General features: G+C 49.0%; 45 protein-coding genes. 27 read left to right on the top strand and 18 right to left on the bottom strand.

Translation table 11 applies throughout. From position 1 onward, the window contains the following. Positions 1-54: 54 nt before the first annotated feature. The 3 genes from QQ055_RS03735 to QQ055_RS03725 all read right to left on the bottom strand — a co-directional run bounded on the left by QQ055_RS03735 (position 55) and on the right by QQ055_RS03725 (position 3877). Positions 55-2571: an HD family phosphohydrolase gene (locus tag QQ055_RS03735; protein ID WP_284478496.1), complete on the bottom strand. Its 2517-nt coding sequence runs from the start codon at positions 2569-2571 to the stop codon at positions 55-57. A gap of 371 nt (positions 2572-2942) precedes the next feature. Further along, on the bottom strand, positions 2943-3521 hold the full coding sequence (locus tag QQ055_RS03730; protein WP_490722103.1) for an ADP-ribosylglycohydrolase family protein: 579 nt from the start codon (positions 3519-3521) through the stop codon (positions 2943-2945). A gap of 17 nt (positions 3522-3538) precedes the next feature. Further along, the gene (locus tag QQ055_RS03725) at positions 3539-3877 is read right to left on the bottom strand and encodes a hypothetical protein (RefSeq protein WP_286004246.1); all 339 of its coding nucleotides are present in this window, start codon (positions 3875-3877) and stop codon (positions 3539-3541) included. A 168-nt stretch (positions 3878-4045) separates the two neighbouring features. Between QQ055_RS03725 and QQ055_RS03720 the strand changes: the two genes are divergently transcribed. Next, positions 4046-4645: a peptidoglycan-binding domain-containing protein gene (locus QQ055_RS03720; protein WP_069967737.1), complete on the top strand. Its 600-nt coding sequence runs from the start codon at positions 4046-4048 to the stop codon at positions 4643-4645. On the opposite strand, the gene QQ055_RS03715 is transcribed toward QQ055_RS03720, so the two are convergent. Further along, positions 4619-5950, bottom strand: coding sequence for a sensor histidine kinase (locus QQ055_RS03715; protein WP_286004245.1), 1332 nt, complete (start codon positions 5948-5950; stop codon positions 4619-4621). The two genes, QQ055_RS03720 and QQ055_RS03715, sit on opposite strands and share 27 nt — an antisense overlap. A gap of 55 nt (positions 5951-6005) precedes the next feature. Further along, entirely contained in the window at positions 6006-9131 is a 3126-nt protein-coding gene (locus tag QQ055_RS03710) for an ATP-binding protein (RefSeq protein WP_349775315.1), read from the bottom strand. A gap of 312 nt (positions 9132-9443) precedes the next feature. Between QQ055_RS03710 and QQ055_RS03705 the strand changes: the two genes are divergently transcribed. From QQ055_RS03705 to QQ055_RS03665, 9 genes are all read left to right on the top strand, one after another. After that, on the top strand, positions 9444-10778 hold the full coding sequence (locus QQ055_RS03705; protein ID WP_284478500.1) for an AAA-like domain-containing protein: 1335 nt from the start codon (positions 9444-9446) through the stop codon (positions 10776-10778). 65 nt (positions 10779-10843) lie between these two features. Continuing rightward, entirely contained in the window at positions 10844-11971 is a 1128-nt protein-coding gene (locus QQ055_RS03700) for an AAA-like domain-containing protein (protein WP_286004244.1), read from the top strand. Further along, complete coding sequence (locus QQ055_RS03695) at positions 11920-14355, top strand: WD40 domain-containing protein (protein WP_286004243.1); 2436 nt, start codon at positions 11920-11922, stop codon at positions 14353-14355. Before QQ055_RS03700 ends, QQ055_RS03695 begins: the two co-directional genes overlap by 52 nt. A gap of 11 nt (positions 14356-14366) precedes the next feature. Next, positions 14367-17903, top strand: a complete 3537-nt coding sequence (locus tag QQ055_RS03690; RefSeq protein WP_284478504.1) for a WD40 domain-containing protein — start codon at positions 14367-14369, stop codon at positions 17901-17903. Positions 17904-17989: 86 nt separating this feature from the next. Further along, on the top strand, positions 17990-19183 hold the full coding sequence (locus QQ055_RS03685; protein WP_284478505.1) for an S-layer homology domain-containing protein: 1194 nt from the start codon (positions 17990-17992) through the stop codon (positions 19181-19183). A gap of 136 nt (positions 19184-19319) precedes the next feature. Continuing rightward, positions 19320-19850 carry a DUF4330 domain-containing protein gene (locus tag QQ055_RS03680; protein WP_069967732.1) on the top strand — a complete coding sequence of 177 codons (531 nt, stop codon included), beginning with the start codon at positions 19320-19322 and terminating at the stop codon, positions 19848-19850. Positions 19851-19940: 90 nt separating this feature from the next. Next, the gene (locus QQ055_RS03675) at positions 19941-20963 is read left to right on the top strand and encodes a mechanosensitive ion channel family protein (protein WP_284478506.1); all 1023 of its coding nucleotides are present in this window, start codon (positions 19941-19943) and stop codon (positions 20961-20963) included. Further along, complete coding sequence (locus tag QQ055_RS03670) at positions 20956-22293, top strand: DUF2254 domain-containing protein (RefSeq protein ID WP_284478507.1); 1338 nt, start codon at positions 20956-20958, stop codon at positions 22291-22293. The genes QQ055_RS03675 and QQ055_RS03670 overlap by 8 nt, the downstream gene beginning before the upstream one ends. A 249-nt stretch (positions 22294-22542) precedes the next feature. Then, positions 22543-22941 carry a hypothetical protein gene (locus QQ055_RS03665; protein WP_284478508.1) on the top strand — a complete coding sequence of 133 codons (399 nt, stop codon included), beginning with the start codon at positions 22543-22545 and terminating at the stop codon, positions 22939-22941. 185 nt (positions 22942-23126) lie between these two features. Here the strand turns inward: QQ055_RS03665 and QQ055_RS03660 are convergent, their stop codons facing one another. After that, positions 23127-23348, bottom strand: coding sequence for a DUF4327 family protein (locus QQ055_RS03660; protein WP_069967728.1), 222 nt, complete (start codon positions 23346-23348; stop codon positions 23127-23129). A 178-nt stretch (positions 23349-23526) separates the two neighbouring features. Beyond that, positions 23527-24549 (bottom strand): 4-hydroxythreonine-4-phosphate dehydrogenase PdxA, encoded by a 1023-nt coding sequence (gene pdxA, locus QQ055_RS03655; RefSeq protein ID WP_283356481.1) that lies wholly within the window; start codon positions 24547-24549, stop codon positions 23527-23529. Between the two features lie 190 nt (positions 24550-24739). Between pdxA and petM the strand changes: the two genes are divergently transcribed. Continuing rightward, the gene (gene petM / locus QQ055_RS03650; RefSeq protein WP_069967726.1) at positions 24740-24856 is read left to right on the top strand and encodes a cytochrome b6-f complex subunit PetM; all 117 of its coding nucleotides are present in this window, start codon (positions 24740-24742) and stop codon (positions 24854-24856) included. A gap of 100 nt (positions 24857-24956) precedes the next feature. On the opposite strand, the gene QQ055_RS03645 is transcribed toward petM, so the two are convergent. Then, positions 24957-25355: an ArsR/SmtB family transcription factor gene (locus tag QQ055_RS03645; protein ID WP_283356482.1), complete on the bottom strand. Its 399-nt coding sequence runs from the start codon at positions 25353-25355 to the stop codon at positions 24957-24959. Positions 25356-25518: 163 nt separating this feature from the next. Between QQ055_RS03645 and QQ055_RS03640 the strand changes: the two genes are divergently transcribed. From QQ055_RS03640 to QQ055_RS03625, 4 genes are all read left to right on the top strand, one after another. After that, complete coding sequence (locus QQ055_RS03640) at positions 25519-26514, top strand: SDR family oxidoreductase (protein WP_283356483.1); 996 nt, start codon at positions 25519-25521, stop codon at positions 26512-26514. 76 nt (positions 26515-26590) lie between these two features. Then, positions 26591-27526: an NAD(+) kinase gene (locus QQ055_RS03635; RefSeq protein WP_284478509.1), complete on the top strand. Its 936-nt coding sequence runs from the start codon at positions 26591-26593 to the stop codon at positions 27524-27526. Between the two features lie 50 nt (positions 27527-27576). Further along, positions 27577-28269 (top strand): response regulator transcription factor NblR, encoded by a 693-nt coding sequence (gene nblR, locus QQ055_RS03630; protein ID WP_069967722.1) that lies wholly within the window; start codon positions 27577-27579, stop codon positions 28267-28269. 53 nt (positions 28270-28322) lie between these two features. Continuing rightward, positions 28323-28865 carry a DUF192 domain-containing protein gene (locus tag QQ055_RS03625; RefSeq protein ID WP_283356485.1) on the top strand — a complete coding sequence of 181 codons (543 nt, stop codon included), beginning with the start codon at positions 28323-28325 and terminating at the stop codon, positions 28863-28865. A 222-nt stretch (positions 28866-29087) separates the two neighbouring features. Here the strand turns inward: QQ055_RS03625 and QQ055_RS03620 are convergent, their stop codons facing one another. Further along, complete coding sequence (locus QQ055_RS03620; RefSeq protein WP_285964658.1) at positions 29088-29459, bottom strand: hypothetical protein; 372 nt, start codon at positions 29457-29459, stop codon at positions 29088-29090. Between the two features lie 64 nt (positions 29460-29523). Between QQ055_RS03620 and QQ055_RS03615 the strand changes: the two genes are divergently transcribed. The 4 genes from QQ055_RS03615 (at position 29524) to QQ055_RS03600 (ending at position 34264) form a co-directional block, all read left to right on the top strand. Next, positions 29524-29715, top strand: coding sequence for a DUF2949 domain-containing protein (locus QQ055_RS03615; RefSeq protein ID WP_069967745.1), 192 nt, complete (start codon positions 29524-29526; stop codon positions 29713-29715). 211 nt (positions 29716-29926) lie between these two features. Then, a complete protein-coding gene (locus tag QQ055_RS03610; protein ID WP_283356487.1) occupies positions 29927-30637 on the top strand; it encodes a M15 family metallopeptidase in 711 nt (236 codons plus the stop codon). Continuing rightward, positions 30631-31671, top strand: coding sequence for a WD40 repeat domain-containing protein (locus tag QQ055_RS03605; protein ID WP_284478510.1), 1041 nt, complete (start codon positions 30631-30633; stop codon positions 31669-31671). Before QQ055_RS03610 ends, QQ055_RS03605 begins: the two co-directional genes overlap by 7 nt. After that, positions 31664-34264: a CHAT domain-containing protein gene (locus QQ055_RS03600; protein ID WP_284478511.1), complete on the top strand. Its 2601-nt coding sequence runs from the start codon at positions 31664-31666 to the stop codon at positions 34262-34264. Before QQ055_RS03605 ends, QQ055_RS03600 begins: the two co-directional genes overlap by 8 nt. A 45-nt stretch (positions 34265-34309) precedes the next feature. On the opposite strand, the gene folE is transcribed toward QQ055_RS03600, so the two are convergent. The 6 genes from folE to QQ055_RS03570 all read right to left on the bottom strand — a co-directional run bounded on the left by folE (position 34310) and on the right by QQ055_RS03570 (position 41840). Next, positions 34310-34951 (bottom strand): GTP cyclohydrolase I FolE, encoded by a 642-nt coding sequence (gene folE, locus QQ055_RS03595; protein WP_283356505.1) that lies wholly within the window; start codon positions 34949-34951, stop codon positions 34310-34312. Between the two features lie 110 nt (positions 34952-35061). Continuing rightward, on the bottom strand, positions 35062-36096 hold the full coding sequence (locus tag QQ055_RS03590) for a CobW family GTP-binding protein (RefSeq protein ID WP_284478512.1): 1035 nt from the start codon (positions 36094-36096) through the stop codon (positions 35062-35064). Positions 36097-36380: 284 nt separating this feature from the next. Continuing rightward, complete coding sequence (locus tag QQ055_RS03585) at positions 36381-36830, bottom strand: SufE family protein (protein WP_069967716.1); 450 nt, start codon at positions 36828-36830, stop codon at positions 36381-36383. A gap of 85 nt (positions 36831-36915) precedes the next feature. Then, entirely contained in the window at positions 36916-37248 is a 333-nt protein-coding gene (locus QQ055_RS03580) for a hypothetical protein (RefSeq protein ID WP_069967715.1), read from the bottom strand. Between the two features lie 98 nt (positions 37249-37346). Beyond that, positions 37347-38330: a porphobilinogen synthase gene (gene hemB / locus QQ055_RS03575; protein ID WP_284478513.1), complete on the bottom strand. Its 984-nt coding sequence runs from the start codon at positions 38328-38330 to the stop codon at positions 37347-37349. 93 nt (positions 38331-38423) lie between these two features. After that, positions 38424-41840 carry a pre-peptidase C-terminal domain-containing protein gene (locus QQ055_RS03570; RefSeq protein WP_284478514.1) on the bottom strand — a complete coding sequence of 1139 codons (3417 nt, stop codon included), beginning with the start codon at positions 41838-41840 and terminating at the stop codon, positions 38424-38426. A gap of 398 nt (positions 41841-42238) precedes the next feature. Here QQ055_RS03570 and QQ055_RS03565 point away from each other — a divergent pair, with 398 nt between their 5' ends. The 3 genes from QQ055_RS03565 (at position 42239) to QQ055_RS03555 (ending at position 45485) form a co-directional block, all read left to right on the top strand. After that, entirely contained in the window at positions 42239-43588 is a 1350-nt protein-coding gene (locus QQ055_RS03565) for an NAD(P)/FAD-dependent oxidoreductase (protein ID WP_284478515.1), read from the top strand. A 253-nt stretch (positions 43589-43841) separates the two neighbouring features. Next, positions 43842-44180 (top strand): nucleotidyltransferase family protein, encoded by a 339-nt coding sequence (locus QQ055_RS03560; RefSeq protein ID WP_284478516.1) that lies wholly within the window; start codon positions 43842-43844, stop codon positions 44178-44180. Positions 44181-44411: 231 nt separating this feature from the next. Beyond that, positions 44412-45485 carry a DUF3616 domain-containing protein gene (locus tag QQ055_RS03555; RefSeq protein ID WP_284478517.1) on the top strand — a complete coding sequence of 358 codons (1074 nt, stop codon included), beginning with the start codon at positions 44412-44414 and terminating at the stop codon, positions 45483-45485. A 48-nt stretch (positions 45486-45533) separates the two neighbouring features. Here QQ055_RS03555 and QQ055_RS03550 read toward each other — a convergent pair whose 3' ends face one another. Beyond that, entirely contained in the window at positions 45534-46943 is a 1410-nt protein-coding gene (locus QQ055_RS03550) for a bifunctional orotidine-5'-phosphate decarboxylase/orotate phosphoribosyltransferase (protein ID WP_284478518.1), read from the bottom strand. A gap of 158 nt (positions 46944-47101) precedes the next feature. Here QQ055_RS03550 and QQ055_RS03545 point away from each other — a divergent pair, with 158 nt between their 5' ends. From QQ055_RS03545 to QQ055_RS03535, 3 genes are read left to right on the top strand one after another with little or no spacing between them, the layout of a single operon-like run. After that, positions 47102-47995 carry a hypothetical protein gene (locus QQ055_RS03545; protein ID WP_284478519.1) on the top strand — a complete coding sequence of 298 codons (894 nt, stop codon included), beginning with the start codon at positions 47102-47104 and terminating at the stop codon, positions 47993-47995. A gap of 49 nt (positions 47996-48044) precedes the next feature. After that, positions 48045-48332 (top strand): DUF433 domain-containing protein, encoded by a 288-nt coding sequence (locus QQ055_RS03540; RefSeq protein WP_283356499.1) that lies wholly within the window; start codon positions 48045-48047, stop codon positions 48330-48332. Further along, positions 48329-48700 carry a DUF5615 family PIN-like protein gene (locus QQ055_RS03535; RefSeq protein WP_283356500.1) on the top strand — a complete coding sequence of 124 codons (372 nt, stop codon included), beginning with the start codon at positions 48329-48331 and terminating at the stop codon, positions 48698-48700. The genes QQ055_RS03540 and QQ055_RS03535 overlap by 4 nt, the downstream gene beginning before the upstream one ends. Before the next feature lie 11 nt (positions 48701-48711). On the opposite strand, the gene QQ055_RS03530 is transcribed toward QQ055_RS03535, so the two are convergent. Continuing rightward, positions 48712-50040 (bottom strand): TPM domain-containing protein, encoded by a 1329-nt coding sequence (locus tag QQ055_RS03530; RefSeq protein WP_286004242.1) that lies wholly within the window; start codon positions 50038-50040, stop codon positions 48712-48714. Positions 50041-50256: 216 nt separating this feature from the next. Here QQ055_RS03530 and QQ055_RS03525 point away from each other — a divergent pair, with 216 nt between their 5' ends. Further along, on the top strand, positions 50257-51030 hold the full coding sequence (locus QQ055_RS03525) for a LemA family protein (RefSeq protein WP_284478521.1): 774 nt from the start codon (positions 50257-50259) through the stop codon (positions 51028-51030). On the opposite strand, the gene QQ055_RS03520 is transcribed toward QQ055_RS03525, so the two are convergent. Continuing rightward, positions 51022-54111, bottom strand: coding sequence for a Calx-beta domain-containing protein (locus tag QQ055_RS03520; RefSeq protein ID WP_284478522.1), 3090 nt, complete (start codon positions 54109-54111; stop codon positions 51022-51024). The two genes, QQ055_RS03525 and QQ055_RS03520, sit on opposite strands and share 9 nt — an antisense overlap. A 369-nt stretch (positions 54112-54480) precedes the next feature. Between QQ055_RS03520 and QQ055_RS03515 the strand changes: the two genes are divergently transcribed. Beyond that, positions 54481-56700: filamentous hemagglutinin N-terminal domain-containing protein (locus tag QQ055_RS03515; protein ID WP_286004241.1), on the top strand; the 2220-nt coding region annotated here is incomplete at its 3' end.

Here is a 56700-nt window from a genome sequence, read left to right as displayed (position 1 = left end):
GCTCCCATCCCCACCCTCTTCCCACTCAGCACTCAGCACTCAGCACTTTACACTCTATTTAGCAGTGAGGGCAGTTTTAGGATAGGCGACTCGCTTGTGGTGGAATTGTTGCCAAACGCGGACGAAGACATCAGCGATGGTATTCATTTCCTCGCGGGTTAAACCAGAATCCACTAACTGATTATCCTGCCAGCGCGCTCTGAGGATTTTATTGACCATTGCCAACGCTTCCTCGTAGGTGGCTTCTTTTAGCGATCGCAAGGCCGCTTCGCAGGAGTCGGCTAGCATTAAAATTCCGGTTTCTCGCGACTGGGGAACCGGCCCATCGTAGCGAAAATCTGACTCGCGGACTGTAATGTTCGGATCGTCTTGGGCCATCTGTTGCGCTTGGTGATAGAAAAAGGCAATTAGCATTGTCCCTTGGTGTTCTGGAATAAAAGCTTGAATGGCTTTAGGCAAACGGTACTTGCGGGCCATCACCAAACCTTCGCTGACGTGCTTTTTAATAATGTCGGCACTCTTCCAAGGGTCTTTAATTTCAGTATCGTGCTTATTCGGACCGCCCATTTGGTTCTCGCAGAACAAGAGCGGATCGTGCATTTTCCCAATATCGTGATACAGCGTTCCGGCGCGAACTAACTCCACATTGCAATTGAGTTCTCTAGCGGCGGCTTCGGCTAGGGTAGAGACAAACAGGGTATGTTGGAACGTTCCGGGCGCTTCTAGGGCGAGGCGCTGCAACAGGGGGCGGTTGGGGTTAGCTAATTCAGCCAGACGAACCGGGGTAACTAAATCAAAAACATGCTCCAGATAGGGGCTTAAACCCAATGCTACGATACTCCAAGCGATGCCGCTGAGGCTGCGTAATGCTGCTGCACCGAGAACTGTGGGTAAAACCAGTCCTACGGACGAACTGGAAATCATGGCAATTAAGAGGTAAACGCCACCTTGGATTAAACCCACGCCGACGCCGAGGAGGGCGACTTCTTCGCGCGATCGCAATCTTCCGGCGACTAAGCCACCTAACAAGCCACCCGCCGCACTCGCCAACCCATCGCTAATCGTAATTTCTAAGCCAATCGGTAGCGCTAAACTCAATAAACCCACCACCGTCACCCCAATGGCCGAACCATAGAAGCTACCAATCAATAAGCCAATGGCGGGCAAGCTGGTGGAGGAAACGCCCAAGCTCACTAAAATCGGGGCGCTCAGAGTTAGCAGCAATACTAATAAATAATCTCGGCGTCGCATTCCGGAGTGAACGCGTCTTTCCACCAACCAGAAAATGCAGACGGCGCTACCCACTAAGCTGGCAAAGCCGATCAAACCCCTCCAGTTAATGCCGCGTTCGCTCAAACCAAAATAATCAATCAGGACAAAATCTGCTTGGGAAATGCTTTGTCCTGCCTCTACAATCACCTCGTTTTTGGCAATTTGAATAATCACCGGATCGACTTCTCTAGCGGCTTGTTCGGCTCGCAGGCGGGTCTGTTCGGGGTCTTCGATCAGATTGGGTTTAAGCATTGAGGAGAGAACCTCAATCGCGAGAGGCTCTGCTTTTAAGGGGACAGAGCCATTCACCTGCAAGCTAATCGCATTTCGCAGGATATTGGGGGGCAGCCCTCTGGGTACGCCTTGAGCGAGGATGCGGGCGGTTGTGTCTTTAATGCCCTGTTGGGTGGTTTCCCATTCGGCATCGGTGAGTTCAAATAAGGTGACTTTGTACAGTTTGCGGCTATTGGGCGCAACTTGTCGTTCTAGGTTGGCGGTGGCGTTCTGATAGGCGAGGCGTGCTTGCTCAATGCTTTGCAGGATGCTGGCAAACCCGACGGGGCCAGCAGATTGCTTGAGGCGGCGTAATTGCGCGATCGCTCTTTGCTGTTCGGCAGAGCTGACGCCCGCTAGAGCATTCGCAGTCCCCCCAGAACGCCCCGGCTCGTTCCCCCGACCGAAGGCGAGGGGTCTTTGGGGCGTCTCTCGCGTAACGCTTAGGCGAATTATTCGCCATTCCCACTCTTCGCAAGCGCGCAGGTAATGCTGAATTTCGGTGGAAAGCGCCGTGGGGTCTAGGTAAGGAAAGGGTCCGGCACTCAGACGCAATTGGGTGCCTCTAGAGAGCAGGTTGTAAAGTTCGCGATAAATTTCTTGGTTGACAACCTGATTGAGCATCAGGACGGGTACGGCTCCGGTACGTTCTTGCTTGCGCCTTTCCTCGGTGGATTTGGTATCTTCAACTCTGGCGTCATCGGGCGCAAACAGGGTTTCTGGGGCAATGGTTCCCACATCCAGTTTGGGGGCGTTGTAAAATCGGTACCCAATTGTACTGGTCAAAGAGACAACGGCGATCGCTACTAAGACAGATGGGTGTGCCTTGTAGTTGAGGCGCTTGTTGCGGGTTCGGTTGAGTTGTGCCGTCATTGCGTCAGTTTGAACAAAAGCACCAGGTAATATTGAGGCCCATCTGGGCGGGTGCGATCTTTGTGTGACGCGCTTGCGCGCGCTAGGAGTTTCCGTGACGTAAACCCGCCACCACTGATCGACCTGCCGCGCTAACAACTCAATTGGTTTCATAGAGGCACCCAACTAATTGCGGCTACAGCAGAACTGTTCCGTCAGGCCACCAAAATATACGGTCATGACCCTGATTATAGCCAAGACAAGCCCTAGAAAATTTGTTACTCTGTTAGACTGACTCTTCACGCGCTTATCCCCCAGACGGAAACACAATCGGTTATTAGCTCTAAAAGTGCCTTGGGGAGTTGACTAAGACGGGTCTCGCCTGTTCCGAGACACTTTTTTTTCAGCGGACTTTAGGCTAACAGTTTGATTACTTACATTAAAGGGTTCTCAAACATTGGCCTACTCTCTCCGGATGGATAGGGGATCGAGCGGAAATTTTCAACTGGGGATGCGATCGCGATCCTGAGCCAAGTTTCCCACGACTAACGCGGGCGGAGGGTCTGGGGTGCTGCGATCGCGCTTAACTGAGCGACATTCAGAAAAACCGGATCGCTGACCAGATTGCCATCGTCTTTTGATTGTAGGGCAGGCGCGATCGCATAGTAAGAACCTGACCAAGCTGCCCAGAGATGATGCGCCAGTTGAGAAAGGTGGCGAATATCGGGCGGAGTTCCCTGAGCATGACTTAACTTGTGCCAGCCCAGACGCCAAGAGAGGGGAATTCCTGAAAAACTATTGTAAGCTCCGGCTAGCATCCCCGCGATCGCGCTGGTTAGCTGCGGCGTTTTGGAGGTTCGCGCTGCTCGCAAAACCACCAGGCGAAAATCTTCCGGCGTGCTTAAAAAGCAATACAACGCCCGCAACATAGACAGGGTAGCCGTACAAGGGTGGCTGAGTTGGCTTTCTACGGCTTCTAGAGTTGCCCCTTGTTCGAGTAAGGTTTGGAGATGGTGCAGTTGGGGTAATAGTTCTTTTGAGTCTAAATGCTCTAGTTCGGCGTGGAATTGCTCGGTCAGTTGCGGTAAGACGTTCAAGGGAACGAGCAACTGTTCTTTGAAAATTAAAGCCAGAATTTGACTTAAAATAACGGCGTTAAGCTGAATTTCAGGGGTAAAGGCGTAGCTTTGACCCAGAGAGGCGAGTTGTTGTGCAATAACAGCCGATTTTCATGATAAAAACAGGCAACGGGTACGATCGCGCCGAGGGCAGCCGGAGACGGGGACGTTGCTACCCGTTCGGTTGAATTCGCCTTGAGGAGATGATCGGTGCTGGCGATCGCAAAATCATACCATCCCCCGGAAATTGACACTGGGGGAAACTGACCCTTGGGGAGTCCTGGCAAATTGAGGCCCAATAACTCGCCCAACACCGAACCGCAAAAAGTACCTTGAAAGCGACTAAGGAGTGAATAACGCATAATGTGTCAACGTCCTCGCAACTAGCCGCGAGGCGTTCTATTGCCCTCCCGTAACGTCTGATGCATCAACCAACTTGATTGTCTCCATCCTACAAGCATCCGTATCGATCGGCTTGCTAGACTAACGGGAAAAACGCTCGATCGAGATCCACACTCGGAGTCAACGTCATGCGAATTTTGTACGCTTCTATTGCTAGCGCTGTCTTAGTCGGGAGTTTTAGTACCCTGTCTCCGGCTAAGGGTCAAACGCTGCTTTCTCCTCCCCAAGCCGAGGCGCTGACTCGCCCAACACTCAGCTTAGGCGCTCAAGGTTCTGCGGTGTCTGAACTGCAAGCAGCCCTCAAGCTACTGGGCTATTATAGCGGTCCGGTTGATGGCTTGTTTGCCGAAGCGACTGCGATCGCGGTTTCTCGCTTTCAACAAGCTGCTGGAATAGACGCCGATAGTATTGTCGGCCCCAATACCTGGTTTCGCTTATTTCCGCCCGTCACCTTCGCCGCCACAGGAGTTGCACCTGCACCCGTCACCCCCAACCCCGTTTACATTCCGCCCGCTACAGAAGAATTTCCGATCCTCAGACGGGGAATGAGCAGTTCGGCTGTTGAACGGCTGCAAATTCGCTTGCAAGAAGCTGGCTTTTATTGGGGAGAAATTGACGGAGACTTTGGCCCAACCACAGAAGCCGCTGTCTTTGCTGCTCAAGAAAGTTACGGTTTAGAAGTGGATGGCATTGTGGGTCCTTCAACTTGGAGAGCCTTGTTTGAATAAGGGGAGTTCGATGACCCATTGGGTGCCTTTTTCTGCTGAAGAAACATAACTCAAGCGACCGTTATGCATTTCTTCAATAATTCGCCGACTAGTGACTAAACCCAGCCCCAAACCTTGACCTGCGGGCTTGGTGGTAAAGAAAGGTTCAAACAAACGCGCTTGACTTTCTAAAGATATGCCAATTCCATTATCCTGAATTCCAATAACCATCGATTCATAACCTCGAATTTCCGTCCAAATCTTAATTTGGGGTTGAAAAAATTGGCGCTGCCAACGATTATATTTGCATTCAATCGCTTCAACTGCGTTGAGAATTAAATTAAAGAGAACCTGATTGATTTGCTCGGCATAACCATAAATGGGGGGCAAGGTTCCATAATCTTTTTCAACGTGAATCTGAAACTCATCATTTCTAGCGCCGAGACGATAGCGCAGCAAGGCTAAAACCGCTTCTATATTTTGATGAATATTGATTTCTTTAAATCCAGATTCATCCAGGTGAGTAAAATTCTTCAGAGCAGCCATTACTGCATGAATGCGGCTGGCACCCGTTTTCATCGATTTAACCAGTTGAATTAAATCGGTTGTAATAAATTCTACATCAATTTCCTCAATTAAAGCTTGAACCTCCGGTGGGGGTTGCGGACAGGATTGTTGATAAAGCGCCAGAATGGTTAGAAGATTATGAATATGTTGATGGGCAGGTTCGGTATTGCAAAAGATAAAACTGAGGGGATTATTAACTTCATGGGCAACGCCAGCCACAACCTTTTTAAGCGTTGCCATTTTTTCTTGATGAACTAAATGCTCTTGAGCTTTTTTGAGATTGTCTAGCGCTTGTTGAAGTTGAATATTTTGTTCTTCTGATTTCTTTTGAAGTTCTCGCACGGTTAATTGAGTTTGAACTCTGACTAGAACTTCTTCGAGCTGAAAGGGTTTGGTAATGTAGTCAACTGCACCTAAACGGAAACCTTCAACTTTATCAATCGTTTCGCTCGCAGCACTCAGAAAGATGATAGGAATTGAGGATGTTGTTGGATTTTCTTTCAAATAACGACACACTTCATAGCCAGTCATATCTGGCATATTAATGTCTAAAAGAATTAAATCCGGTGGCAAAGCTTGAATCGCAGCTAAAGCCATTTTGCCATTCACTGCTTTACGAACGCGATAATTGCGATCTGTTAGGAAGTTTGAGAGAAATTTTAAATTGTCCGGAATATCATCTACCAGCAAAATATCAGGCAGATAAGGTTCTGTTCGGGAAGATTCGCGGTTAGCAATGGTTGGAGGGAATGACTTCATGTTAAAAGGTAATAATTTCTGGGTTACTAATTGAGTATGCATGAGTAAAGAAGGGCTAGATTTTACTTGTAATTTCAGTAATTTGATCGAAGCGAAATTCCTCAATTAAATGAGAAATTATTTTAGCGAGGGACTGGTTTTCTTGGGGGATTTGAACAAGCAAATCAGCAATCAAATAATCATTGCCTTGAAGAGCAGCTTGATGAAGTTTTTCAATCCAAGCAAGCGGCATAACTTGCAATCGTTCTAGAGTCAGAAATTGAACTTCTTGGGGTTCATTGAAGTTGGCACCATCCGCAGAATCTGGACTTTCGCTATAGAGATATTGGACGTTGAGATGTTTTGCAATGTTTTCAAAAATCTCCTCGCTTTTAAACGGTTTGCTGATAAAACCATCGCATCCGGCGGCTAGGATATCTTGGCGTTGTTCTTGGAAAGCGCTTGCAGTTAGAGCGATGATTTTGGTTGAAGAAAGCGCATTGTTCGATTGCAACCGTTGCTGTTCTTGGGTGCGGATGTTGCGCGTGGCATCATAGCCATTGAGGATTGGCATCCGGATATCCATAAAGATTAAATGGGGTTGCCAACTTTGCCAAAGCGAAATCGCCTCTTGTCCGTTTTCTGCCTCTTGAATTTCAAAACCGGGTAAGTTGAGTAAATCTGCAAGCACTAAGCGGTTGGCGGGGCGATCTTCTACAATCAGAATGCGATAGGTAGGTTGGTTGGGAGCCAGTCCGATCACTTGCCCGCGTACATTGGTCTGTTCTTCAATGGGAAGTTCCGGCTCATCTACCAGTGCTACCGGGATCGAGAAGGAAAAAGCACTCCCTTGTTCAACTTGGCTAGAAACCCGAATTTCTCCGCCCATCATTTGGACGTAACGTTGGCTGATGGCTAACCCCAAACCCGTTCCTTCCGTTGCTTTTAAGCCGGTTTCGGTTTGTTGGAACGGCTTAAACAGGCGCTCTTGTTCTTGAGGGTCGATGCCGGGGCCGGTATCTTCTACGATAAAGGTCAGTTGGTACTGGGTGCGATCGCCATCGTTCTGCTCGCTAACTCTTAAGGTCACGCTGCCTTGCCGGGTAAACTTAATGGCGTTGCCCAGGAGGTTGAGCAGGACTTGACGGAGTTTACCTTCATCGGTTTTGATGCCTTTGGGTAAATGCGGACTCCGATCGAAGGTCAATTGCAAGCCTTTAGACGCTGCTTTGATTTGCAGCATATTTTGCAAGCTATTGAGCAATTCGTGAAGATTGAAGCTAGTTTGATTGAAGGTGAGTCGTCCTGCTTCTATTTTGGACATCTCCAACACATCATTAATCAAGTCGAGGAGATGTTCGCCGCTGTGACTGAGGGTTTTGAGGTATTGCTGATGGTTGGTACTCAGGGCGCGATCGCGATTGAGCAGTTGAGCAATCCCTAAAATGATATTTAACGGCGTTCTTAGCTCGTGGCTCATATTCGCCAGAAACTCGCTTTTGGCGCGGTTGGCTGCATCGGCGGTATCTTTAGCCTGTTGCAGTTCTTCTGCTTGGCGTTGCGTTTGGGCAAACAGTTCGGCTTGTTGTACGGCGACTCCTAACTGGCTGCCAATTTGTAAAATCATTTGAATTTCTGCGGACTGCCACTGACGGGGGCTGGTATTTTGATAGGCAGCCAGCAAGCCCCATAACTGAGAACCGCAGAAAATGGGGACAATTACATACGCATTTGCCTGCAAGGTTTGTAGCAATTCCAAATAGCAGGGCGGAAAGTCAGCTTGAGCAATATCAGGAACGCAGCAATAATCAAAGCGATCGCGATAGATTCCCCCTTGCGTTTCTTTTAAGTAGGTATCGTGAATCTGAATCTGCGAGCCATCTAAACGCTGGATAATGCAATCTGGACGATTGGTTGTTGCCTTAACAAAATCGGGGTTAAGGTCTTGCAGCGTGACGATTGTATTCCATCCGGGAGCGACTGATTCAGCAATGGCTTGACCGCTCCAGTCTGAATCGAAGCGATAGATGAGAACGCGATCGCAGCGTAGGGTTTTCCGTAATTCCTCGGTTGTCGTATCAAAAATTGCTGTCAGGTCTAAGCTTTGGCGCATTCGCTGAATCACGCGGGCGGTTGCGCGTTCTCGTTCTGCCATGCGCTGCAACGTCGCTTCGGTGGCGATCCGCTCGCGAATTTCGGTTTCTAAAGCAACATTGGCTTCAACGAGTTCGGCGGTTCTTTCTTGAACTCTGAGTTCTAACTCTTCGTAAGCCCGGTTTTTCGACTCTTCAGCCCATTTGCGTTGAAGTTCTACCGCTGCTCTAGCGCCAAAAACGCTGACAATGGCTTCAGTATTTTCGTCTGCGGGGAGGGGTTTTGTATCCACAATACAGAGGTTGCCAATGCAGTTTTGCTCGCTATCAAGCAGGGGAACGCCCATATAGCTAACGGCCGCTAAGTCCACAATCATTTGACTGCTGGGAAAACGGGCCTGTAAGCGATCGCTATAGTAGCAAAGGACTTTGTTTTCAATCACCTCTGCACAGGGAACGTCTACTAAGGCATATTCCAAACCATTGAGGACCTCATTTCCCGACCAAAACGCTAGGGTTCGCAGGCTGTGAATGGGATCTCCCACCACTTCTGAAACCAGGACGTAGGAAACCTCTAAGGCAGAGGCTAAATCGCTGACCAGGGCTGAAAAAAACTTTTCCCCCGTCACGGAGGCCGTCCCCGCTACAATCTGTCTGAGGGTGGCTTGCGCTCGCTCGCGTTCTACAATTTGTCGTTCCAGTTCTTGGTTAACTAACTCCAGTTGTTTCGGCGTTTTCAGCGCTAAGAACTGAGGCAGCAGTTCCACCAGTCGGAGGGCTGTATAAAACGAAACCAATCCCGTAATTGCCCGTTCTACCCCAGATACCCAGTAAGCCGGGTGCCACAGCGTCCAGATATCCATTAAATGACCCGTGCCGCACAGGACAATAAAGGCACCGAACAAAGCGAACACGCCAGAAAACGGAATATCTCCCCGCTTGCGGATGAAGAAGAGAAGCATCGCGGGAATGGAAAAATAGGAAAAGGCAATCAGCGCATCGCTAGTGACATGCAGCCAGACTAAAGGGGTTTGCCACAAATAACAGTGCCCGTGAGGCATGTACTGACTCGGCGACAAAAGAGTCGTGAGAAAATCCAGCATGGTCATTGACTGAAAGAATGAATGGGATGTTTGGGGCGAATCAGCACTCTAGGGGACGTTTCAACAGGCAATCGGGCTGTTGAATAAAAAGTTGATGATGGGGCAGAAAGTGCAGTACCCTGAAACTATAGAGAATTGCCATTTTTGGTCATCTTTCTTAAGACTTATTTTTGTATATAACTATCCTTCTTAGCCACTCACGATCGCAGGTTAGTCACGAAACTTAAGCGAGAGGAGCCGCAACTTATAGCGCTGTCCAAAGCAACCTGGGATAATCAGGAGAGTTATGCCTTAGAGAGACGCATTTGTTGAATGCCCATGATCGATCGATTAAGTTCTTCGAGAAGAAAGCGAGGCGTAGTTCTGAGTTCGCATGGCTGGCAACGGTTGCAGGCTGCCGAGCATCTATCCGCTTTGCGCGAAAATTTGGGTAGACCGTATACCCTAGAACAACTGAGCGATCGCACTGGGTTAAGCAATAACACCCTCACCAAGGTACGCCACCGCCAAAAGCCCGTGGACTATCCCACCCTAGAAGCTTATTTCCAAGCTTTTGGACTGGCGATCGCCACCGATGATTATTTAAGCCAAGACAACGATCGGTCCGCTTCTGTGTTAACTCACCTTCAGCAAACCCCTCTTAAAGGTCAGTTAGAACTCGACTCGCCCTTTTATATCTATCGACCCCCTGCGGAAAAACTCTGTAACGACGAGGTATTTACCCCAGGAGCGCTGATCCGGATTAAAGCACCGCGTCAGTTTGGCAAAACCTCCCTGATGGCTCGCATTCTCAGCCATGCTGAAGATCGAGGACTCCGCACCGCCGCCATTAGCTTGCAGTTGGCAGATAATCGCATCTTTACCGATCTCGATCAGTTTCTGCGATGGTTTTGTGCAATGGTCGCTAGAGCCTTGGGTTTGCCAACTGAACTAGAGGAACGTTGGGATTCCTTATTTGGCGGGAGTTATAGCTGTTCGGATTATTTTGAAACCTATTTGCTTCCGGCCGATCCTAGCCCCTTGCTCTTAGTGTTAGATGAAGTCAACGTCGTTTTCAACTATCCCCATATTGCCGCCGATTTTTTTGGGATGTTGCGAGCGTGGTACGAACAGGGAAAACATGGGGGCGTTAACCGAGAGCTATGGCAGCGTTTGCGCCTGGTGATTGTCCATTCCACAGAAGCCTATTTGCCGCTGAATTTACATCAATCGCCCTTCAATGTGGGGCTATCCATTGAGCTATCGTGTTTCAACCTCGATCGGGTGAAAGAGTTAACCCTGCGTTACGGGTTGTCATCCGAAAATGCTTATGCCGAAACCCTGTTAAATTTAGTGGGCGGACATCCCTATTTAACTCAGCTTGCTCTGTTCGATCTCAGCCAGCGCCCTATTGAACCCAAGGAATTTACCCAAACTGCGATCGCGCCCGATAGCATTTTTAGCAGCCATTTACGCCAGCAACTTGCTTGTCTGGAACAAGACCCTGAATTGCTGAATGCTATGAAGCAAACCCTTTTAACCCCAGAAGGGGCGCTTTTGCATCCCACCCAAGCTTTTAAATTGCAAGGGCTAGGTTTAGTGAGTTTCCAAAATCAACGGGCACTACCGAGTTGCAATCTTTATCGCGCCTACTTCAGTCAGGTGTTGAAATAACCGCTCAACCCCATTGAACAGTGAGGGACTGCGGATACAGACCTTGATGGAGTTCAGTACGACTTATGCTCTTATCCTCTCAATCAGCCTATCAGGTCGGCGGTAGCTTACCTCCTAGCGATCCGACCTACGTTGAACGCGCAGCCGATCGCGAACTGTTTGACGCCTTGCTGCAAGGTGAATTCTGCTATGTGTTTAACTCCCGACAAATGGGGAAATCTAGCTTGCGGGTGAAAACCACCGAACGCTTGCAACAGGTTGGGGTACAGTGCGGCACCATTGACTTGTCGGGCATTGGTACCCAACAGATTACCGTTGAGCAATGGTATGCAGCGATCGCGGGATTTTTAAGCAAGCGGTTTTCCTTACCCATCAACATCGGTCAGTGGTGGCGCAGTCAAACCCATCTATCCAGCGTGGCACGGTTGGGAGAACTCATTGACAAAGTTTTACTCGTGGAAATCCAACAGCCGATTGTCATTTTCATTGATGAAATTGATACTATCCTCAGCCTGAAATTTTCCACCGATGACTTTTTTGCGCTGATTCGAGCATTTTATAACTATCGAGCCGATAATCCCACCTATAGCCGCCTCACCTTCGCTCTATTTGGGGTGACAACACCGAGCGATTTAATTAGCGACAAAACCCGCACCCCGTTTAATATTGGCACCGCGATCGCCCTTCAAGGGTTTCAGCACTCAGAAGCCGCCCCCCTGCTCGCCGGACTTGCCCAAGCGTATCTCAATCCTCAAGACATTCTCAACCGCATCTTTGATTGGACGGGCGGACAGCCTTTTTTAACCCAAAAGTTATGTCAGTTGATTGTGGCTCGCGCCTCCCTAGAAACGCCGCTCCAGTTAAGCCCTCAAGAACTCGATGAGATCGTACAACAGCAGATTCTAGACAACTGGGAGGCTCAAGACGAACCCGAACACCTCAAAACCATTCGCGATCGCCTCTTGTTTAACGAACAAAAAGCCGGACGCATTCTCGGATTGTATCAGCGACTCTTTGAAACCAGCGTTCCCGCCGATGACTCCCCCACTCAAACAGAACTGCTGTTATCTGGGTTAGTTGAAAAACACTCCGGCTATCTGCGAATCAAAAATCCAATCTATCAAACCGTGTTTAACCGGGAATGGCTCGCCCAACAATTAGATGCCCTGCGTCCCTACTCCCCAGTTATTTAACGCTTGGCTGGCCTCCCAATGTCAAAGATGAGTCGCGGCTGCTCAGGGGACAAGCCCTGCAAGAGGTTCTAGACTGGACGCAGCGCCAAAGCTTAAGCGATCTCGACTACCGCTATCTAGCAGCTAGCCAGGAAATGGAACGGCGAGAAGTGCAGAAAACCCTGGAAATGGAACGCCTGCGAGAAGCGGAAGTGCGGCTAGCCCTGGAACAAAAAAGCGCCCGACGCCAGCGCCAACTCCTAAAACTGCTCACCGTCGCGTTAATTGCAACGGCAGGTTTTGCGGGAATTGCCTTATTCGCCTATCGTCAATCAGCCGCCAGCGAAGTTGAAGCGATCGCGGCGGCCTCTCAAGGGAGTTTTGCCTCCTATCAGCGCCTTGATGCCCTGGTGCAAGCCATGCAAGCGCGGCGCAAGTTTTACCGGCTGTGGCTGCTTCCTGCGTCCGTGCGATCGCGTTTAGACCAAAAAACGCATCAAGCCCTAGAAACAGCTGTCTACGGGGCAGATGAGGCGAACCGGATCGCCGCCCAGCAAGGGGGGGTATTAAGTGTCAGTTTTAGCCCGGATGGTCAATGGATCGCCACTGCTGGAACGGATCGCACCTTGAAGTTGTGGCAGCGCGATGGCAAACTCGTCCGCACCTTCACCCACAGCGCGACGGTTTATGAGGTGCAATTTAGTCCCGATAGCCAGCGCTTGATTGCCGCTGGGTTAGATGGCACCGTTCCCGTTTGGAGCATTGAAGGTTCTCTGTTAACCACCTTAATCGGTCATACGGCTCCTATTTGGGGAGTGAGTTTTAGCCCCGACGGACAAACCATTGCCTCCACTAGCGGCGATCGCACTATTAAGCTTTGGCGGGCGGATGGAACGTTGGTGAGAAGCTTTACAGCGCATCAGGCAGCCGCTTGGGATATTACCTTTAGCCCGGACGGTCAGCGGTTAGCCTCCACCAGCGTTGATAATACGATTAAGCTGTGGAACCTGGACGGCACCTCCATCCGCACCCTAGAAAACGATAAAGCCGTTTGGAGCGTTGCTTTTAGCCCAGACGGCCAAAAGCTGGTCTCTGGGGGAGCCGATAATTTAGTCAAGGTGTGGAGTCGCGAAGGCGCATTGCTCAAAACCCTCAGCGGTCATAGTGCGGAGGTGTTGAGCGTTGCTTTTAGTCCAGATGGTAGCGCGATCGCCTCTGGCAGTTCTGATAAAACCCTGAAGCTGTGGAATCAAAACGGCGAGTTAATGAGAACCTATCGAGAACATCGGGGAACCGTGCGGGCAGTGGCCTTTAGCCCCGACGGACGAACTCTCGCCTCTTCAAGCGCCGATGGCACAGTGAAGTTGTGGAACACCCATAACCCCTTGTTTGTAGGCTTGCACAACCATCCTGATGTGCTGTGGCAGGTGGTTTATGCTCCGGGAAATGCGGATGAAGCGCTGATTGCTGGGATCTCTAGTCAAGAGATTCGCTTGTGGCGATCCGATGGCGTCTTAGTGAAATCCTTACCCGTTAGCGCAATTCTATTTTATGCTGGCGCTTTTAGCCCTACGGAATCAACTTTAGCGATCGCGGGAGCTAGCGGCGAAATTTTACTGATAGATTGGAAGAGTGGCGAAACTACCCGCCTCACTGCTCATCGTGCAGCAGTGTATGGACTGGCCTATAGCCCGGACGGTCAGTTTCTCGTATCGGCTGGAGACGATCGCACCCTCAAACTCTGGCAGCGCGACGAGCGCAACGAATTTCAATTGCGCCAAACGCTACCCGCCCATACAGGTCGCATTTGGAATTTGGCGTTTAGTCCCGATGGTCAGTTTGTCGCCACCAGCAGTTTAGATGGCACGGTCAAGCTTTGGACTTGGGATACCCCAGGCCACCTTGCAGAAGAGCTTCACCTCGTTCTTTCAGGCAACGGCAGCGAAATGTGGGGCGTTGCCATTAGTCCCGACAGCCAACTGATTGCGGCGACGGGGCGCAACGGTCAATTATATCTGTGGAACCGCCAGGGACAGTTAATTCGGACTCTGGAAGGAGATGATATGGGCTTAACGCGGGTGGCATTTAGTCCCGATGGGCAATTCATCGCCGCTGGTGTTTTAGATAATACGGTCAAGTTGTGGTCGGTTGAGGGCACCCTGTTAAGCACCTTAAGCGGTCATACTTCCGGCGTTCTTTCGGTGACATTCAGTCCCGATGGCAAAACGCTGGCGTCCGGTAGCTACGATCGCAGTGCCATTGTCTGGAATTTAGAAGCAGTCCTGAAGCTGAATTTGCTCGAATATGGTTGTCAGTGGGTTCGAGATTATTTGCAAACCACTTCAGAATTAGCCGCACGCGATCGCCCAATTTGCAAGCATCAACTTAAACCCATGCGCTTCTAGGCGCTACTTTTATGCTTTTATCCTCTCACTCTACGTATCAGGTTGGCGGTAGCTTACATTCTAGCGATCCGACCTATGTTGAACGTGCTGCCGATCGCGAACTGTTTGATGCCTTGCTGCAAGGTGAGTTCTGTTATGTGTTTAACTCCCGACAAATGGGGAAATCTAGCTTGCGGGTGAAAACTGCCGAACGCTTGCAACAGGTTGGGGTACGGTGTGCCACTATTGATTTGTCGGGCATTGGCACCCAACAGATTACCGTTGAGCAATGGTATGCAGCGATCGCCGGATTTTTAAGCAAGCGGTTTTCCTTACCCATCAATATCAGTCAGTGGTGGCGCAGTCAAACGCATCTATCCAGCGTGGCGCGGTTGGGCGAGTTGGTTGACAAAGTTTTACTCGTGGAAATCCAACAGCCGATTGCGATCTTCATTGATGAAATTGATACCATCCTCAGCTTGCAATTTTCCACCGATGACTTTTTTGCCCTGATTCGAGCGTTTTATAACTATCGAGCCGATAATCCTAACTATAGTCGCCTCACCTTTGCCCTATTTGGGGTGACAACGCCAAGCGATTTAATTAGCGACAAAACCCGCACCCCCTTTAATATTGGCAGAGCGATCGCCCTCCAGGGGTTTCAACCCGAAGACGCTACCCCCTTACTCAAGGGCTTAGAAAAGTATTACCTCAACGCCCCAGACGTTCTCAACCGCATCTTTGATTGGACGGGCGGACAGCCTTTTTTAACCCAAAAGTTATGTCAGTTAGTGCTGGCCCAGATTGGAGAGGAGACATCCGTTAACTTAAGCCAGGGTCAAATTGACCAAATCGTGCAAACCTGCATTCTGGAAAACTGGGAGGCTCAAGACGAACCCGAACACCTCAAAACCATTCGCGATCGCCTCTTATTTGACGAACAAAAAGCCGGACGCATTCTCGGATTGTATCAGCAAGTCTTGGAAACCCGCGTTCTCGCCAATGACTCCCCCACCCAAACGGCATTATTACTTTCTGGGTTAGTTGAGAAACACTCCGGCTATCTGCGAATTAAAAATCCGATCTATCAGACCGTGTTTAACCGGGAATGGCTCGCCCAACAATTAGATGCCCTGCGTCCCTACTCCCAGTTATTCAACGCTTGGCTGGCCTCCCAATGTCAAGATGAGTCGCGCCTGCTCAGGGGACAAGCCCTGCAAGAGGTTTTAGACTGGACGCAGCGCCAAAGCTTAAGCGATCTCGACTACCGCTATCTAGCAGCTAGCCAGGAAATGGAACGGCGAGAAGTGCAGAAAACCCTGGAAATGGAACGCCTGCAAGAAGCGGAAGTGCGGCTAGCCCTGGAACAAAAAAGCGCCCAACGCCAGCGCCAACTCTCAAAACTGCTCAGTGTTGCCCTAGCTGCAACAGCCGGATTGGGGGGAATGACGCTGTATGCCTATCATCGAGCGACCCTTGCCTACAGTCAAGCGGCAGCCAGCGAGGTGGAAGCGATCGCGGCGGCCTCTCAAGGAAGTTTTGCCTCCTATCAGCGCCTCGACGCCCTGGTGCAAGCCATACAAGCGCGCCGCAAATTTCAAAACCTGAAACAACTGAACCCTACCCTGCAAGCCCGGTTAGACCAAACCACCCACCAGGTCTTAGAAACCGCAGTCTATGGGGCAGATGAAATGAATCGCCTAGAACATATCGGGGGGTTGAGCGTTGATTTCAGTCCTGATGGGCAATTGCTCGCCACCACCGGATCGGATCGCACCCTGAAGTTGTGGCAGCGAGACGGTCAACTCGTTAACAGCTTCTCGCACGAGGCGACCTTATATCGGGCGAAATTTAGCCCCGACGGTCAAACCATTGCTGCTGTTGGTTTGGATGGTACCGTTCCGGTTTGGAGGCTTGATGGCACGCGACAGACGACTCTGGTGGGCCATACTGCCGCCATTTGGGATGTGGCATTTAGCCCCGATGGTCAAACGCTGGCAACCGTTAGCAGCGATCGCACTATTAAGCTTTGGCGTGCGGATGGAACTTTAGTGCAAACCCTTTCCGGTCATCAATCTGCCGTGTGGAGCGTCGCCTTTAGTCCCGATGGACAACTGCTCGCCTCGGCCAGTTTAGATAATACAATTAAACTCTGGAATCGCGAGGGCCGCTTAATTCGCACCCTAGATAATGGCAACGCTGCTGTGTGGACGGTCGCGTTTAGTCCCGACGGGCAACGGATCGCCTCTGGTGCTGCGGATAACCGGGTTAAACTCTGGAGTCGCGAGGGAGAGTTGCTCCACACCCTAGAAGGCCATACCGCCGAAGTTCAGAATGTTACCTTTAGTCCCGATGGCAAAGCGATCGCCTCGGCGAGTGCGGATAAAACGATTAAGCTGTGGAACTTAGATGGCGTTTTAAAGAGAACCTTGCGAGAGCATCGTGCGGTCATTCGGGTGGTTCGCTTTAGTCCGGATGGTCAAGTTCTAGCTTCTGCCAGCGATGAGGGCATCGTTAAGTTATGGAATCTCTCAACCCCTTTATCGAAGGCTCTCGCAGATCGTTCTGATGTGTTGTGGCGGGTAGCGTATATCCCGGATGGCAATCGCAGCAGGATTATTACAGTCTCGCGTCAAACGGTCAGACTCTGGAACGAGGATGGCTCTTTTATTCAAGCACTGCCGCTGGCTAGCACGCCATTTTACACAGTAGCTTTTGACCCTAGCACGCAAACCTTAGCGATCGCAGGTGCTAGCGGCGATATTTCTCTGTTGAACTTAAACAACGAGCAAATCTCTACCCTCCGCAGCCACAAAGCCGCCATTTACGGACTGGCTTATAGCCCAGATGGACAGTTTCTGGTATCGGCTGGAGACGATCGCACCCTCAAACTCTGGCAGCGTCAAGAGTCTGGAGACTTTGTGCTGCTGCAAACGCTCCCGGCCCATGAAGGACGAATTTGGGATGTAGCCTTTAGTCCTGATGGTCAACGGATCGCCACCGCGAGTCTAGATGGAACCGCAAAACTGTGGCGCTGGCAGCAACCCAACTCCCTCGCTGAAACGCCCGATGTCTTTCTAGAAGGACATACCAGTGAGATTTGGGGGGTTGCCTTTAGTCCAGATAACCAAAAGATTGCTACCGCCGGACGGGACGGACAGTTGCGGCTGTGGAATTCCCAAGGTCAACTGCTGCGGACTTTAGAAGCCAGCAAAATGGGTTTAACGCGGGTGGCGTTTAGTCCAGACGGTCAGCAAGTTGCAGTAGGAGTATTAGATAATACGGTCAAGCTCTGGTCGGTTGAGGGGACTTTATTAAGCACCCTCAGCGGTCATGCTTCCGGTGTTCTTTCCGTTGCCTTTAGCCCGGATGGTAAAACGCTAGTCTCCGGAGGTTACGATCGCACGGCGATTGTTTGGAATTTAGAAGCTATTCTCAAGCTGAACCTCCTGGAATATAGCTGTAACTGGGTAGGAGATTATTTAAAAACGACACCAGAAATTAGTCTTGCAGACCGGGCTTTGTGCAATCTTCGCCCCTCAAGAACGCTCAACCGCCCAGCGGAATAACGTGCCAATTTCTCCGGTTTCAGAGGCGATCGCCACAACCTCTAAGCTAAGGTAGAGAAGATTGTCCATCGGTAATATTGATTGGCATGAAACGCCCTGTTTTGTTCGCAGTTGTTGCTAGTTTAGCCGCCTCCCTGACCGCCTGTGCCAACAGCCCTCTCGGTCAGACAGCGGAACGTTCCTTAGCAGCAGACCCCAGGCTAGAAAATAATCCGGCTTTGTTTGCGCCCAACCCTACTCAGGCAGAGTTGCCTGCTGATTTTCCCTCAGAAATTCCCCGCTATCCTAACGCTCAACTTCAAACTGTCTCGCCGCTAGCCGAGGGCGAACCGGGACAACTCACCCGTTGGACAAGCCCTGATTCTGCGGCCCAAATTGAACAGTTTTATCAAGCCCAATTTCAAGCGAATAATTGGCAATTGGTAGAAGCGACCTCAGACTCAGAACCCAATACCCTAGCGGCGCGTCGGGACGATCTACAGGTGAAAGTGTCTTGGGAAACGGCTCAAGCGGGCGAGAATGCGCCGACTGAGTTTGTCCTGAAATATCTTGAAGGCGAACCCCAAGCGGTGGTTAGCCCCGCGCCTAGCCCTTCTCCCCAACCCCAAAACCCAGCGGTGGCGAATGAAACGCCCGAACAGTTGCGCCAGTACGTGCAAGATTTGACGGCGTTGGGGATATTTGACAATGAAACTATTCAGCCGAATCAGGCGATGACTCGCCGCCAGTATGCGCGGTGGTTGGTGGCTGCTAATAATCGGTTTTATGCTAATAGTCCGGGCCGACAAATTCGGATAGCCGCAACAACGGCCGAACCGACGTTTCAGGATGTCCCGCGCAGCGATCGCGATTTTGCGATTATTCAAGGCCTTGCAGAGGCGGGTTTGATTCCTAGCGCCCTGACTGGGGAAGCGACGGCGGTGACATTTCGACCGGATGCGCCCCTAACGCGCGAACAATTGGTGCTATGGAAGGTGCCGCTTGATACGCGCCAAGCCCTACCGACGGCTACGGTGGAAGCGGTAGAGGAACGTTGGGGTTTTCAAGATGCTTCTCGGATTAATGCGAGAGCCTTACGTGCAGTCTTAGCCGATTTTGCCAATGGCGAACAGTCGAATATTCGGCGGGCGTTTGGTTACACGACGCTGTTTCAACCCCAAAAAACAGTAACTCAAGCAGAGGCGGCGGCGGCGCTTTGGCATTTTGGCTTGCAAGGCGAAGGGCTATCGGCGGCGGATGTGCAATCGTTAGATAGACCGTCGGTGACTCAGGCAAATTAACCTCTGAGTCAGGGAACCCCGGTAAGGCGGCCGAGTCGTGTTATCCTGTCTGTTGATTATTCTGCGATCGCACTTTGACCCTAGAGGTGGCAGCTAGGGATCTGACGCATTTCTCGGTTACTGGAAACCCAAGTTTATGGCTATTTTGGACTCTAAAGGTCGCTTATTCGGCAAACTGAGCATTCTCGATTTAGGTGCAGCCATTGTGATTCTGATGGTGTTGTTTGGCATCTTTTTCTTTCCAGGAACGTCTGGATCGGTGGCTCAAGTGGGCGTCCAAACAAGACCCGTAGAAGTTGATGTGATTGTGCGGGGTTTAAGTATTCTCAACCCGCAAAACTTGGTTAATGAATTTAATGAAACCAAAAGGACGAATATCATTATTCGCAACCAACCCTATGGACGGGTGGATGTGAAGTCCGTTCAATTGCTCGAAAGGACGGTGGTTGTTCCGCAACCTGATGGTTCGGTACAGGCAAAAACTGACCCTAGAGGCGATCGCACTTTCTCGATAGATATGCTACTCACCTTGGGTGGTAATGCCCAAATGACGGACAATGGTCTGGTTCTGGGTAACAGCAAGCTAAAAATCGGGACTCCCGTAGAGCTTGAAGGCATGACCTATAACTTTAATGGCAGCGTGATTGAAGTCAGAACTCCCTCATAATCGCTGAACTCAGTTCTGTTCGACGGTAGATGTTAAGACTTCTCCAACTGATTACCATCTAAACTGTTTGCAGATGACAGGTAGTTAGTAATGAATCTTGAAGAGTCTTTTCAGGCAGCAGGCGCTAATATGCAAGCGATGGTGGATAGTTTCATCATCCTGCTGCCCAATCTACTCATTGCTGTCATTGTTTTTGCTCTATTTTGGTTCGGTGCCAGACTGTTAAAACGGGCGATTCGGCGCGTTACTCGCAGACATCGCCAAGCCCGGAATTTAGGATTGGTTCTCGGTCGATTATCCCAGGGGGCGATGGTTCTTTTAGGCCTGTTTATCGCCTTATCGATTGTGATTCCGACGTTCCAACCCGGAGATTTAGTCCAACTCTTAGGGATTAGTGGGGTTGCGGTTGGTTTTGCATTCCGGGATATCTTACAGAATTTTTTAGCCGGAATATTAATTCTGTTAACTGAACCCTTTCAAATTAACGATCAGATTGTCTTCAAAAACTTTGAGGGAACGGTTGAAGAGATTCAAACTCGCGCTACGACGATTAGAACCTACGATGGGCGGCGCGTGGTGATTCCCAATGCAGAATTATTCACCAACTCCGTAACGGTCAATACCGCCTTTGAGAATCGCCGTTTAGAATACGATATTGGGATTGGCTATGGCGATGACGTGCAACAAGCCAAGCAACTGATTTTAGACACGCTCAATGGTATGGATGAGGTATTGGCAGAACCCTCACCCGATGCTTTAGTTGTTGATTTAGCGGAAAGTACCATTAATATTCGCCTACGCTGGTGGATTAAACCGCCGAGACGCGCGGATTCCCTCGATAGCCGCGATCGCGTTTTAACGGCTGTTGCTCAAACGCTAGTTGGACATGGGATCGATCTACCCTTCCCCACCCAGCAAATCCTCTTCCACGATCAAACTGAAGAAACCGATGGCGATCGCTCTCGCCAGCGCGAAGGATGGCCATCAGGCGATCGGGAAGTCCCTAAACCCCTCAGTATTGGCGGATCGCTGAAGCAGTTAGTCTTAATGCGCCAACAAAATCAGACCAACGGGGACGCACCACCCAGCCGAGATGCGGATCGACATGAATAAATCTCGCTTGCAACCCCTCTGGGAGGCGCTTCGTGCTAGCTATTGGTTTGTTCCGACCCTGATGGCGGCGGGGGCTGTGGCTTTGGCCTTTGCGATGCTGCAATTCGATCGCATGACCCAATCTGATGAGTTTGATGGTTTAAATTGGGTCTATGCAGGCGGTCCTGAAGGCGCTCGGACGGTCTTATCGACTATTGCCAGTTCCATGATGGCGATCGCCGGAACAACCTTCTCCATCGTTATTGTTGCCTTAACGCTGGCCGCTTCTCAATTTGGCCCGCGCCTCCTCCGCAACTTTATGGGCGATACGGGCAATCAGGTGGTGTTAGGAACGTATATTGCCACCTTTATTTATTGCTTAATGGTGCTGCGGAGTGTTCGGGGCAGCGATTACGATGTATTCGTGCCTCAAACTTCGGTGACGGTGGGTATCTTATTAAGTTTGCTCAGTATTGGGGTGCTGATCTACTTTTTTCACCATGTTTCCACCTCTATTCAAGCTAGCCAAGTCGTTGGTGAAGTCAATCGCGACCTCAAACAGGCAATTGAGCGCTTGTTTCCTAAAAAAGTGGGACGCAACGATCGGCCTCAGCATCAGGAAGCGCACATCCCCATCGATTTTGAGGTCAAAGCTCAACCTTTGATTGCCCTCAATAGCGGCTATTTGCAAGTTGTGGACGATCGCCAATTGATGAAAACGGCGCGCGATCGCGATTTGTTAATTTGCCTTCAATGTCATCCCGGCGACTTTATCGTTCGCGGTCGATCGTTGGCAAAGGTTTGGTCGCCGCAACCCCTAGAGGAAGCCGTATGCGAGCAAATTCAGCAGGCGTTTATTCTCGGAAAACAGCGCACCAAAGCCCAAGATATTGAATTTTCCATTAATCAGTTGGTGGAAATTGCGCTGCGGGCGATTTCTCCGAGCGTTAACGATCCGTTTACTGCGATTCAATGTATCGATCAATTGAGTATTGCTTTGAGCGATTTGGCGGAACGGCAATTTCCCTCTCCCTATCGCTACGACGAACAGGACTGTTTGCGCTTGATTGCTCAACCGATTCAGTTTGCAGAGTTGGTGAAAACGGCGTTTACTCAAATTCGCCAATACGGGCGTTCGGATGTGGCGGTGTCGATCCGGCTGCTAGAGGCGATCGCCACGATTATCACCCACGCCCATCACCAGAGCGATCGACAAGCCTTGCTGCGTCAGGCTCGCATGATTATTCGAGGGTCTCAAGAGGGGACGTTTGAACAGTTCGATCGCAACGATCTTCAAGAACGCTATCAGCGGGTTCTCGCGGCCTTAGACACTCTCCCTAAAGGATCGTAGTTTATAATACAGCGCTCAGAAACGACGGGATTTAAGATATGCTGCGTAGACAGTTAAGACTAACGACTCCTCCTCTGGTCTCGTCAGAGACAGAGGTGGTTTTGTGAAAACGTTTCCTCTTGTTTCAGCCGCCGCGATTGTTCTGATGGAGGAGTTTTAAGCGCAACTACACAACTGTTTCCCTTGATGCTCCCGAATCAAGATTTCCAGTAAGATCGGGGCAGTCAGCTATCATCACTCTAAATCAAGATGAACTCCGATAGTCTTGTCAATTTCCTACAACAAAGTTTTCACGTCACCCTTGGTGCTACTACGTCTCTTGTAGAATCTCTCCAAGATCCGCAAAAACGAGAGGAAAATTTAGCCCAACTCCAACTCGATCTCAACCAGCTTACCCAAAAACTGGCTGAGAAAGGAGAAATGACCGAGCAAGAGGCGCGGCGGTTTGTTGATAGTTTAATAAATCAAGGGGGAAGCCGGAGCGCTGAAGAAGTAGAGGTAACGGTATCGCCTCCCCCACCCGATCTCAATACAGCTCCCCCGGCTGCTGAACCGAATGCTCAACTAGAGTTACAAGAGCTAACCGCCCAAATTGCGGCTATTCGGCTCGAACTCGAAAAATTACGCGAGCAAGATCCGGCTTCTTGAGTTTTGTTCTATCCTAAGATGTTGCGAGAATCGCTAGCGCTTGCGCCCAATTTAGGGAATCTAAGCTAGCGATTCTCTTGATAAGGGCTTTCTGAAGGACTGCTACTGCCTTACGGCTTTGTCAGTTTCTATCGGTGCATTTATTCGGGCTTACAAAGTCCTCGTGACTTGCATTTGGTTAAAGTTTAATCGTTATCCCACGCTTCGGAGCCTAACAGATCGCCAATCCGATCGCGGAGCAAGAAGTCATTTTTTTCCAGTTCGCATTCCACACATCCCCATTCTCTGGCGGGAATGTACTTGCACAAGACGTAGATTGGCTGTTGGCGACTCACGACACCCGCTTGCACGAGTTGACGGGCTTCGTCTTGAATCAGCTCTAGGGAATATTGGATAGATTGGAGCATATTTTTCCTCTTGTTTATTTAATCCAACCGTTTGCAAGGCTGAGAGCGTGCAGTCAATAATTTAAAATCTCTATCGATACAATTTGAGTAGCAGTGACTTTGTAGTCAGATATACTGAACGATTTTTATTGTCACGCTAGCTCACCTCAAATTATATTAAGAGATATTGCAAAAGTCATCAAACATTAACCGCTTGCGGTTCGCATAGACCCACAGCAAGTTGCAAAGATTCCCGCATACTGGTAGGACTTGCCAGTCCTCGACCCGCAATATCAAAGGCCGTACCGTGATCGGGAGAAGTCCGGATAAACGGCAAACCAATGGTAGTATTAACGGCTCGATCGAAAGCCATTGCTTTGACGGGAATCAAGCCTTGATCGTGGTAAAGCGCCAAATAAGCGTCATGGATATTGCCCGCAGGATTCGCCCCATACCAGGCTTGAGTGGGTTTTACCCAAAGGGTATCGGGGGGAACGGGGCCGTCTAGGGTCAAGGACGGATAAACAGAGCGCTGTTGCTCAATCCAAGGGATTAACCAATCTTGTTCTTCTCGTCCGAGTTGTCCCTGTTCGCCGCTGTGGGGGTTTAATCCAGCGATCGCAATTCTAGGCGATGCGATGTTGAATTGCTGGTGCAAACACCTCACGAGCAAAGCGAGTTTGCGACTCATCAAATCGGGAGAAAGGGTATCAGCAACGGCTCGCAACGGAATATGCGTGGTTGCGAGCAAGGTTCGCAGCGTCCACCCGCTGTGGGGCGATCGCGCCACGAATAACATGCCAAACTCACTGACTCCCGCTCGTTCGGCTAGCAGTTCCGTTTGTCCGGGATAAAAATGTCCGGCGGCTTTCCATGCAGATTTAGCAATGGGCCCTGTGACAATGGCCTGAAATTGACCCGCTAGGGTTAGCGCGATCGCCCGATCGAGGTAGGCAAAACTCGCGGCTCCGGAAACGGCATCCCCTTGAGCGATCGCAATTTCCCCCGGTAAAGGGATATCGATCGTCGAGAGTTCGTCCGGATCGGCCGCAGCAATGCCCAAACGGGACAGCGATTGATAAGTCGTCTGAATAACCGAGCGCGAACCAATCACTGTCACCTCGCAGCCGCGAAGCCATTGAGCGTCTGCTAACGCCATGAGAATCACTTCTGGGCCAATCCCAGCCGGATCTCCTAGAGTGACCGCAATCCGAGAAGGCATAGTCCTCCTGCACGCCATCAGATAGACAGATTTTTACTCTGTCGGGTTAAAGTTTTGTTGTCAAACTAGTCTAAAATACATGCTAGCGAGCTGAGCTTTCGTTGTGAAACTTTCAATTGATGGAGGTTTTAGCTCTATTCTATCTGTCCTAGGACTCACTTGAAACTTAAAACAAAGGAAATTTTAAGCAATGGCTGCTGAAATTTTAAATGCTGCTCTTTTGTCTTCAATTCTGATTCTAGTTGGTCTAGGATTCGGCTTTTTACTGCTGAAAATTCAAGGCCCCGAAGAAGGCGAAAACCTGTAAATTCGGGCATTTGCTGCCCCATTAGGGGTTCTAAATTGCCCCCTTTGTGAAGAGTGCGATCGCGCTACGGTTCGCTCTTCACCTTTTGCTATTTTAAAACTTAATCATCTGTCTCATCTAAGTGTTCGGCCACTTCTCGATACAAATTGAAGACATGACTATCCTTAAGCCGATAAAACACATTTCGACCTTGTTTGCGATAGCCGACTAAACGCATGGTTCGCAAACTTCGCAATTGATGAGAAACCGCAGACTCGCTCATTTTAACCGCCGCTGCCAGATCGCAGACGCACAACTCTTGCAACGCTAGAGCTGAGAGGATTCGCAGGCGGTTGGGGTCGCCTAACAAACTAAAAAACTCAGCCATGCGTTGGGACTTCTCAACACTGAGCAACTGACCGTGTAAGTGTCGGAGGCTATCCAAATCAACCGGGTGTTGAACCTCGCAACTGAGCGACTCCATCGACTGTAGAGCAGGCGAGACTTGAGGCTTAGACATAATAGGGCGATGAAAAATAAGCAACAGCAATGCGATCCTGTCTTCAGGGTGACACCTGTATGACCCCAACAGCAACTATCGGCTTGGGGGATTTCCGGCCAGAATGCAAGGATTTCTGATAATATCTTATAAAAAGTTAACGATTCATTTTAATTAATCTCTAATGAACTTATTGGTTGTCGGTGCCACTGGTACTCTCGGAAGGCAGGTGACTCGTCGCGCTCTCGACGAAGGCTTTCAAGTTCGCTGCCTGGTTCGGAATCCCAGAAAAGCTTCTTTCTTAAAAGAATGGGGTGCTGAACTCGTACAGGGAGATTTGTGCGAACCAGATACCCTAAGCGCCGCTCTAGCTGGAATTGAAGCCGTCATTGACACAGCCACCGCTCGACCGACCGATCCGCAAGGCATCAAAGAGGTGGACTGGGAAGGCAAAGTGGCGCTGATTCAAGCGGCTAAAACTGCGGGAGTGCAGCGATTTATATTTTTCTCCATCTTGAACGCCGACCAACACTCGGACGTTCCCTTAATGGAAATCAAACACTGTACAGAACTCTTTTTAAAAGAATCTGGGCTGAACTACACCGTTTTCCGACTGTGCGGCTTCATGCAAGGGCTAATTAGCCAGTACGCCATCCCCATCCTAGACGGACAAACCGTTTGGGTCACGGGAGAAGCCTCGCCGGTAGCTTATATGGATACGCAAGACATTGCTAAACTAGCCGTACGTGCCATCAGCGTGCCCGAAGCCGAAAACCGAATTTTACCCGCCGTCGGTTCGAGAGCTTGGAGCGGTTATGAAATTATCCGCTTGTGCGAGCGCTTAGGCGATCGCGAAGCCAAAATCGCCCGAATGCCCCTCGGCTTTTTACGCCTGATGCGCCGCATTACCCGATTTTTCCAATGGGGTCAAAATGTTGCCGATCGCCTTGCCTTCGCAGAAGTTCAAGCCTCCGGCAAACCGCTAACCGCCTCAATGGACGAAGTTTATCTCCTTTTGGGACTAGACCCCAAAGAAACAACCACCTTAGAATCGTATATGCAAGACTATTTCAGTCGCATTTTGAAAAAACTGAAGGAGTTGGATTACGAGCGGGACAAGAACAAGAAAAAACGTTCTAAAAAGACGCCTTCTAAATCCAGTTCCCAGTCAAATGGATGAACTCCCCTCAGCGGAACAGCAAGCTGTTCCCTAGAGAACCTCGATTATTTTTAGACACCTTTTATTCGGTAGCGGCGTGCCCAAAGCTGGGATTATTTATAACGACATTAAACCGATTGCCTGTCAGGTAGCGGCAACGTTACAAGAAAAACTGACCGCTTGCGGGTGGGAAGTCTGTGTAGCGACAGGCACAGGCGGTATTTTGGGATACTCTCATCCCGACCGACCCGTTTGCCACACTCCCATTGATGGGTTAGTCCCCAAGGGATTTGACACAGACATGAGCTTGGCCTTCGTCCTCGGCGGCGACGGCACCGTTTTGTCTGCTTTTCGTCAAGTGGCTCCGGCGGGAATTCCCCTGTTAACGATTAATACAGGTCACATGGGCTTCTTAACCGAAACCTATGTCAATCAACTTTCACAGGCCGTAGAACAGGCGATCGCAGGCGATTATGAGATAGAAGAACGCCTGATGTTGGTGGTCAAAGTCTTTCGACCTTGCAGCACTGAAAGCGAGCCAACCCTGCTCTGGGAAGCCATGTGCTTAAACGAGATGGTTTTGCACCGCGAACCCCTGACCAGCATGTGTCACTTTGAAGTCCAAGTCGGCAAACATGCTCTCGTCGATATCGCGGCGGATGGGGTAATTATTTCCACCCCCACCGGATCGACCGCCTACTCCCTGAGTGCAGGCGGCCCGGTCATTACCCCGGAAGTTCCGGTACTCCAACTCGTCCCCATTTGCCCCCATTCCCTGGCGTCTAGAGCCTTGGTCTTTAGCGAAAACGATCCGGTGACCATTTTCCCCGTTCAACCCAACCGCCTAGTCATGGTCGTGGATGGGAACGCCGGATGTTATATTCTGCCAGAAGACCGCGTTCGCGTTGAAAAAGCCCCCTACAGCGCCCGCTTTATTCGCCTGCAATCCCCTGAATTTTTCCGAGTCCTGCGCGAAAAGTTGGGGTGGGGTTTACCTCATATTGCGAAGCCGACTTCGGTCGAGTTACCCTAATCGAGTGCTAGCAAAAGCTAAAATGTCTAGCATCCGCAACGTAAAACGGTATGACCCCGATACCTGAAACCAACCCTTGTATTTTACTGGTCGAAACCGACCCGGTTTTAGCCCAACAAATAAGCCTGGATCTCAAAGAATCGGGCTACGATCCAATTGCGATTAGCGATGCGAAAACTGCCCTAGAAAAGGTTCGCGAATCGCGACCGGCTTTGATTGCCATTGACCGGATGCTGGCCGGAGAATCGGGCTTGCAACTGTCTGCTGAGATTCGGGCAATGGGGAATGTTGCGCCGATTTTGATGCTCATGGCTCGCGATACAGTAGAAGATCGGGTTGCTTGTCTGGAGGCGGGTGCGGATGATTATTTTCTCAAGCCCTATCGCGCCGAGGAGTTTCTGCGCCTGGTGCATTTGTATCTTCAGCCAGAACCGGGCGGGAACGAGCAATTGCGCTTTGGCGATTTGGCGTTGGATCTCTCCACTCGCAAGGCCATTCGCAATGGGCGGGTTATCGAACTCACGATGAAGGAGTTTGAACTGCTGAAGTATCTGATGGAGTATCCCCGCGAGGTGCTAACCCGCGAGCAGATTCTGGAGAATGTCTGGGGATACGACTTTATGGGCGAATCGAACGTGATTGAGGTCTATATTCGCTATTTACGCCTCAAGATTGAGCATGAGGGGGAAAAGCGCTTAATTCAAACAGTGCGCGGTGTGGGTTATGTGTTGCGGGAACCCTAGCCCGACAAGAGAGTCAAAGGGCAACATCGCGCTCTGAAGTAGGAGCTAATGTGATGAAATATTCAGCAACTTTTTTATTGGCGGGCATTAGTGCGTGTCTGTTAGGGTGTTCTATTCCTAGCGCGACGAGTACGTCACCGGATGCGATCGCCCAGTTACCTATGGTGCAGGAGTCTCGCGCCCAAAATCTCCCGATTCTGGCAGAAGCCACGATTAAAGGGGAGTTGTTTGAGTTGGAGGTGCCGCAGACGCCGGAAGAACAGGCATTGGGGTTAATGTATCGTCCGGCTTTACCGGATAACCGGGGGATGCTGTTTCCGTTTCACCCGCCGAGGGTGGTGGGCTTTTGGATGAAGAATGTTCCGGTTCCTCTGGATATGGTGTTTATCCGCGAAGAGACGGTTGTGGAAATTGCTGATAGCGTACCGCCCTGTACGTCTGAACCCTGTGCAGTTTACGGCCCCTCGGTGCCTGTGGATCGGGTGCTGGAGTTGCGGGCCGGACGGGCTGCGGAGTTGGGGTTGCAGGTGGGCGATCGCATTTCTGTTCGTTTCCTGAATGCTGAAGCCGACGATCTCCGAAATGTAAAAAAATGATTAAAATTATTTTAGAATAGTGAGGATTTGCTAATCTTCTAGGTCTAACAACCGATTTGAGTAAGAATGGCGATCCGAAAAATTTATAACTCTACATGCAATCTTCACCTAATCTATGTAGAATCTAGAGAGTTATTTGGGTACGCTAGCCAAAGATGCATTACTGCTCCCAACCATCATGAGGCAGTTAGCGCAGACACTGGAACTAGCGGCACCCTAAACTCAAGAATCGAGATTTGAAGAGAGCGTCTTTTCTGAAGACTCCACTGTTCGGAAAGCGATTTCGGTGTGAGGTAGGGATTTCCGAACAACCATCGGACCAGTAGACCGATTGTTTTGGCGATGTTTTTGACGAAATAGTAAGGCAAACGGAACCCCGTTGCGCGCTTTTTCTTCGGGTAGAGCGATCGGCATAAATCTGTCGATAGATGCCGAATCGGGGTAGGGTCTGTTGTAGTAGAGGATAATCCAATTTTTGGAGTTGAACTCAACTGCGATCGCGATCGCATCTTTGACCTCCAACAGATCACTGGGATCGCCCGTCATTTGACTTATCTTTTGATTACATTGGGGCCAGCTTACAGACTGACCCATCTCAGATTCAGTTCATCACAATTAATTTAGAAAATGGTTTTAAATGAGCCAGGAGACAGCCATGATGATACCCAATAGCAATTCCCGTCTAATCCGGTTTTTACAAGAGGATTTAGCCATCTCAGCCTCGTCGATTGCGATCGCCCTCAGACATTGCGAACAAGACCCAGGCCCTTTACCGATGGTCTTGTGGCAGTATGGGTTAGTCACCCTAGAACAACTCGACCGCATCTTTGATTGGCAAGAAACTGCTTAAAAACTTGAGTACAAATGCTTAGGAGCATGACTAAATGTGTAAGCAATTCTTGACCAGTGTCAGGCGAATCCTTTGGCGAACTCTCATCGACCTAACGAACGCTTTACTCTACAAGAAAATTAACAAAAAGCGGGTTCAACTTCGGCCCGCTTTTTAAGTGCGCTAAAAGCATAAAAATATATAAAAAAGAATCTAGCTAAAGAAATATTTGATGCCAGAAAAACCCTATCTCCAAATCCCGATTGCAGACTGTGGCGAACCCTTAGTTGCACTTCCCCCAAAAGACTTTGCCTTCACAAAGCCGCATCCCTACGAAGACTTAGGCGCGCCCTATGGGAATAAATCGCCGTTTTATGTTCGCCAAGGCGTGTTAAGCCGATTGGTACAAGCGCAACAATTATTACAAAAACTCTATCCGGGTTGGCGAATCCAAATTTTTGATGCCTATCGACCGATCGCCGTTCAGCAATTTATGGTGGAGTATACCTTTGGGCAGTTGCTCGAAGCCAAAGGCTTAACAGAAACCGCGATCGCACCAGACCAGCGCCAAGCAATTTTAGAGGAAGTTTATCAATTTTGGGCGGTTCCCTCTGCCAATCCCAAAACCCCACCCCCCCACAGTACCGGCGCGGCGGTAGACGTGACCTTAGTGAATGCAGAAGATCGAGAGGTCGATATGGGTTCTCCCATTGATGAAGTCTCGCCGCGATCGTTTCCAGACCATTTTGCGCGGAGTTCTGACCCTGTAGAGCAACAGTATCGCGCCCATCGTCAATTACTGGCTCAAGTCATGCTTCAGGCTGGGTTTGAACGCCATCCTTACGAATGGTGGCATTTTTCCTATGGCGATCAGATGTGGGTTTGGTTAAGACAGCAAAAAAAGCCTGACAATCGCGCGATCGCCATTTATGGTGGATGTTAGCTCTTGTTCAATGGGTTGCTCGCGTGAAAGCCCAATTTGCGCTGTATTCAGTCGTCTGCGTTTGCGGTGTCGCCTTCGGGGGAAATTTATGCAATGCTGAGGTTCGATGGTTAGAGTCTCCCGCTTCACCGACTGTAATCGCCCGCACGCTATCGGGTCATACGCAGGTTGCCATTAGCCCGAATGGTCGTTTTTTAGCCGGAACCACCAGCGAGACGACGATTACGGTTTGGGACCTCACCACGGGTCAAGCGTTACGAACCTTAGACGGTCACACCTTGCCGATTTTAGCATTAGCGATCGCGCCCGATAATCAAACGCTGCTGAGTACGGGTCACGATCGCACCCTTCATTTGTGGAATCTACAAACGGGCGAACTGAAACAAACCCTATCGGGTCATTCCGACTGGGTAGAAGCCTTAGCCATTAGTCCCACAGGAGATTATATGGCCAGCGGTGGGGGCGATCGCCAAATTCGGATTTGGTCGCTACGCGCCTTGTCCGCGTCACTCCAACAAGTCTTTAGCGGTCATAGTACCTTCATTGCTTCTTTAGCCATTAGTCCCAACGGCGAATATCTAGCCAGTGGCAGTTGGGATGAAATTAGGGTTTGGCAAGTCTCCACAGGACAACTGATTCATCGTTTTCAGCATCAAACTTTGGGCATTAATGCACTGGTGTTCAGCCCCGATAGTACCTATGTCATCGGAGGTGCAGGCGATCGCACTTTACAAGTTTGGAATGTCAGAACGGGAGAGTTGCAGCGAACGTTTACAGGTCATCAAGCTGCGATTCGTTCCCTTGCCTTAAGTCCGGATGGGGAATGGCTGATTACCGGCAGTTTGGATAATACCATCAGTATTTGGAACTGGCGAACGGGCACCAAAATCCGCACCCTATCCCGACAGCCAAGCGTGGTGGAATCGGTGGCGCTGAGTGCTGATGGTTCCACGCTAGCAACGGGAGGATGGGGCAATATTATCAAACTCTGGAATTGGCAAACCGGAGAAGAAGTACAAGTATTGAATGACTAACAATATGCGTCAAAAATTCCTGCAAGTCCTTTGGATTGTCCTATCGCTGGTGAGTTTTAATATTCCCCAGGTGGCTTGGTCTCAAGATGACTCTCAACTTCGCCAAGTTTATCAGCGCTTAATTGATTCTTTTGACGCGGATTTAGCAGAGGCGCGAAGGGGAGACTTGGGAGATAGTGCCAGGGAAATTCAAGTCTTTCAAGGTGCTGGCATCGCCCATCAGTATTTTGGCAACTACTCCAAAGCCTTAGAACTGCTGGAGGAGGCATTAGAGCGATCGCTCCAAACCCAAGCTTACCCAATGGTCGGCTCTCTGTTGTACCAAATGTCATCGGTGCATAGCAAGTTGGGCGATTACTTAGGCATTCAGTTTCTAGAATCCCATTTAGAAATTGCTAAAGCCAGAGGCGATCGCCAGTATCAACGCGAAGTCTTAAAGTACCTGGCCCTGGCCCATATGTCGAGCGTCCAGTATCAAAAGGCTATTCCCATCTACGAAGAATATCTCGCCCTCGTGCGATCGTTCAATGACGTAGCAGAAGAGGTGGCAACCCTTGGCTATCTTGCTAGCGCCTATGGAACGCTGGGCGAACGCGAAAAACTGCAAGCAACTTTAAACCAACAGCTAGCCGTTGCTAGAGCCTCCGGCAACCCCGAACTCGAAAAGATGGCGCTATCGTATCAAAGTAGTTGGGCCGTGGTCGGACAAGATTCTCAAGCGGCTATACAGGCTCAAGAACAAGCCTTACAACTGGCTCGTACTTCCGGAGATATTTACCAAGAACTGTCCTCGCTTCAACAGCTTGCTCAGTATCAAGCGACAGCAGAAAATATCCCCAACGTTATCTCTAGGCTAGAAGAACTTCTCAGCGTGGCACGCCAACGCCTCAACCCAGAAACCATTGGACTATGGGAGGCTCAAGCGCTGGAATATCTCGGTCAAACCTATGCCCATATTCGCGATTACAATCGAGCCATTGAGCTATTTCAGCAAAGTTTAGCTATCTATACCGAGAGCGATCGCCAAGCGACCCAAACCAATCGCCTATCCGCCCTCGAAAGTCTTGCCAAAGCCCAATTTCAGGCAGGACAGCTTGCCCAGGCTGCTGTTACGTTACAAAAAGCCATTGAAGTCCACGAAATTCGCCGTCAAAACCTCGATCGCTTCATCAACCTGTTTGCCCTCAGCCGCGACGATTTGCAACTCAGCCTGCGGGAAACCCTCAGCGATCTCTACCGCCTGCAACAGCAAATTTTCATCCGCGAAAATCGCCCCCAAGATGCCCTGGTGAGTTCGGAAACTGGACGCGCTAGAGCTTTTGTGGATTTGCTAACAATGAACCTTGCTGTCGATCCGCAAACGCCCATTAACGCTCCGGAACCGACTCTTGCGGAACTCAGCGCGATCGCCAGAGGACAAAACTCTACCCTCGTGCAATACTCCGTCATTTTAGACCGTCCCCGATTTCCAGTGATGCGATTTGGCAAACAGTCTCCCCGCGAGATTCTGCTCTATATTTGGGTCATTCAACCCAATGGGGAAATTGCCTTCCGTTCTGTCGATTTACAACCCTTTTGGCAGAAAATTGACGCTCAAGGAGATGAGGTCAGTAATTTAGGCGATTTGGTGATTGCGGCTCGCGAATCGATTGGTGCAGGCGGACGGGGTATTACTTTTAATGAAGATACAACGGCTGTGGCTAGAGCGCTTGCCCAAATTCAGAGAAACGACCAAAAAAATCAGCAACTGCAACAACTGCACGAGGTTTTAATTCAACCCATTGCCGATCTGCTGCCCCAAAATCCAGAGGCTCGCGTAACTTTTATTCCCCAGGATTCTCTATTTTTAGTCCCCTTTCCCGCCTTATTGGATGCGGAGGGCAAACACTTAATTGAAAAGCATACTCTACTCACGTCTCCCTCAATCCAGGTTTTAGAACTCACCCAACGGCAGCGCCAACGGATCGGTACGCCTTCAAAACAGGCGCTTGTGGTGGGGAATCCCACGATGCCTAGCTTGCGCTTTAAGGTGGATGGCCCCTTGGTACAGCTTTCGAGTTTACCGGGAGCCGAACGAGAAGCTAGAGCGATCGCCCAAATGCTGAATACTCAACCTTTAATGGGGGCTGCTGCCACAGAAGCTGCCGTGGTTGAACGCTTACCCCAAGCGGGAATTATTCATCTCGCCACGCATGGTTTGCTCGATAACCTGATGGGTTTCCAGAGTTCGCTGGCGTTTACTCCGGCTGGAAAAAGCGATGGGTTTCTGACAGCACGAGAAATTATTCAGTTGAGGCTGAATGCTAATTTGGTGGTATTGAGTGCTTGCGATACCGGACGGGGGCGAATTAGTGGCGATGGGGTGATTGGTTTATCGCGATCGTTTATTGCCGCTGGCGTGCCTAGCGTGATTGTTTCGCTGTGGAAAGTCCCCGATGAACCGACTTCAGCGCTGATGCAGGCGTTTTACCAAAATCTGCAACAAGACTCGGATAAGGCGAAAGCTCTACGAAATGCGATGCTTTCGACAATGAAGCAATATCCCGATCCTAAAGATTGGGCGGCGTTTACTCTCATTGGTGAAGCGGATTGAAATTTCGCCAGAATTGAACGAGCCAAATTCTGGCGATCTATTCACTTAGTGGAAGGTGGGCGTGTGGCGGATCAGACTCATAAATTCCTGGCGGGTACGGCCATCTTCAGCAAAGACGCCGCGCATGGAACTGGTGACGGTCCAAGAACCCGGTTTTTGTACGCCGCGCATCACCATGCACATATGGGTGGCTTCGACAACAACAGCGACGCCTTGGGGTTTGAGCAAGCCTTGCAGGGCTTCGGCAATTTGATCGGTGAGGCGTTCTTGCACTTGCAGGCGACGGGCGTACATTTCACAAATGCGCGCGACTTTAGACAGTCCGATGACTTTACCGTTAGGAATATACGCGACGTGGGCGCGTCCGAGAATGGGAAGAATGTGGTGTTCGCAGGAACTAAACAGGTCAATATCGCGCACGAGAACCATTTCGTTGGTGTCTTCGTGGAAAACGGCCCCGTTGAGCAGTTCGTCTAGGGATTGGTTATAGCCTTGGGTCAGGAATTTGAGGGCTTTGACGACGCGTTTGGGTGTGTCTCGCAGCCCTTCGCGATCGGGATCTTCACCTAATCCGATTAACAAGGTGCGAACGGCTTGTCTCATTTCTTCGTCTGAGACGCGGGGTGCTGCTTGGGTTCTGAGGGCTGCGATCGCTCTATTAGCCGATTCTAGGTTGGCGTTTTGCATGGGTTCGCTATCAGTTAGGGTCAGGTTAAATTTGCCCGATGCTTCTGAGCGCATTGCTCGGTAGGCGTTTCGGGCGTTTTTTCACAACAACGTGAAAACTTGATGGAGATTTAGACAATGCAGTCTTTTAAGGCAGCGCGAATCTGTTCTGCATTGAGGTTGCGTCCAATGAATACCACTTGGTTGCTCGGAGTCGTTGTCCAATTCTCAGCTTCCATGCTGCATCGTTTGCCGCTGAGTTGGAAAATATGTTTTAAGTCGCTTTCTTGAAACCAGAGGATTCCCTTCGCTCTAAACACATCAGTAGTCAAATTGTCAAGAAAGTCCTGAAATTTCTGAATTTCAAAAGGGCGATCGCTCGTAAAGGAAATTGAGATAAATCCATCATTTTCTAGGTGAGCAGAATGATGATGGTGATGCTCGTGGGGATGATGTTCGTGGTGATGCTCGTGGTGATGTTCGTGATGATGATCATCCGGTTCTTCTAAGAACTGCTCGTAAGCCTCTGGGTCATTATAGGCTACATCTAAAATAATGGGTAAAGGCACCTGCCCCCGTTGGCACCGTAGAATTCTTGCCCCTACTTTTGTCGTGTGGATATAGTCTTCTAAAGATTGCACCCGTTCATCAGGAACCAGATCCGTTTTATTCAATAAAATAATATCGCCATAGACAATTTGACCAATGGCAGCTTCACTCTCAAAATGGTCTGGTGTAAAGTTTTCCGCATCAACTAGGGTTAAGATTGAATCGAGGCGGGTTAACTCTCTAAGTTCTGTGCCTAAAAAGGTTAAGATAATCGGGAGCGGGTCAGCTACGCCTGTGGTTTCAATTACGAGATAATCAACTTTTTCTTCTCGTTCCAAAACCTTATAAACGGCATCAACTAAACTGTCATTAATCGTACAGCAAATACAACCATTGCTCAGTTGCACCATATCTTCATCAATGGAAACCAACAACTGAGAGTCAATATCAATATCGCCAAATTCATTCACCAACACTGCAACCTTTAAATCCTGGCGGTTGCTGAGAATATGATTGAGTAATGTTGTTTTTCCACTCCCCAGAAAACCCGTAATAATCGTCACAGGCATCCCGCGTTTGGGGACTTCTAGTTGGGGAGGTAAAGGTGCAGTTTTCATGGTTTTTTCCTCAATCGAGTATTGTGATTGTCCTGTAGATGCGGACAGTTCCGTGAATAAAATGCTGGTTCTGACTGTTTTTAACCCGGTACTTACTGCGAACTTAAAAAAGAACGATCGTTGATTATTCCGATAGCGGTAACGGAGGGGGCTTCGATTACGTGTTTTGGCTAATTCTATGAGGATAAAGTCTGGTTAACCGACAATCAAGATAGTCGCGTAGGTTGGGTTGAGGTACGAAACCCAACAGCAGCCAGCATAGGACTTTCAGCAGTAAGTGTCAGTCAATCTAGGAATAAAGCGGACGCTTTTTGGGCAAGAGAGACTTTATTCTGCAAGGCTTTAAAGATATTGTAAAATCCGTTAACCCGCGAGGGCGTGAGACTAATTTCTAAACCCGTTCTGGCGATGAAATCGGGAGTTAACTGTTGAATTTCTTGGGCGGAAAGTCCTTTGACTCCCTCAATCAAGAGGGCAACTAAACCTTTCGTAATTTGAGCGTCAGAATCCCCCTGCAAGATTATTGTATCGCTTTCCGAATGAGCTGTAAGGTAAACCTGCGAGACACAACCCGGTACTTTGTTCTCTGGTATTTTCTCGGATTCTGGAAAAGGGGGTAAGCGCTGGGCTAACCACAGCAGATACTCATAGCGCTGTTTTGGCGTAGAAGCGTGCTGCAAGCGGTTAACTAGCCGTTCTAGGGAGGCGGGTAAGGGGGAGGCTGAAGTTGACATTCACCGATTAATACAGGGTTGCCTAGTGAAATGATAATCATTATCATCTCGTTTGGCAACCCCAGACCGGGTTTCTACAGGCTAGCTAATCGCGAAAGAAGAAATCCGCCGAATCTTCATCGATGGGCGTTTGGCTGTGATAGTAGGCTTCGAGTTCTGCTTGAGTGATGGGGTTATCGATGGGATTCTCGAAAAATGCCTTAACGCGTAAATACAGCCGCAACCCTCCTGCACCTGCATCCCATCGCGTTGCTTCTTTAAAGTCTTCTGGGAAGGTATCGCTGACTTTAAGCCAAGCATCTTGTAAAATTTCGGCGATTTCTGGTGTGGATGCGGTGTCAATGAGGTTTTCTAACCCTTCTAGAATATCAATCGTTCTCACGATTTGAGATTGCAATTCGGCGTCAAAGTTGGACATAGACACAGAATAGAGAGGATGTTCATCCCGATATAGACTTTCCAAGTTAATCCTAATCTAGACTGAGCGTCAATCGTTGGATTAACTGAGTCGGCTGGCTAGCGCAACATTAAAGCGACTTCTTTGGCAAAGTAGGTCAGGATTAAATCTGCGCCTGCTCGTTTGATACTGCTTAGGGTTTCGAGAATCACTTTTTTCTCATCAATCCAACCCTGTTGTCCGGCAGCGCGAATCATGGCATATTCGCCGCTCACATTATAAGCGGCAACTGGGAGTTGGGTGTGGGCTTTAATTTGGCAGATGATGTCGAGATAGGCGAGGGCAGGCTTCACCATCACGATGTCTGCGCCTTCTAGAATATCGAGGTTGACTTCTTTTAGGGCTTCTCTGGCGTTGGCGGGGTCCATTTGGTAGGTTTGTTTGTCGCCAAATTTGGGGGCAGATTCTAACGCATCCCGAAATGGGCCATAGTAGGCGGAGGCGTATTTGGCAGAGTAGGCAAGAATTCCGGTGTCGAAATATCCGTTTTCGTCTAAGGCTTGGCGAATGGCACCGATACGCCCATCCATCATATCGGAAGGGGCGACCATATCGGCTCCGGCTTCGGCTTGGGAAAGGGCCATTTTGACGAGTATCTCGACGGTGGGGTCGTTGAGGATGCGGCCTTGTTCGTCTACAATCCCGTCATGTCCGTGGGTGGTAAATGGATCGAGGGCAACATCGGTGATGACGATGAGTTCGGGAAGGGCTTGTTTGAGGGCGCGGACGGTTTGTTGTACGAGTCCATTCGGATTGTAGCTTTCACTGCCGCGATCGCACTTGAGTTCGTAGGGGATGACGGGGAAAAGGGCGATCGCATTAATTCCCAAATTATAAACATCGGCTGCTTCTTTAAGCAGTAGGTCTAGCGTATACCGATAGCACCCCGGCATGGAGGGAATTTCGACGGTTTCATTCTCTCCCGTCATCACGAACATGGGGTAAATCAGGTCGTTGGCGCTGAGTTGGGTTTCTTGAACCATGCGGCGCAGGGAGGCGGTACGGCGCAATCTTCGCGGGCGCTGAATTCGGGGGATTGACATCTTGATTATGGGAATGATTATCACTACCAAGATATAACAAAAGGCGATCGCTCTAGATAGGTTAGTGCGATCGCCTTTTCCTCAACTCAGTATTTAGGCAATACCCAAACCGTCAGAGAAGTAGCGGGTAAAGTCGCTGTACGTAAGGTCAATAAAGCCATCGTTATCTCCTTGAACATGACCCGGAAACCCATCAACCCCCCAAGGATTCCGAACAACAACTCGTTGTTGGCCTCCTTGATCTACATAAGCATTAGTTACCGCGTACGCATGAGTAGGAACAATCAATTTACCAAAGGGGTCTCCTTTCTCATCAGGAGTTCCGGTGGTAATGAACATTCCCCCTGTTGCAAGCGTCCGTTGAATCGTCGAAAAATCTGCTGTATCGTTTTGACCTGTTTCAAAGGTATAAGACTGCGCTCTACGTCCTACAATCCGAGTCAGTGGATCGGTAATATTATCTCCTAGACCAATGGCGTTATATCCTGGATTACCAGTTTGACCCGTTTCTTGTCGCCACTGAGCATAGGCGCGTTCCACCAAAGGAACCCACGTTGCATTATTGTTGGGGTTCCTCGGATTACGCTCATTGTCTGCTGAAGCCCCAAATAAATTCCCCTCTCTAGGCCCGCTTTCGCGGTCTGTAGTCGTAGCAACGGCTACACGCCGATCGACGGTGACATACTGGGCTTGCAAAGTATTTTCATCGTAGAAACGGATTGTAAAGGTATTGTCCCCATTATCCGTAATCATGCTATCCACAATGTCACTGGATTGATTGCCCTTATCATTGCTTTGCGGTTTGAACGTAGCAGCAAGAGCGGCTAAAAAGGCACAATTTCCTAAGTATCCTTGGTCGATATGACCAATTCGAGCCGAGGGTGAACTCCCAAACAGAGGACCTTGCAAGGTAGCATAGCGTAACTGGAAGTTTTTAGCTGACGCGCCTGTATCGGTACGGACTGGTTGATTAAAGATCGGAGTGGGAGCTTCAGTCCCTAAAAACCATCGACCGATCTGACTTTCCAACTGAGCGGTGTTGGTGCTGGCGGTCGAATCTTTGACAATCCGATCGATAAAGTACCGAACAGCATCTGGCATATTGAGTTGGGTACTGTTATTGACCAATAGCTTAAGGTCATCTAATTCTATTGCGTCAACTCCTCCCTCTGACATACCGCCTGCACGCAGGATCGCGATCGCATCATTGCGATCTAGCGTATTATCAGCAATACGAGTCGTCACCTCAGTTTTGAGTACCGAACTTTGAATTTGATTGACGATCTCATTTTGGGTCAGGCTGGGCGTTGCAGTAATAGCATCAGGGCGAACAACGGTCAGTGTATAATTGCCCGTCTCATTGGCTTTGTGAGATGTGGCTCGCAGCAGGTATTCCGTCCCAGCTTCTGCCGTAAAGGTCAACTGAGAATTCCTTGTACTGCCGTCACTATCATCATTTTCTGCGATTACTTCTCCCGTTGTCGCATTGACCAGTTGTAAAACCGTATCAATGCTTGTAGATTCAAGTTTGGCTTGGATTTGCTGACCCGCAGCGACGTTCGTGAGTCGATAACTATCCTTATAGCGAGTATTATCCGCTGGATTTCTCAAATCAGTAGTATTCAATTCGCCATTGATCGCTTCATTGGCGGCTGTATTATTAGCGGGCACAGTACCAGCAATTGGGCTAGAAGTCTGAGTGCTAATGGTATACTGTCCGCGACCCCCATCTTGCGGATCAAAACTTGTTACCCGAACCAGGTAGTCTACATTGGGTGCCACCACAAATGAGAGGGAGGAATTGGTACTGCTGTCAGCGTCATCATTTTCTGCGATGACCTCACCGGTAACAGCATCCACCAGTTGCAGATAGGTGTCAAACTCAGAAGAGTTGAGGTTAACAGTGACGGTTTGACCCGCAATGACGTTCGTTAACTGATAATCATCTTTGCGGCTACCAATGCGAGAAACGTTAGCAGGGTCGGAACTCTCCAAGTTTCCTTGAATTGTTTGATTCGCATCAATAGTGGCGAACACCTCTATATCAATCGCACTATCGCGAGACTCCAGTAAATCTAACTGGTAAGGAGTATCCCCATCAAACTGCGACACTTTGACATAGTAGGTACCTGGAGCTAACCGGGCAACGTCAATATATTCTGGATCGGTGCCGACTTCCTCAGAATTACCGATGACTTCTCCATCGTCAACGATGCCATTGTTGTTTTTATCCTGAATCAGTTCCACATCCGCATCAGCAGTTAACCCACTGAGGAACATGGCGAAGCCTGTTTCCTGGGAAAGGCTAAAGCGATAGTAATCGTTTGGATCGTTATTGCCTACAAAGTCGTTGAGGTTAATTTCTTTGACTAACTCACCCAGGTTGGTAGCAGTCGCAAGGGAATTCCCCCCTCGATCTTGGGTAAAGTCGGGAGGAGTTGTGCCTAAGCTGAGGTTATAGTCAGTGTCGCCTTCGTATTGTTCTACGATGACGTAATAGGTGCCATCGGCTAAGAGATAGTTGTTTTTGACTTCCGGTGTGGTTCCGGACTCCTCAGAAATGAAGAGAATTTCATTGGGATCGATCTCGCCGTTGTTATTGATATCTTTAACTAGGGTGACATCGGCATCAGCACTTAGACCCTCTAAGCTGAAATTGAAGATTCTGGGAGTGGTTAAGTTAAATTTGTAGATGTCGATCGGATCGGTGTCATCCACTCGTTGTTGAAGCGATCGCGTTTCACTCAAATTCCCCAAATCAGCCGCCGTTGCAAAAGTTCTGCCCGGATCTCCGAGAGCGGGAGTTGGCGTTGGACTGGAAATAGGGGGACGAACGGGAGAATTCGGGGTTGGGTTCGGGGAAGAGGAAGGCGAAGCGATCGCAGTAAAGTGATTTGCATTCAGAGAACTGGCGTTGACGCCTTGGAGAGTCGCGAGGATTGCGCCTGTTAGGCGGTTAGTAATAACAGTGTTATTGGCGTTTTGACCTGTCCCTTGGCTAATGCTGAGGTCGCTAAAGCTTAAACCGTTAAGTCCAATCCGGTCTTCACCAGGGGTAAAATCGGTCAAGACATCTCCATCGCTACCTAGAACAAAAATATCGTTCCCTTCCCCTCCAGTCAGGGTATTTGAGCCTAAATCGCCGTAGAGGATATCGTTACCGCGATCGCCAAAAATGCGATCGTTGCCTTTACCACCGCGAACCGTATCGTTGCCTTTACCCCCGTAGATCGTATCGTCGTCAGCGTTACCGTTGATGTAGTCGTCGTCTAGATTTCCTGAAAGTAAGTCATTTCCCCGCCCACCGTACAGACTATCTTTGCCACGACCCCCGTAGGCTGTGTCGTTGCCTTGATTTGCGTAGATCGCATCGTCGCCTAAGTTGCCAGAAAGCCAGTCGTCGCCTTCCAGACCAAAAATTGTATCGTTCCCAGCTAATGCTGAAATTCGATCGCTTTCAATCGTACCGTTGAGTAAATCGCTACTTTCGGTTCCAGTAAGATTTGCCATAAGATACACCCTTTTAGAGGATAGGATTCCGGGTTTGAGTTCTGAAAATAGATGGAGACAGAGTGCCTAAGTATTACGGGAAAACTTAGGTAGAGGAACGTGTAATGCCCATTTGACACGCAAAATCGGGTCTTGCGTTCAAAATTCTATACCCGTAGATAGATGCAGTGGGAAGATTTTAATGTATTGTTACGTACTTAAAAGATTGACAATCTAAGTTTTATAGAGTAATCCCAGCAGTTTTTAGCTGTGATATTTGCTACTGACTTTCTGAATGCGATCGCACCTCTCTTGCCAGAAATTCTTCACAAAGATGCTTTAAGATTTGCAAAGTTATTTCTAAAATCGGATTAAACTCACCCTTTTGAGGGGAAATAGCACAGGAAGGGTTAAACAGCGTGAACCAGCAATCTTCTGATCGCGTCGTTATTATTGGGGGCGGCTTTGGTGGACTGTATGCAGCGAAAGCCCTCGGAAAAGCCCCGGTTCAAGTGACTTTGGTGGATAAGCGCAACTTTCACCTGTTTCAGCCGCTACTGTACCAAGTGGCGACAGGTAGCGTTTCGCCGGCGGATATTTCTTCGCCGTTGCGCGGGATTCTCAGCCCGTATAAGAATATTACCGTCTTGCTCGACGAAGCGGTCGATCTCGATCCACAAGCGCAGCAAGTGGTATTGCAAAGTCAAACCATTCCCTACGATACGCTGGTTGTGGCGACAGGGGTTAGCCATCATTATTTTGGGAACGAACAATGGCGCAACCTTGCACCCGGTTTAAAGACGGTGGAGGATGCGTTGGAAATGCGCCGTCGGATCTTTATGGCGTTTGAGGCGGCGGAGAAAGAAACCGATCCAGAAAAACAAAAGGCGTGGCTGACCTTTGTGATTGTGGGAGGCGGGCCCACTGGGGTAGAATTAGCCGGAGCGATCGCCGAACTTGCCTTTAGCATCCTCAAGCATGATTTTCGCAACATTGATACTCGCGCAACCCGCATTCTTTTGTTAGAAGGGATGGATCGCGTTTTACCGCCTTACGCTGAGGAGTTATCTGCAAATGCACAGCAGGCGCTAGCAGATTTGGGGGTAGAAATTCTCACCAAAGCGCTGGTAACGAAGATTGAAAGCGATCGCGTCACCTATCGTTTAGGCGATCGCACTGAGGAAGTAACGGCTAAAACTCTACTCTGGGCAGCCGGGGTCAAAGCTTCCTCTATGGGAGAGATTTTACACCAATCCACCGGAGTTGAGCGCGATCGCGTGGGGCGAGTCATGGTTGAACCCGACTTAAGCATTCCCGGATACCCAAATATCTTTGTAATTGGCGATCTGGCTCATTTCGCTCATCAAGATGATAAACCCTTACCGGGCGTTGCTCCCGTTGCTATGCAAGAAGGGGATTATGTCGCCAAACTCATTAAAAAGCGCCTCAAAGGAGAGACTTTACCCCCCTTCCGCTATACCGACTATGGAAGTTTAGCCGTCATTGGCAAACACGCCGCTGTCGTCGATTTAGGTTTTATTCAGTTTACGGGATTTTTAGCTTGGTTTATTTGGGTGTTTGCCCATATCTATTTCTTAATTGAATTTGACAATAAGTTAGTCGTAATGATCCAATGGGCGTGGAAATATTTCACCCGCAAGAGTGGGGCGCGTCTGATTACTGGAGAAGAGTCTTTATTGCGCGTTAAAGTTGACGAACAGGGCGAGTATTATACCCCAGAAACCAATAAAAATCAGCTAAAGGTCTAGCGGCTTCAGTGAGGGAGATTTAATTACATGTAAGGTCGATTTTACAAATTCATTAAGTTTGTTTTGTTTGGGATTGCTCTACAATTCCACTCTTTACAAGAAGGTCGGGAAATGGTAGGAAAACAATCAAAATAGAGTTGAATCCAGTTCAAATTTAATAACTGTACAGATTTTTAAGGACTTGAGTAAATTGGGCGATCGCACCCGTGAAATGCTACAAGTTTTGTATGAGTTAGGAAAAAGGTAGTAAGCGATGGTCAAACTAGAAGAAACAGAACTAAAATTAGCGATCGCACTCCCAGTCGATGCAATACAAGCCTTTTGTCAGCGATGGGAAATTGCAGAATTAGCCGTATTTGGTTCGATTTTACGGGATGATTTTGCGGTCAATAGTGATGTAGATTTTTTGTATATTCTGAAGCCTAGCACTCGTTGGAGATTGAGGGATCTAATCTGTGCGGAAGAAGAATTAGAGCAATTACTGAGTCGAAAGGTTGATTTAGTCTCAAAAGCTAGTATTGAACAGGATTATAACTGGCTACGAAAAAGTAATATTCTTTCGTCCATAAAAGTAATTTATGACAACCAATAGAGATATAGAATCTGTTGTTACCTAAGCAGGATGAATCTGTATAAGCGATCGCGCTTACCCCATAACAGAGTATCTGTAGAAATTGAAGCATTGGGTCTTTGGCGCATATCCCAATAGCTTGTTAGGAAAATACGGATTAGAGAGGATTGGCGATCGCCTAAATCTTAGGAGTGATTCGATTGCTCAAGATTAACGCTATGATGAAGTCGATAATCGAAAAAAATTAACCTTATGAAAGAGTGCTTTTTGCTGAGTCGTTTGCTACTGCGCTTTGATAGTCCTGATGACGATCTAACAGGAGAACTCAGCGCGATCGCCCATACTCCTGATGGCTATCTTTGGGTGGGTTCTGATGAATATATCAGCATCGAACGTCTGTCTCCCACTGCGCCTTATATGTACGGCGAACATAAAACTTTTCATATTGGCGATTTTGTTCCCCTATTCGATGATAATGAAATTGATATTGAAGGAATTGATTATTCTGAGGGATACCTCTGGTTCACGGGTTCTCATAGTACCAAACGCAAGAAGCCGAAAGGTAAAGACCTTGAAAAAGATCTCAAACGACTCGCCACTGTTACAACCGATCTAAATCGCTTTATTATTGCTAGAATTCCTTTAGTTAACGGCGATTTAGTCAAAAGTGGGTCGCATCCCCAAGACAAAAATCAAACGTTAACTGCTGCTTGTTTAGAGACGATTGACAATCGTAATTTATTGATTGAAGTTCTAACCGAAGATCGGCATATTGGACCGTTTATTAAAAGCGGAATTCCGAGTAAAGATAATGGTTTCGATATTGAAGGATTGGCGGTTCGGGGAAATCGAGTTTTTCTCGGCTTGCGCGGTCCCGTATTGCGCGGTTGGGCAATTTTAGTAGAATTAGAGATGACTGAATCAGAACCTGGCGTTCTGACCCTCAAACCCATAGATGAAGCCGGAAAACTCTACAAAAAGCATTTTGTGAATCTGAATGGGTTAGGGGTGAGAGAACTCTGTTGGCTAGAGGATGATTTAATTATTCTCTCAGGCCCGACAATGGAAGTAGCCGGAGAAGTGCGTTTATTCCGTCTTAAAGATGCTTTGAATTTAGAAGATGATTCGATTAGCGATCAAGATACGGAACGCTTAGAAATTCTGTTTGATTTACCTTACACCGTTGGCGGCGATAAAGCAGAGGGGTTGGCGCTTGTTCCCTGTTTAGACCAAGCGCGATCGCTCTTAGTATTGTACGATTCTCCTCTCCCGAATCGTCGCCCCGACGAACATTCAGTTTATGCGGATTTGTTTCGCTTAGACTAATCTTTTTCCCCTTACCCTAGGATTGGGGGTGAGGGGAAGTATCAAAGATTAGTGTTGACTGACAATTAACTCAAATTGAGTGAGGGTAATGCGTCCTGATTCTAGAAGGGTATCGGCAATTTCTGATAAAGTTAAAACCGAGTAGCCGTTATAGCCATTTTGTTTGAGGCGGTCTTTAACGCCCCGTCCGTGGTCAATTAAGACGATAATATCCTTGACCTCTAAACCGACCGATTGGAGTTTTTGCGCCCCTTCCATAACGCTTTTACCGCTAATTAAAATATCATCCACCACGACAATCCGTTCTCCCGGTTCGTAATGGCCTTCAATAAGGCGTTTTGCACCATAGGCTTTCACCTCCTTGCGGGGGAAAATCATTGGGTAGCCTAAACGCAAAGCCAACCCCGTTGCTGTTGGAAGCGAACCGTAAGGAATTCCAGCAATACGGTCAAATTTTAGGGTTTCTAAGATTTCAGCATAGGCGGTTAGCGCCAGGTGGAAGGTTTGCGGCTGAGAAATCAGTTTTCGCAAATCGATATAGTAGGGAAACACCTCTCCCGACGCCTGGACGTGATCGCCAAACGTGATGCAGCCGATATCGTAGAGTTGGAGAATTAGATCGCGGTGGGGTTGCGATCGCAAAAAGCAGACATTGGGAACCCATAACTGACAACTAGAATTAGGTGCGATCGCCTTTTGGTGTTCCTGTTCTACTAATGTTCGCAGACGATCGACCGCTTCGCCCGGTTTTTTGTGCAATAACAAGTCTGGAGAAACGGGTAACAGCAACCCTTCGCCCCCACCGATCAAAGATTGGGCGTAGTCTGGAGGCGTACTATACTCTCCTACAGCCAAAATTAAACGTTCTGGCGCATAACTGCGAATTTTGGCTAAAACCTCCGGTTTGGCGGCGCTAACTTCTAAACCCAACTGTTCGGGAGAACCCCAACTCTGCGAGGCTTGAATGAGTTGCAAATAAAACGGATTATCTGGCGAAGGGTGTTCTTGGAGAATGTCCCCTGAAGAATTCCCCGTATAACTCAGCACAAACACCGCCTTATCGGGATAGACCAAAAACGGGGCAACATGATCTAGCCCGCCAAATGGCACAATCGTACAAGCATCCACCCGCCAATCTTCAAACACCGTCCGCGCAAACACCGTACTGGTATTGATATCGCTGTGCTTTGCATCTAGGATAATCGGGAGATGGCGCGGAATGGCTTTGAGGGTTTGTTGTAGCAGTTGAAACCCCACCACTCCCAAAGATTGATAAAAATCTAGCGTCAGCTTATAGGCGCAGACTAAATCCGCTGTTTGGGCAATCAAAAAATGCAACCAGTCCCACAAACTATCATTATCTGAAGGTTCGAGCAGTTCTGGGTCTGGATCGAGACTAATGTAAAGATGGGTACGATTGCGTTCGGTCGCAGCAGAGTATTTTTCAAAAAAGCTCATATTTAACGGGTTTATCGCAATTTATCGGCATCATCGACGATTTGCCAACCGTCTAGGAGTAATGCAAGTTACGTTTATTGTCCAAGATATTGCTCAAAATTTCCCGATTTGCGGTATTGTCAACCGTTAGCCAAACAGTGAGTTGCTATTGAGCCAATATGAGAAAAACGCTTAAGGTTGTGATGAGTGCGATTGCGATCGCCAGTTTAGCCGCGTCTCCCGTTTTTGCCCAATCCCATACTCCCCAAATTAGCATTCTCAACGATGGGCGAACTTACCAATTTACCGCCGGACAAGGGATTTATCGGGTTTATTACAACTACACTGGCAACAATTGGACTCACGCCGACGTTGCGCCCATTCGGATTAATACCGATAAGGCGATCGCTATTCTCCCCATGCAATATACTAGCAACGGTCTGCAAGCCGGGGCTAGCGTCAACGGTCGCAGCATTGGGCGTTTGTGGAATATCATTACCGTCCAAGAGATGCAACAGCGCCTAGAAGCAATGGGTTTCTTTGTGCTGACACCCAGTATTGAAATGTACGGCGAAACCCTGCAAGGCTTCCAAGGCTTAGAACACTTTATTGCGGGCGTTCACAAAGGTAACGCCAACGTCCAAACCTTAGTATTAACCGCCGATGCCCATATCGCCAATGCTGCCAACCCCTTTCCGGGGGCGCAAATGTTGGTGACAGGCTTGCATCCGCGCGATTTTGTTTGGGAAAATCGGATTCAATCGCGCTTAATTTCTTTCTACCAGCATTACGGCCTCAGAAATATTGGCCCGCGAGTCCGAGGGGGTCAAAGTAATAAAGAAGGCAGTTCTTTAGCATGGCATCCCCTGATTGAACGCGCCGCTGAATATAACCCCCGCGTTGCGATTTTAGAAGTTGCCCAAGCCAGAGAAATCGTCCAGTTTGCCGGATCGATTCAAGCGGGCCGTCAATGGGCGAGTCCGTTATTTGATGCGGTTGCACTGGCGATGGCAGAACAAGCCTGTGCAGATGGGGCAAGTTTAGCCATTTGTCCGGGAGAGTCACAATATTAGAAGGTCTAGGCTAGGGTTAAGATGCAGGTTAATTGATTTCAGGTCAGCTATGCCAGCCTTAACAGACATTGGTACGCTAATTCTCTCTACACCAGAGATTTGTGGGGGTCGTCCTCGAATTGCCGGACACCGAGTTACAGTGGCTAACATCGCAGTCGATTTTAATGCGGGTCGAAAACCTGAAGATATTGTCGCCGAAAGACCGCAGCTAACGTTAGCCCAGGTTTATGCAGCCCTAGCCTATTATTTCGCTAACCAGGAAACGATTGACGCAGATATTGCTTTAGATGTGCAGGAGTTTGTACGTTTAGAAACTGAATATAGGACAAAGGAGTGAACTCACTTCAACTTTACTTAGATGAGGATAGCGTTGAAAAATCTTTGATTGCAGCCTTTCGTAATGCAGACTTAGACATTGTGACGGTGACTGAAGTTCATCGAGAGAGTTATTCAGATGAAGACCAATTACTTTGGGCAACTACCCAGCGTCGGGCTATCTACAGCTACAATCAACGCGACTTTTGTCGCCTACATCGTGAATTCTTAGCAGCAGAAAGAAATCATGCAGGAATTATTTTAGTCCAGCAACAACGCTATTCAGTCGGGCAACAGTTGCAAGGTCTACTTAGGCTGGCCGCGACTGTATCAGCCAAAGAAATGGTGAATCAACTTGTGTTTCTCGGTGCCTATATTGAACGGCCTTAACCTAGGAGATTCTACCAACTGCGACCTGCACCACCGCCGCCACTGCTGCCCCCGCCAAAACTGCCACCGCTGCTACCGCCACCGCCCCCAAAACTGCCACCGCCCCCAAAACTGCTACCGCCACTACTCCCCCCACCTCCGCTGGAGGGTGGAGGTAAGGGGGGGATGCGTTCTTGCGTAATTTTGTGATAGTCACAGTGGTGGCAGTGTAAGGTAATTTCCCGCTTGCCGCTATTCCAGTGGGTGGGGTGTTTAAGGGTCTGAGTCTGGCGTTCTAGGGTGAGGGCATCGCATTTGGGACAAGTTTCATAACGCGACAACTGCCGCCAAGACCGGATGTGAACGCCGTTTTGGGTGTCTCCGCATTGGGGACAGCGCCACACGGTAAAGGTTTCGCTGCCCAGTTGTTGGGCAACGCGATCGCCTGAAGATAAATATTCGCCAGGATTCTCGGTCACTTGCACCATTGGCACCTGGCAGCGCTGACAATAGACGGGCTGCAATTCTGAGGTTTTTCCTCTCAAAAGGGCAAACAAGCCGCTTCTGAGGGCAAAGGCAGCCGCTAGCGCGATCGCACCCACCACTAGGAAGCCAAAAATGCCAACTTGACCCCAAACAATCGCCCAGAACACTAGCCCAACGGTGAAAACCAAGCCTGCACCGATGAGATACAACAGCCAAGATACCCCGCTATCGGCTTGAATGCGCGATCGCCCTAACGGTTCGAGATAAAGGGGTTGTTTCAGCTTAAAATAGGAGGCAACCGCAGAGGCGATCGCCACTAGAATTCCGCCAAATCCCAAAGTTTTTACAGCAGTCGGTTGATCGACCATTGGGGAGGTGATGGGATTATAGGTTTCTTGTTCTAAAGCCCGGACTAAGGCTTGAGTTCCCGCTAAAATTCCCCCTTCGTAGTTATCTTGGCGGAAGCGGGGAATCACATGGATATCGAGAATGCGCCCCACTCGTCCATCGGGCAAAACGCCTTCCACCCCATACCCGGTTTCAATCTCCACGCGGCGATCGTCCAAGGATACTAGGAATAATACGCCATTATCCTGACCTTGTTTGCCGATTTGCCAGGTATTGAATAATTCTGTAGCAAACGCTTTTACAGAAGAGGCGGGGGCGGTTGAAGGGACTGTCACCACTGCGATTTCTGTGCCGTTGGTGGCTTCGAGTTGCGTAATTAACTGATTGATTTGGGTTTCGGTTTGAGGAGAAAGCAATTGGGCCATATCCGTCACCCAGCCCCCGCTGACTTGTTGCGGGTTGGGAACTTCTTGCACTGTTAGGGCATAACTGGCGAGGGGAAATAGGTAGAAGGCAAGTGCAAACAAACCTCCCCATAAAACTTGTTTAAATCTGGGTTTGATGCGAGGAAAGGAAAAGAGCATCGCAGATTCTTCGGTAAGTTGACAAGGGTTCGGTGTTAGGATCGAGAAAGCTTTAGCAATCCGAAAGGTGGGGCTTAGATTCAGTTCGCCATCCCTAATGTAACCTTGGAATTTCAATGGCAGCGAGAAAGGTTTGTAAAGTTCATATTTATTTGTCAAATGCATCAACCTGAAGAACGGATTCCAGAAGAAATTGCTTCAGAGGTTCTAGCGTTAGCCTCGCGGATGTATGCCGAACAAACGCAAAGTTATTCCCAAGCGGAGTTAATTCAGGCTGGGGGAGAGGTACAAATTCCCCCAGAATTAATTCAAAAAGCGATTCAAGAAGTTCAGAAAAACCGTCAAGCGGCTGCTGTGCAACAGCAACAAGCTAAAGCTAAAACGCGCACCCTTCAGATAGTTCTGATTGGGGTGGGAATTGCGATCGCGCTTTGGGGCATCTTCAGTTACAATACCCTAGCCAATGCTGAAGGCAATGTTGAGGCTGCTTGGGCGCAAGTGGAAAACCAACTCCAGCGACGGGCGGATTTAATCCCCAATTTGGTTAATGTTGCCCAAGCCTCTGCTAGACAAGAACGGGAGTTAATTTCGTTATTGGTACAAGCGCGTCAGAGTTATTTGCAAGCGGAAACTCCCCAAGAAAAGCTAGCCGCTAATAATAATATTGGGTTAGCTATTGAACGCTTTAATAGTTATGCCGCCACTAACCCGCAACAGGTTTCTTCCCAAGCTTATATGGCTTTGCAAGATGAGTTAGCCGGAACGGAAAATCGAATTGCGGTAGAACGCAGGCGCTATAACGAAACGGTGCAGCAGTATAACCGCCAAGTTCGTCGCTTTCCCAATAACTTAGTGGCAGGAGTTGCCGGATTTGAAACCAAACCCTTCTTCCAAGCCGAGAATCCGCAACTGCCAGCGGTTAATTTAGAATAACAAGGCGATGCCCGTGGGGTCAAAATCGCGATTGGCCGTCAGTAAATCTTCAATTCCCGAACCGTCGAGGTTCGCCCGTTGCAACTTATCGGTGGTGGAATCAGCCCAGTACATTTTGCCACCCAACGGATCGATCGCTAGACTGGTGGGGAAAGATAAGCCGGAAACCAGGGTTTCTCGTGCGGAACCATCGAGATTTGCGCTTTCAATAATACCCAACTGTAAGTCCGTCCAGTATACGCGATCGCGCGATAGATCGAGGGCAATGGCGCGCGGTCGGACTAACCCGCTTCCGACAATAATCTCGGCCCCCGTACCATCGAGGTTCGCCCGATGAATGGTATTTTGGGTTCCATCCGTCCAATACATCTGATTGCGGGGGACATCTAAGGCAATGCCGGTGGGGAATAGCGCTGGGGAAGGGCCTCCTAAATCGAGAACCACCTCGCGTCCCGTGCCATCGAGGTTCGCTCGTTCAATGATATCGCGACCGGAATCCACCCAATAGATTTTGTCATTAAATAGGTCGAGGGCGATCGCTCTGGGTCGATCTAATCCCGATACGATTAAATTTTCCACCCCCGTACCATCCAGGTTCGCCCGTTGGATGCGATTGGTCGTATCATCCGTCCAATACATTTTCCCCCGTTCGGCGTCGAGAGCGATCGCTAAGGGGTCTCCCAAATTTACCACCAAATCAATCAAACCCGTCGCCCCCAAATCGGTACGGCGAATGGCATTGGCACCGGGGGAAACCTCGCTGGTATCGGCAATGTAAATGGGTTGGACAACGGAAATGGCGGCCGTATCTGAAGCTAAACTAAACGCGGTTGTTCCCCCAGCTAGGGAGGCATCAATATTTTGGGTGCCGCTGGGGTTGCCATCGGTTGCATCCCAAGCCTGAAACAGAATATCCGCCGATCCGATAAAATTCAAATTGGGTAAAAAGCGTATCCGGTCATTGGGCGTATCGCGCAATACGGTTGCCTCTGTGGGAGAAATCGCCCCAAATTCTTGCCAGGTTGTCCCCCCATCGGTGGAATATTCCCACACCCCGTTGCTATCATCGACACCAATCACGGCAATCCCTTGCACTGCGCCCGCATCTGGATCGAAGATCGGGGTAGTCCCTGCGCTGACTAGCATATTGGCCACTAGAGTGCCATTATTGCGGGTGACGTTGAGATTTTGATTAATCGGCGAAAAGCGCAAGTCGCTAGAAGGGTCGAGAATAGGGGCATCGTTGAGGTCATTGACATCGATAATGAGGGTTTCGGTGTAACTCAATCCCCCCGCGTCGGTGGTTTGAATCGTAATGCTATGGGTGGCATTGGTTTCAAAGTCAATTTGCATCCCATCTGCCACAATTAAGCGATCGCCATCTAGGGTAAAGCGTCCCTCGGCATCATCGAGTAAGGTGTAAGTATGGGTATCGCCTGCATCGGGGTCTAGGGTGGAGAAAATGCCGACGACGGTTCCTTCTGAACTCCCCTCATCAACCGTATTATTAGACAGTTCAATCCCAATGGGCGCTTGATTGACATTATTCACTTGAATGTTAAAGGTGCGGTCTAAAAATAAGCCGCCTGCATCCGTGCTGCGGATGGTAATTTGATAGGCGGCAGCTTCTAAAAGACTGCTATCGGCAACAACCAGTTGATTATTTTCAATCTCAAACCGTCCGCTGGCATCGTCAAGTAGGCTATAGGTATGCGTATCGCCGATATCGGGGTCTAGGGTGGATAGCAGACCGATGAGGGTACCGATCGGACTTTGTTCGTCAATTGTATTATTAGAGAGTTTGATCGCGATCGGTGCTTCGTTTACGTCATTGAGGGCGATGGTAAAGACTTCATCGTAGGTCAATCCTGTGGAGTCGGTTGTCCGTATGGCGATATTGAAACTCGGCGTGGTTTCAAAGTCTAGCACGGCACCGGGCGCAACCACGAGTTGATTGCCATTGAGGGTAAATCGCCCGTCAGCATCGTCGAGTAGGGTATAGGTATGAGTATCGCCCACATCTGGGTCAAGGGTGGACAATAGACCGATGACACTCCCCGCTGGACTATTTTCATCAAGGGTATTGTTAGAAAGTTCGATGCCTGTGGGGGCCCCTGGAAAGTCGTTGTCAATGATAATCAGGGTAGCGGTTTGATTGCTGCCGAGGGTTGCACCTCCGGTGGGGTTGCTTAAGAATAAGTTGACGGTTTCATCGCCTTCAACTAAATCGTCATCCACAATTGGAATATTGACGGTTTTGGGGGTGCTGTCGCCATCGGCAAAGGTGACAGTAATGGGGGTATTGTCGTAATCATCGGGGGCGGTGGCGCTACCGTCGGTGAGGGTGAGGACGACACTGACTTCGCCTTGGCTTCCCCCGATGCGAGTCACGGTGACGGCGGCGATGGGGGTGCCATCTTCGCTAATTCTGAAGGTTGAGGCACTAAATTGCAAGCTACCCGGTTGAGCGGCGGGCGGTGGGATAAAATCGTTGCGATCGATGCTTTCTACAGCTACGCCTTGGAGAATTAAGAGGAAGCGATCGCTGGTTTGGTCTTGGATGATGGTATCGTTACTGTACTGACCGCTGCCTTGGAAAATTCTTAGTTGCGAGAAGTCCAAGCCGTTGGTTAATTCAATGACGTTGGTGCCTTCGTGGAAGTCGGTGATAATCGTGGCTTCTTCTAGGGTAAAACCGCCGGTAGTGGGTGCGATCGCAAATGTGTCATCTCCAACCCCACCTGTGAGCGTATCGCTGCCATTAAAACTCTGCAATAAGTCGTTTCCGGCATCGCCCGATAAGCGATTGTTACCCAAACCGCCAATCAAGGTATCATTACCGTGTCCGCCAAATAAAATATCGTTTCCTTCTCCACCCTCTAGCCAATCATCTCCACCATTGCCATAGAGGATATCATCGCCCAAGCCCCCAAAAATGCTGTCATTGCCTTGGTCGCCATACAGAATATTATTACCACCAACGCCTTCTATCCAGTCATCGCCAGCATTAGCAAAAATCACTTCTGATTGAAGCGTTCCAATTAAAGTATCGTCCCCCGGCGTCCCTGTAATAACCAGCATTGGTATGATTATCCCCTGTGTTTGGTAGACCCGAATTTCAGTTTAACCCTGAGTATTTCTACAGTCAGCTTAACCTAAGATGGAACTTGGCTTTCAGCTTTCTGTCAAACGCATATTCCGAGTTTCTACGGAGTCACGAACTTAAGATTCTGTTCTAGCACGAAGTCCTTTGAGTTGTCCCTATTCTAGTCTCATTCAACATTCATTCTAAGGAACGCTGGCAGGGAATTTCCCCAAATGCTTGTCTGGCTTAGACTTTCTCCTTAAATTCCCAACACATATTAATCAACTTGGGGGGTTACAGCCCTCAATTCCTGCAATAGGATCGATCTACATCTACCCTCCCGTCTGAATTTAGATCAGGAATGCATGAAATCAGCTTACCGTAAAAATACTGAGACTCCTGCGGGTGCATCGCTTTGGATGGCTTTATCCCAATTCGCGCCTTGCGACTTTTGGAACCGCCTAGCCAAACAGACGGCTAAATGCGGGGCTTTACCCGTTGTGGCTTGTCTAATCTCACCTCAAGCCTACGCCCAGATTATTCCAGCCCATGATGGCACGGGGACGATTAATCGGCAACAGGGCGATCGCTTTGAGATTACCGGAGGGAGGCGTTCTAGCGATCGCAGCAACCTTTTCCATAGTTTTACCCAATTTAACCTCGATCGCAATCAAAGCGCGCTGTTTTTATCCCCCCCAGACGTTCGCAATATTCTAGGGCGAATTAATGGGGGAGATCCTTCTATTATTAATGGCTTAATTCAAGTCACGGGAAGCCCAGCCAATCTCTATTTAATGAATCCCGCAGGGCTGATTTTTGGTCCCAATGCTCAACTGAATGTTCCCGGTTCTTTTACCGCAACAACGGCGCATCAAATCAGCTTTGGTAATCTCCAAGGGTTTACCGCAACGGGCGTTAATTCCTATGCCAATCTGGTTGGCAATCCTACCGCTTTTCATTTTAACGCATTGCCCACCGGAACCATTATTAATCAGGGAAATCTAGCCGTTTCCCCCGGACAAAGTTTGAGCTTCATTGGCGGTACTATTGTCAGTACCGGGAACCTTTCTGCGCCCCAAGGAGAAATTAATCTGATTGCGGTTCCGGGAGAAAATGTCGTCAGAATTAGTCAAAAAGACCATATTCTAAGTTTAGAAATACCCCTGCCTTCAGATCCAAATTCAATCGCGCCTTTAAGCCTTCCTCAACTGTTAACTAGCGGACATTTGGGCAACCATGCAACCGAATTTAGCCTAACTCCTAATGGGGAAGTACAACTGACTGGTTCGGGTATTCAAATTGAAAGAGGAGATGTAATTGTTTCTCGCAGTTCTGTTGCTGCTCAAACAGCCCATTTCTTGGCTAGCAACCAGTTAAAACTCAGTGAAAGTCACATTCAAACCACCGGAGACTTAACCTTATTTGCCAATCAAGTTATTCAAATTCGCGATAGTTTAGAACGGTCTTTTCTGGCGAATGCTGGAGGAAATCTCATCCTTCAAGGCAACCAAATGATTGATATTCTTGCCCTCAATCATTTACAAACTCCCTTTGTCAGCGGCGGGAATTTAAGGTTAATCAGTGGCGGGATTATTTCAGGCGATGCTCAATTTCAAGCAGGGAGAAATTTTGAGCTTCTGAACTTAACAGGTGAAGGAGGAGAATTTATTAGCCTGTTCGATCCCATTATTCGCTCGAATGGCGATGTTATCTTTGGCGATTATACAGGAGTTTCCTTAAAAATTGAATCGCAAGGCAGCATTACAGGCGGCAATATTACGATTACAGCACCCGATGCGGCGGTTCCCAGTAACGATCCAGATAGTGCTTTATTGCAATCCGAAAAAGCAATCATTTTACGGGCAGGTGTTGCAGCCCTTAGCGATGTTCCTAACCTTCCACCCGAACAAGCTTCCGGAAATACCACCTTTATCCCTGGAATTCAAGCCTCTTCTCCAGGTCGTATTGTCGTTAATAATTTGAATACATCAGGAACAACCAATGGGTTAGCCAATGGAGGCCCTATTATTTTATCAGCCCCTGGAGATATCCTGATTAACAATATTAATAGTGGCTCTAATGTGGGAAATGGCGGATCGATTTTCGTTGAAAGTACCAACGGTAGCCTGCAAATTTCCGGTTTAATTAATTCTAGTTCGCAAACCGGACAGGGGGGGGCTGTCACCTTAAGGGCGCTAGGCGATATTGATATTTCTGCAATTAATGCTCAAAGTGGCAGCGCGGGTACTGGCAACAATAGCATTCAAATTAGCACGCCAGGATTGTTGCGGGCTTCAGGGACGTTTTTAGATCGAAATGGCTTTAATGTCAGCCTCTCAACCGCAGGTGGCGACACTGGGGGAAATATTCGCATCGAACATGGGGGCGGAGAAAGACAAATTCCGTTTACGGTTGGCGATCCTCAACTCAATGGTACCGCAGGCGCGATCGCCACTAGCCCAGAAAATGCAATTCTTCCTTTAGCCTCTTTCCTAGAAAGCTATTTTCAGAGCAATATTCAAATTCTGACTACCAGTTTACCGCCAACCCCACCAACCCCTCCGACACCTCCACCCCCACCAACC

The organism is Geitlerinema calcuttense NRMC-F 0142 (assembly GCF_030285425.1).
Note: the sequence above shows the minus strand (reverse complement) of the source record. Positions and strands in the feature narration are given on the sequence as shown.

What these genes read in the sequence shown, in the direction of transcription:
- QQ055_RS03735 (WP_284478496.1), bottom strand. Translation starts at nt 2,571, where the DNA reads ATGAAACCAATTGAGTTGTTAGCGCGGCAGGTCGATCAGTGGTGGCGG.
- QQ055_RS03725 (WP_286004246.1), bottom strand. Translation starts at nt 3,877, where the DNA reads ATGCGTTATTCACTCCTTAGTCGCTTTCAAGGTACTTTTTGCGGTTCG.
- QQ055_RS03720 (WP_069967737.1), top strand. Translation starts at nt 4,046, where the DNA reads ATGCGAATTTTGTACGCTTCTATTGCTAGCGCTGTCTTAGTCGGGAGT.
- QQ055_RS03715 (WP_286004245.1), bottom strand. Translation starts at nt 5,950, where the DNA reads ATGAAGTCATTCCCTCCAACCATTGCTAACCGCGAATCTTCCCGAACA.
- QQ055_RS03710 (WP_349775315.1), bottom strand. Translation starts at nt 9,131, where the DNA reads ATGACCATGCTGGATTTTCTCACGACTCTTTTGTCGCCGAGTCAGTAC.
- QQ055_RS03705 (WP_284478500.1), top strand. Translation starts at nt 9,444, where the DNA reads ATGATCGATCGATTAAGTTCTTCGAGAAGAAAGCGAGGCGTAGTTCTG.
- QQ055_RS03700 (WP_286004244.1), top strand. Translation starts at nt 10,844, where the DNA reads ATGCTCTTATCCTCTCAATCAGCCTATCAGGTCGGCGGTAGCTTACCT.
- QQ055_RS03695 (WP_286004243.1), top strand. Translation starts at nt 11,920, where the DNA reads ATGGCTCGCCCAACAATTAGATGCCCTGCGTCCCTACTCCCCAGTTAT.
- QQ055_RS03690 (WP_284478504.1), top strand. Translation starts at nt 14,367, where the DNA reads ATGCTTTTATCCTCTCACTCTACGTATCAGGTTGGCGGTAGCTTACAT.
- QQ055_RS03685 (WP_284478505.1), top strand. Translation starts at nt 17,990, where the DNA reads ATGAAACGCCCTGTTTTGTTCGCAGTTGTTGCTAGTTTAGCCGCCTCC.
- QQ055_RS03680 (WP_069967732.1), top strand. Translation starts at nt 19,320, where the DNA reads ATGGCTATTTTGGACTCTAAAGGTCGCTTATTCGGCAAACTGAGCATT.
- QQ055_RS03675 (WP_284478506.1), top strand. Translation starts at nt 19,941, where the DNA reads ATGAATCTTGAAGAGTCTTTTCAGGCAGCAGGCGCTAATATGCAAGCG.
- QQ055_RS03670 (WP_284478507.1), top strand. Translation starts at nt 20,956, where the DNA reads ATGAATAAATCTCGCTTGCAACCCCTCTGGGAGGCGCTTCGTGCTAGC.
- QQ055_RS03665 (WP_284478508.1), top strand. Translation starts at nt 22,543, where the DNA reads ATGAACTCCGATAGTCTTGTCAATTTCCTACAACAAAGTTTTCACGTC.
- QQ055_RS03660 (WP_069967728.1), bottom strand. Translation starts at nt 23,348, where the DNA reads ATGCTCCAATCTATCCAATATTCCCTAGAGCTGATTCAAGACGAAGCC.
- pdxA (WP_283356481.1), bottom strand. Translation starts at nt 24,549, where the DNA reads ATGCCTTCTCGGATTGCGGTCACTCTAGGAGATCCGGCTGGGATTGGC.
- petM (WP_069967726.1), top strand. Translation starts at nt 24,740, where the DNA reads ATGGCTGCTGAAATTTTAAATGCTGCTCTTTTGTCTTCAATTCTGATT.
- QQ055_RS03645 (WP_283356482.1), bottom strand. Translation starts at nt 25,355, where the DNA reads ATGTCTAAGCCTCAAGTCTCGCCTGCTCTACAGTCGATGGAGTCGCTC.
- QQ055_RS03640 (WP_283356483.1), top strand. Translation starts at nt 25,519, where the DNA reads ATGAACTTATTGGTTGTCGGTGCCACTGGTACTCTCGGAAGGCAGGTG.
- nblR (WP_069967722.1), top strand. Translation starts at nt 27,577, where the DNA reads ATGACCCCGATACCTGAAACCAACCCTTGTATTTTACTGGTCGAAACC.
- QQ055_RS03625 (WP_283356485.1), top strand. Translation starts at nt 28,323, where the DNA reads ATGAAATATTCAGCAACTTTTTTATTGGCGGGCATTAGTGCGTGTCTG.
- QQ055_RS03620 (WP_285964658.1), bottom strand. Translation starts at nt 29,459, where the DNA reads ATGGGTCAGTCTGTAAGCTGGCCCCAATGTAATCAAAAGATAAGTCAA.
- QQ055_RS03615 (WP_069967745.1), top strand. Translation starts at nt 29,524, where the DNA reads ATGATACCCAATAGCAATTCCCGTCTAATCCGGTTTTTACAAGAGGAT.
- QQ055_RS03610 (WP_283356487.1), top strand. Translation starts at nt 29,927, where the DNA reads ATGCCAGAAAAACCCTATCTCCAAATCCCGATTGCAGACTGTGGCGAA.
- QQ055_RS03605 (WP_284478510.1), top strand. Translation starts at nt 30,631, where the DNA reads ATGTTAGCTCTTGTTCAATGGGTTGCTCGCGTGAAAGCCCAATTTGCG.
- QQ055_RS03600 (WP_284478511.1), top strand. Translation starts at nt 31,664, where the DNA reads ATGACTAACAATATGCGTCAAAAATTCCTGCAAGTCCTTTGGATTGTC.
- folE (WP_283356505.1), bottom strand. Translation starts at nt 34,951, where the DNA reads ATGCAAAACGCCAACCTAGAATCGGCTAATAGAGCGATCGCAGCCCTC.
- QQ055_RS03590 (WP_284478512.1), bottom strand. Translation starts at nt 36,096, where the DNA reads ATGAAAACTGCACCTTTACCTCCCCAACTAGAAGTCCCCAAACGCGGG.
- QQ055_RS03585 (WP_069967716.1), bottom strand. Translation starts at nt 36,830, where the DNA reads ATGTCAACTTCAGCCTCCCCCTTACCCGCCTCCCTAGAACGGCTAGTT.
- QQ055_RS03580 (WP_069967715.1), bottom strand. Translation starts at nt 37,248, where the DNA reads ATGTCCAACTTTGACGCCGAATTGCAATCTCAAATCGTGAGAACGATT.
- hemB (WP_284478513.1), bottom strand. Translation starts at nt 38,330, where the DNA reads ATGTCAATCCCCCGAATTCAGCGCCCGCGAAGATTGCGCCGTACCGCC.
- QQ055_RS03570 (WP_284478514.1), bottom strand. Translation starts at nt 41,840, where the DNA reads ATGGCAAATCTTACTGGAACCGAAAGTAGCGATTTACTCAACGGTACG.
- QQ055_RS03560 (WP_284478516.1), top strand. Translation starts at nt 43,842, where the DNA reads ATGGTCAAACTAGAAGAAACAGAACTAAAATTAGCGATCGCACTCCCA.
- QQ055_RS03555 (WP_284478517.1), top strand. Translation starts at nt 44,412, where the DNA reads ATGAAAGAGTGCTTTTTGCTGAGTCGTTTGCTACTGCGCTTTGATAGT.
- QQ055_RS03550 (WP_284478518.1), bottom strand. Translation starts at nt 46,943, where the DNA reads ATGAGCTTTTTTGAAAAATACTCTGCTGCGACCGAACGCAATCGTACC.
- QQ055_RS03545 (WP_284478519.1), top strand. Translation starts at nt 47,102, where the DNA reads ATGAGAAAAACGCTTAAGGTTGTGATGAGTGCGATTGCGATCGCCAGT.
- QQ055_RS03540 (WP_283356499.1), top strand. Translation starts at nt 48,045, where the DNA reads ATGCCAGCCTTAACAGACATTGGTACGCTAATTCTCTCTACACCAGAG.
- QQ055_RS03525 (WP_284478521.1), top strand. Translation starts at nt 50,257, where the DNA reads ATGCATCAACCTGAAGAACGGATTCCAGAAGAAATTGCTTCAGAGGTT.
- QQ055_RS03520 (WP_284478522.1), bottom strand. Translation starts at nt 54,111, where the DNA reads ATGCTGGTTATTACAGGGACGCCGGGGGACGATACTTTAATTGGAACG.